Annotated in this window: 54 protein-coding genes, 1 other RNA gene and 1 pseudogene (2 of these 56 only partly in view); 10 read left to right on the top strand and 46 right to left on the bottom strand. The window is 71.2% G+C overall.

Going from position 1 to position 55,021, the window contains the following annotated elements:
* Positions 1-2,479 carry the 5' portion of a preprotein translocase subunit SecA gene (secA, locus tag E2170_RS10365; protein ID WP_133000576.1) on the bottom strand. The gene continues 254 nt to the left of window position 1, outside the view, so 2,479 of the gene's 2,733 nt are visible here — the first part of the coding sequence; its start codon is at positions 2,477-2,479; the stop codon falls past the left edge of the window.
* Positions 2,480-2,617: 138 nt separating this feature from the next.
* A complete protein-coding gene (locus E2170_RS10360; protein ID WP_243708143.1) occupies positions 2,618-3,529 on the bottom strand; it encodes a peptidoglycan DD-metalloendopeptidase family protein in 912 nt (303 codons plus the stop codon).
* 6 nt (positions 3,530-3,535) lie between these two features.
* Between E2170_RS10360 and E2170_RS10355 the strand changes: the two genes are divergently transcribed.
* Entirely contained in the window at positions 3,536-3,982 is a 447-nt protein-coding gene (locus E2170_RS10355) for a DciA family protein (RefSeq protein ID WP_243708142.1), read from the top strand.
* Between the two features lie 185 nt (positions 3,983-4,167).
* Here E2170_RS10355 and lpxC read toward each other — a convergent pair whose 3' ends face one another.
* The 17 genes from lpxC to rsmI all read right to left on the bottom strand — a co-directional run bounded on the left by lpxC (position 4,168) and on the right by rsmI (position 21,359).
* Entirely contained in the window at positions 4,168-5,079 is a 912-nt protein-coding gene (gene lpxC / locus E2170_RS10350) for a UDP-3-O-acyl-N-acetylglucosamine deacetylase (protein WP_133000573.1), read from the bottom strand.
* A gap of 145 nt (positions 5,080-5,224) precedes the next feature.
* Complete coding sequence (gene ftsZ, locus E2170_RS10345; RefSeq protein ID WP_133000572.1) at positions 5,225-6,487, bottom strand: cell division protein FtsZ; 1,263 nt, start codon at positions 6,485-6,487, stop codon at positions 5,225-5,227.
* Positions 6,465-6,602 (bottom strand): hypothetical protein, encoded by a 138-nt coding sequence (locus E2170_RS13830; RefSeq protein WP_165942219.1) that lies wholly within the window; start codon positions 6,600-6,602, stop codon positions 6,465-6,467. The genes ftsZ and E2170_RS13830 overlap by 23 nt, the downstream gene beginning before the upstream one ends.
* Before the next feature lie 49 nt (positions 6,603-6,651).
* Positions 6,652-7,887 (bottom strand): cell division protein FtsA, encoded by a 1,236-nt coding sequence (gene ftsA / locus E2170_RS10340; protein ID WP_133000571.1) that lies wholly within the window; start codon positions 7,885-7,887, stop codon positions 6,652-6,654.
* Positions 7,884-8,591 (bottom strand): cell division protein FtsQ/DivIB, encoded by a 708-nt coding sequence (locus E2170_RS10335; protein ID WP_133000570.1) that lies wholly within the window; start codon positions 8,589-8,591, stop codon positions 7,884-7,886. The genes ftsA and E2170_RS10335 overlap by 4 nt, the downstream gene beginning before the upstream one ends.
* Positions 8,588-9,526, bottom strand: coding sequence for a D-alanine--D-alanine ligase (locus E2170_RS10330; RefSeq protein ID WP_133000569.1), 939 nt, complete (start codon positions 9,524-9,526; stop codon positions 8,588-8,590). The genes E2170_RS10335 and E2170_RS10330 overlap by 4 nt, the downstream gene beginning before the upstream one ends.
* Positions 9,523-10,980, bottom strand: coding sequence for a UDP-N-acetylmuramate--L-alanine ligase (gene murC, locus E2170_RS10325; protein WP_133000568.1), 1,458 nt, complete (start codon positions 10,978-10,980; stop codon positions 9,523-9,525). Before murC ends, E2170_RS10330 begins: the two co-directional genes overlap by 4 nt.
* Positions 10,977-12,287, bottom strand: a complete 1,311-nt coding sequence (gene ftsW / locus E2170_RS10320) for a putative lipid II flippase FtsW (RefSeq protein ID WP_133000567.1) — start codon at positions 12,285-12,287, stop codon at positions 10,977-10,979. Before ftsW ends, murC begins: the two co-directional genes overlap by 4 nt.
* Entirely contained in the window at positions 12,287-13,372 is a 1,086-nt protein-coding gene (gene mraY, locus E2170_RS10315) for a phospho-N-acetylmuramoyl-pentapeptide-transferase (RefSeq protein ID WP_133000566.1), read from the bottom strand. Before mraY ends, ftsW begins: the two co-directional genes overlap by 1 nt.
* Positions 13,362-14,744: a UDP-N-acetylmuramoyl-tripeptide--D-alanyl-D-alanine ligase gene (locus E2170_RS10310; RefSeq protein ID WP_133000565.1), complete on the bottom strand. Its 1,383-nt coding sequence runs from the start codon at positions 14,742-14,744 to the stop codon at positions 13,362-13,364. Before E2170_RS10310 ends, mraY begins: the two co-directional genes overlap by 11 nt.
* Complete coding sequence (locus E2170_RS10305) at positions 14,741-16,246, bottom strand: UDP-N-acetylmuramoyl-L-alanyl-D-glutamate--2,6-diaminopimelate ligase (RefSeq protein ID WP_133000564.1); 1,506 nt, start codon at positions 16,244-16,246, stop codon at positions 14,741-14,743. The genes E2170_RS10310 and E2170_RS10305 overlap by 4 nt, the downstream gene beginning before the upstream one ends.
* Entirely contained in the window at positions 16,243-18,051 is a 1,809-nt protein-coding gene (locus E2170_RS10300; RefSeq protein WP_133000563.1) for a peptidoglycan D,D-transpeptidase FtsI family protein, read from the bottom strand. The genes E2170_RS10305 and E2170_RS10300 overlap by 4 nt, the downstream gene beginning before the upstream one ends.
* Positions 18,048-18,311, bottom strand: coding sequence for a cell division protein FtsL (gene ftsL / locus E2170_RS10295; RefSeq protein WP_133000562.1), 264 nt, complete (start codon positions 18,309-18,311; stop codon positions 18,048-18,050). The genes E2170_RS10300 and ftsL overlap by 4 nt, the downstream gene beginning before the upstream one ends.
* Entirely contained in the window at positions 18,308-19,204 is an 897-nt protein-coding gene (rsmH, locus tag E2170_RS10290) for a 16S rRNA (cytosine(1402)-N(4))-methyltransferase RsmH (protein WP_133001172.1), read from the bottom strand. The genes ftsL and rsmH overlap by 4 nt, the downstream gene beginning before the upstream one ends.
* A 56-nt stretch (positions 19,205-19,260) precedes the next feature.
* Positions 19,261-19,707, bottom strand: a complete 447-nt coding sequence (gene mraZ, locus E2170_RS10285) for a division/cell wall cluster transcriptional repressor MraZ (RefSeq protein WP_133000561.1) — start codon at positions 19,705-19,707, stop codon at positions 19,261-19,263.
* Between the two features lie 347 nt (positions 19,708-20,054).
* Positions 20,055-20,470, bottom strand: an RNA gene (rnpB, locus tag E2170_RS10280) — RNase P RNA component class A.
* A gap of 64 nt (positions 20,471-20,534) precedes the next feature.
* A complete protein-coding gene (gene rsmI / locus E2170_RS10275) occupies positions 20,535-21,359 on the bottom strand; it encodes a 16S rRNA (cytidine(1402)-2'-O)-methyltransferase (RefSeq protein ID WP_133000560.1) in 825 nt (274 codons plus the stop codon).
* Positions 21,360-21,416: 57 nt separating this feature from the next.
* On the opposite strand from rsmI, the gene E2170_RS10270 reads away from it, so the two are divergent.
* Positions 21,417-22,598: a penicillin-binding protein activator gene (locus E2170_RS10270; RefSeq protein ID WP_165942218.1), complete on the top strand. Its 1,182-nt coding sequence runs from the start codon at positions 21,417-21,419 to the stop codon at positions 22,596-22,598.
* Positions 22,595-22,966, top strand: coding sequence for a YraN family protein (locus E2170_RS10265; RefSeq protein ID WP_133000558.1), 372 nt, complete (start codon positions 22,595-22,597; stop codon positions 22,964-22,966). The genes E2170_RS10270 and E2170_RS10265 overlap by 4 nt, the downstream gene beginning before the upstream one ends.
* A 65-nt stretch (positions 22,967-23,031) precedes the next feature.
* Here the strand turns inward: E2170_RS10265 and thiL are convergent, their stop codons facing one another.
* The 10 genes from thiL to E2170_RS10215 form a co-directional block, all read right to left on the bottom strand.
* Positions 23,032-23,988, bottom strand: a complete 957-nt coding sequence (gene thiL, locus E2170_RS10260; protein ID WP_133000557.1) for a thiamine-phosphate kinase — start codon at positions 23,986-23,988, stop codon at positions 23,032-23,034.
* Positions 23,989-24,004: 16 nt separating this feature from the next.
* Positions 24,005-24,478: a transcription antitermination factor NusB gene (nusB, locus tag E2170_RS10255; RefSeq protein ID WP_133000556.1), complete on the bottom strand. Its 474-nt coding sequence runs from the start codon at positions 24,476-24,478 to the stop codon at positions 24,005-24,007.
* Entirely contained in the window at positions 24,475-24,942 is a 468-nt protein-coding gene (ribH, locus tag E2170_RS10250; RefSeq protein ID WP_133000555.1) for a 6,7-dimethyl-8-ribityllumazine synthase, read from the bottom strand. The genes nusB and ribH overlap by 4 nt, the downstream gene beginning before the upstream one ends.
* Positions 24,943-25,014: 72 nt before the next feature.
* Positions 25,015-26,154, bottom strand: a complete 1,140-nt coding sequence (gene ribB / locus E2170_RS10245) for a 3,4-dihydroxy-2-butanone-4-phosphate synthase (protein ID WP_133000554.1) — start codon at positions 26,152-26,154, stop codon at positions 25,015-25,017.
* A 59-nt stretch (positions 26,155-26,213) separates the two neighbouring features.
* The gene (locus E2170_RS10240; RefSeq protein ID WP_133000553.1) at positions 26,214-26,828 is read right to left on the bottom strand and encodes a riboflavin synthase; all 615 of its coding nucleotides are present in this window, start codon (positions 26,826-26,828) and stop codon (positions 26,214-26,216) included.
* A gap of 9 nt (positions 26,829-26,837) precedes the next feature.
* Positions 26,838-27,956 carry a bifunctional diaminohydroxyphosphoribosylaminopyrimidine deaminase/5-amino-6-(5-phosphoribosylamino)uracil reductase RibD gene (ribD, locus tag E2170_RS10235; protein ID WP_133000552.1) on the bottom strand — a complete coding sequence of 373 codons (1,119 nt, stop codon included), beginning with the start codon at positions 27,954-27,956 and terminating at the stop codon, positions 26,838-26,840.
* A complete protein-coding gene (locus E2170_RS10230) occupies positions 27,956-28,624 on the bottom strand; it encodes a DUF4272 domain-containing protein (protein WP_165942217.1) in 669 nt (222 codons plus the stop codon). The genes ribD and E2170_RS10230 overlap by 1 nt, the downstream gene beginning before the upstream one ends.
* Before the next feature lie 55 nt (positions 28,625-28,679).
* Entirely contained in the window at positions 28,680-29,213 is a 534-nt protein-coding gene (nrdR, locus tag E2170_RS10225) for a transcriptional regulator NrdR (protein ID WP_133000550.1), read from the bottom strand.
* 33 nt (positions 29,214-29,246) lie between these two features.
* Positions 29,247-30,515, bottom strand: coding sequence for a serine hydroxymethyltransferase (gene glyA / locus E2170_RS10220; protein ID WP_133000549.1), 1,269 nt, complete (start codon positions 30,513-30,515; stop codon positions 29,247-29,249).
* A 125-nt stretch (positions 30,516-30,640) separates the two neighbouring features.
* On the bottom strand, positions 30,641-31,135 hold the full coding sequence (locus E2170_RS10215) for an RcnB family protein (RefSeq protein WP_133000548.1): 495 nt from the start codon (positions 31,133-31,135) through the stop codon (positions 30,641-30,643).
* Positions 31,136-31,347: 212 nt separating this feature from the next.
* Here E2170_RS10215 and ettA point away from each other — a divergent pair, with 212 nt between their 5' ends.
* From ettA to E2170_RS10190, 5 genes are all read left to right on the top strand, one after another.
* Entirely contained in the window at positions 31,348-33,009 is a 1,662-nt protein-coding gene (gene ettA, locus E2170_RS10210) for an energy-dependent translational throttle protein EttA (RefSeq protein ID WP_133000547.1), read from the top strand.
* 168 nt (positions 33,010-33,177) lie between these two features.
* A complete protein-coding gene (locus E2170_RS10205) occupies positions 33,178-33,417 on the top strand; it encodes a type II toxin-antitoxin system Phd/YefM family antitoxin (RefSeq protein ID WP_133000546.1) in 240 nt (79 codons plus the stop codon).
* 1 nt (position 33,418) lies between these two features.
* Entirely contained in the window at positions 33,419-33,796 is a 378-nt protein-coding gene (locus E2170_RS10200) for a type II toxin-antitoxin system VapC family toxin (protein WP_133000545.1), read from the top strand.
* Positions 33,797-33,831: 35 nt separating this feature from the next.
* On the top strand, positions 33,832-34,647 hold the full coding sequence (gene pyrF, locus E2170_RS10195) for an orotidine-5'-phosphate decarboxylase (RefSeq protein WP_133000544.1): 816 nt from the start codon (positions 33,832-33,834) through the stop codon (positions 34,645-34,647).
* Between the two features lie 131 nt (positions 34,648-34,778).
* Positions 34,779-35,438, top strand: coding sequence for a hypothetical protein (locus E2170_RS10190; protein WP_133000543.1), 660 nt, complete (start codon positions 34,779-34,781; stop codon positions 35,436-35,438).
* Positions 35,439-35,452: 14 nt separating this feature from the next.
* Here the strand turns inward: E2170_RS10190 and E2170_RS10185 are convergent, their stop codons facing one another.
* From E2170_RS10185 to gspE, 14 genes and pseudogenes are all read right to left on the bottom strand, one after another.
* Positions 35,453-36,322, bottom strand: a complete 870-nt coding sequence (locus E2170_RS10185) for a glycosyltransferase family 2 protein (RefSeq protein ID WP_133000542.1) — start codon at positions 36,320-36,322, stop codon at positions 35,453-35,455.
* A complete protein-coding gene (locus E2170_RS10180) occupies positions 36,319-37,182 on the bottom strand; it encodes a glycosyltransferase family 2 protein (protein WP_425477854.1) in 864 nt (287 codons plus the stop codon). Before E2170_RS10180 ends, E2170_RS10185 begins: the two co-directional genes overlap by 4 nt.
* A gap of 2 nt (positions 37,183-37,184) precedes the next feature.
* Complete coding sequence (gene gspD, locus E2170_RS10175; protein ID WP_243708141.1) at positions 37,185-39,413, bottom strand: type II secretion system secretin GspD; 2,229 nt, start codon at positions 39,411-39,413, stop codon at positions 37,185-37,187.
* A gap of 19 nt (positions 39,414-39,432) precedes the next feature.
* Positions 39,433-40,224, bottom strand: a complete 792-nt coding sequence (locus E2170_RS10170; protein ID WP_133000541.1) for a general secretion pathway protein GspN — start codon at positions 40,222-40,224, stop codon at positions 39,433-39,435.
* The gene (gene gspM, locus E2170_RS10165) at positions 40,214-40,837 is read right to left on the bottom strand and encodes a type II secretion system protein GspM (protein WP_133000540.1); all 624 of its coding nucleotides are present in this window, start codon (positions 40,835-40,837) and stop codon (positions 40,214-40,216) included. The genes E2170_RS10170 and gspM overlap by 11 nt, the downstream gene beginning before the upstream one ends.
* The gene (locus tag E2170_RS10160) at positions 40,818-42,002 is read right to left on the bottom strand and encodes a PilN domain-containing protein (protein WP_243708140.1); all 1,185 of its coding nucleotides are present in this window, start codon (positions 42,000-42,002) and stop codon (positions 40,818-40,820) included. Before E2170_RS10160 ends, gspM begins: the two co-directional genes overlap by 20 nt.
* Positions 42,002-42,850 carry a type II secretion system minor pseudopilin gene (locus E2170_RS10155; RefSeq protein WP_133000538.1) on the bottom strand — a complete coding sequence of 283 codons (849 nt, stop codon included), beginning with the start codon at positions 42,848-42,850 and terminating at the stop codon, positions 42,002-42,004. Before E2170_RS10155 ends, E2170_RS10160 begins: the two co-directional genes overlap by 1 nt.
* 140 nt (positions 42,851-42,990) lie before the next feature.
* Positions 42,991-43,602 (bottom strand): annotated as a pseudogene (locus tag E2170_RS10150) (prepilin-type N-terminal cleavage/methylation domain-containing protein); the annotation flags it as partial.
* Complete coding sequence (xpsI, locus tag E2170_RS10145) at positions 43,599-44,042, bottom strand: type II secretion system protein XpsI (protein ID WP_243708139.1); 444 nt, start codon at positions 44,040-44,042, stop codon at positions 43,599-43,601. The gene xpsI and the pseudogene E2170_RS10150, both read right to left, overlap by 4 nt.
* Complete coding sequence (gene xpsH / locus E2170_RS10140) at positions 44,039-44,512, bottom strand: type II secretion system protein XpsH (RefSeq protein WP_133000536.1); 474 nt, start codon at positions 44,510-44,512, stop codon at positions 44,039-44,041. The genes xpsI and xpsH overlap by 4 nt, the downstream gene beginning before the upstream one ends.
* Before the next feature lie 12 nt (positions 44,513-44,524).
* Entirely contained in the window at positions 44,525-44,956 is a 432-nt protein-coding gene (gene gspG / locus E2170_RS10135; RefSeq protein ID WP_133000535.1) for a type II secretion system major pseudopilin GspG, read from the bottom strand.
* A 59-nt stretch (positions 44,957-45,015) separates the two neighbouring features.
* On the bottom strand, positions 45,016-46,233 hold the full coding sequence (gene xpsF, locus E2170_RS10130; protein ID WP_133001168.1) for a type II secretion system protein XpsF: 1,218 nt from the start codon (positions 46,231-46,233) through the stop codon (positions 45,016-45,018).
* Positions 46,234-46,308: 75 nt separating this feature from the next.
* Positions 46,309-46,845, bottom strand: coding sequence for a hypothetical protein (locus E2170_RS10125; protein ID WP_133000534.1), 537 nt, complete (start codon positions 46,843-46,845; stop codon positions 46,309-46,311).
* Between the two features lie 85 nt (positions 46,846-46,930).
* Positions 46,931-48,649 carry a type II secretion system ATPase GspE gene (gspE, locus tag E2170_RS10120; RefSeq protein ID WP_133000533.1) on the bottom strand — a complete coding sequence of 573 codons (1,719 nt, stop codon included), beginning with the start codon at positions 48,647-48,649 and terminating at the stop codon, positions 46,931-46,933.
* A 164-nt stretch (positions 48,650-48,813) separates the two neighbouring features.
* Between gspE and E2170_RS10115 the strand changes: the two genes are divergently transcribed.
* On the top strand, positions 48,814-49,320 hold the full coding sequence (locus tag E2170_RS10115; protein ID WP_133000532.1) for a hypothetical protein: 507 nt from the start codon (positions 48,814-48,816) through the stop codon (positions 49,318-49,320).
* A gap of 54 nt (positions 49,321-49,374) precedes the next feature.
* On the top strand, positions 49,375-49,896 hold the full coding sequence (locus E2170_RS10110) for a hypothetical protein (RefSeq protein ID WP_133000531.1): 522 nt from the start codon (positions 49,375-49,377) through the stop codon (positions 49,894-49,896).
* Positions 49,897-49,925: 29 nt separating this feature from the next.
* Here the strand turns inward: E2170_RS10110 and purL are convergent, their stop codons facing one another.
* The 3 genes from purL to xerD all read right to left on the bottom strand — a co-directional run.
* Positions 49,926-53,888 carry a phosphoribosylformylglycinamidine synthase gene (gene purL, locus E2170_RS10105; protein WP_207914963.1) on the bottom strand — a complete coding sequence of 1,321 codons (3,963 nt, stop codon included), beginning with the start codon at positions 53,886-53,888 and terminating at the stop codon, positions 49,926-49,928.
* A gap of 73 nt (positions 53,889-53,961) precedes the next feature.
* The gene (locus tag E2170_RS10100; RefSeq protein ID WP_133000529.1) at positions 53,962-54,813 is read right to left on the bottom strand and encodes a thioredoxin fold domain-containing protein; all 852 of its coding nucleotides are present in this window, start codon (positions 54,811-54,813) and stop codon (positions 53,962-53,964) included.
* Between the two features lie 108 nt (positions 54,814-54,921).
* Positions 54,922-55,021, bottom strand: partial view of a site-specific tyrosine recombinase XerD gene (gene xerD, locus E2170_RS10095; RefSeq protein WP_133000528.1) — the final stretch only. 848 nt of this gene lie beyond the right edge of the window; 100 of the gene's 948 nt are visible here — the last part of the coding sequence; the start codon falls outside the window, past its right edge — the gene reads right to left on this strand; the stop codon is at positions 54,922-54,924.

Raw genomic sequence — 55,021 nt, 5'->3', positions numbered from 1 at the left:
GGGAAAGCATCATCACCACTTCGCGCTTGACCTTCTCAAGCATCTCGGAGAACAGTTCGAAGGCTTCTTTCTTGTACTCCTGCTTGGGCTGCTTCTGCGCGTAGCCGCGCAGGTGGATGCCCTGGCGCAGATAGTCCATGCGCGCGAGGTGCTGCTTCCAGTTGTCGTCGAGCACGGTGAGCATGATGTGCTTCTCGAGCATGCGCATGGTCTCGCCGCCGAGGCTGGCCTCCTTGGCGGACACGATCCCGTCGACCTCCGCCTGCACGTGTTCGAGGATCCGCTCGGCGTCGACCTCGGGCTGCTGCGCGACCCATCCGGCGATGTCCAGCTGCAGGCCGTAGTCGGCCTCGAGCGTGGACTGCAGGCCGGCGATGTCCCACTGCTCGTCGATCGACTCCGGCGGCACGAAGCGGTCGACCAGGTCGCCGACCACGTCGCCGCGGATGCCGGCGATGTTGCCGGAGATGTCCTCGGACTCGAGCAGTTCGTTGCGCTGGCCGTAGATCACCTTGCGCTGGTCGTTGTTGACGTCGTCGAAGTCGAGCAGGTTCTTGCGGATGTCGAAGTTGTGGGCCTCGACCTTGCGCTGGGCGTTGGCGATCTGCTTGGACACCAGCGGGCTCTCGATGATGTCGTCTTCCTTCAGGCCCATGCGCGCCATCACCTTCTGCACCCAGTCGGCGGCGAAGATGCGCATCAGGTTGTCTTCCAGCGACAGGTAGAAGCGGCTGGAACCGGGGTCGCCCTGGCGACCGGAGCGGCCGCGGAGCTGGTTGTCGATGCGGCGCGATTCGTGGCGTTCGGTGCCGACGATGTGCAGGCCGCCGGCTTCCTTGACCGCGTCGTGGCGCTGCTGCCATTCGGCCTTCAGGCGCGCGCGGGTGGCCTCGTCGACCTCGCCCTGCTCGGCCTCGAGCTGGGCGATCTCGGCCTCCAGCGAGCCGCCGAGCACGATGTCGGTGCCGCGGCCGGCCATGTTGGTGGCGATGGTGACCGCGCCCGGGCGACCGGCCTGGGCGATGATGGTGGCCTCGCGTTCGTGCTGCTTGGCGTTGAGCACTTCGTGATGGATGCCGGCCTCGGTCAGGTGCTGGCTCAGCATCTCCGAGACTTCGATCGAGGTCGTGCCCACCAGCACCGGCTGGTTGCGCGCGTGCGCTTCCTTCAGTTCGTTGACCACGGCGCGGTACTTGCCGGCGCGGTTGAGGAACACGGCGTCGGGATGGTCGACGCGGATCATCGGGCGGTGGGTCGGAATCACCACCACCTCGAGGTTGTAGATGCTGTTGAACTCGAAGGCTTCCGTGTCCGCGGTGCCGGTCATGCCCGACAGCTTGTTGTACATGCGGAACAGGTTCTGGAAGGTGATGCTGGCCAGCGTCTGGTTCTCGCGCTGGACCGGCACGCCTTCCTTGGCCTCGACCGCCTGGTGCAGGCCGTCGGACCAGCGGCGGCCCTGCAGGGTGCGGCCGGTGAACTCGTCGACGATGATCACTTCGCCGTCGCGCACGATGTAGTCGACATCGCGCTGGTAGATGGCGTGCGCGCGCATCGCGGCGTTGAGGTGGTGCACGACGTGGATGTTGTGCGGGTCGTATAGGCCGTCGTCCTCGCCGAGGATGCCGGCGCGGCGCAGCAGGTTCTCGGCCAGCTCCTGGCCGGCCTCGGACAGGTGCACCTGCTTGCCCTTCTCGTCCACCCAGAAGTCGCCTTCGGACTGCTCGTCGGCCTGGCGGGTGAATTCGGGGACGATGCGGTTGACCTTGATGTAGAGGTCGGGCGTCTCGTCGGCGGGGCCGGAGATGATCAGCGGCGTGCGCGCCTCGTCGATCAGGATCGAGTCGACCTCGTCGATGATCGCGTAGTTCAGGCCGCGCTGGTAGCGCTGCTCCTTCGACTGCGCCATGTTGTCGCGCAGGTAGTCGAAGCCGAACTCGTTGTTGGTGCCGTAGGTGATGTCGGCGTTGTAGGCGGCGTTCTTGTCGCCGTGCGGCATGCCCGGATAGACCACGCCGACAGACAGGCCGAGCCAGTTGTAGAGCTTGCCCATCTGCGCGGCGTCGCGGCGGGCCAGGTAGTCGTTGACCGTGACCACGTGCACGCCCTTGCCTTCCAGGGCGTTGAGGTAGACCGGCAGGGTCGCGACCAGGGTCTTGCCCTCGCCGGTGCGCATCTCGGCGATCTTGCCGGTGTGCAGGACCATGCCGCCGACCAGCTGCACGTCGTAGTGGCGCATGCCGAGCACGCGGACCGAGGCCTCGCGGCAGACGGCGAAGGCCTCGGGCAGGATCTTGTCGAGCTTCTCGCCGTCGGCGATGCGCTGCTTGAACTCCGCGGTCTTGCCCTGGAGTTCGACGTCGGAGAGCGCCTGCATCTGCGGCTCGAGCGCGTTGACCTTCGCGACGACCTTGTTGAACTGTCCGACGATGCGTTCGTTGCGGCTGCCGAACACGCTGGTGAGCAGGCGATTGAGCATTGGGTGACCGGTTGTGTAAGTGGATGGCCCAGAAACGGGAAAAGGGCGCGTGGCGCCCTTTCCCATTGGCCGCGGCATTGTACCGTGGGGGTCGCGACCCCGCCTATCAAGGCCCCGGGCGCTGCGGGCGCCGCTGGCTCAGTGCTTGTCGCCCAGGAACTTGCGCGGGTTCACGACCGAACCGTTCTCCCACACCTCGAAATGGACGTGGGCGCCGGTGCTGCGGCCGGTGCTGCCGGCCTTGGCGATCTCCCGGCCCACGCGGACCAGGTCGCCGACCTGGACGACGTTGCGGGAGTTGTGGGCATAGCGGGTCACGAAGCCGTTGCCATGGTCGATCTCGACCACGTTGCCGTAGCCCGAGCGCACGCCGGAATAGCTGACCACGCCGTCGGCCACGGCCATGACGGTGTCGCCGGTGCGGGCGTCGAAATCGATGCCCTTGTGCCAGGCGGCGCCGCCGCCGAAGGGGTCGGCGCGGCGGCCGAAGCCGGAGGTGATGTAGCTGGAGGCCACCGGGGAGCGCGAGGGCATCGAATTGCGGTCGAGCTCGCGATTGAACAGCAGCATCTCCAGCACCGAGAGCTGGCCGCCGGCGGTGGCGAAATCGGCGTCGATGCCGCTGATCCCGTCGCGCAGTTCGCTGGCGGCCATGTCGCGCACCGGGCCATGGCCGCCGATACCCACCGGGCTGTTGAAATCGAATTCGCCGTCGCCCAGCTGGGCGACCTGGGTCAGGCGGTCGCCGAGCGCGTTGAGGCGGTTGGCCTGGGCCTGCAGCTCGCCCAGGCGGGCGGCCAGGGCGTTGACCTCGCGCTGGGCTTCGCGGCGCGTGTCCTCGAGCTGCGCGTCCTGGCTGGCGATCTCCGCGCGCAGCGCGTTGACCTCGCCGGACTGGACGCTGGCGCCGAGCGCGGCGCCGAGCACCAGGGTGGCGCCGATCACGGCCAGCGGCTGCTTCCCGCCCAGCTGGGCGATGCGCCTGCCGCCGCGGCGGATGTAGTGCACGAGCCAGGCGTGCGAGTGGTGGAGCGTACGGTGTAGAGTCATTTCACTATGTCTGCTGGCAACGCCAAATTGGCATCCCCCAAAGGTCCGCGCGCCGTACTCGACGCGCTGGCGGCCGATGTGTCCGGCCGGTCCCCGGTCCAGCGCGCCATGTGGCTCGACGCCCTCGACCGCACCCTGCGCCCCCATCTGTCTCCTTCACTGGCCGCGCACGCGCGGCTTGCGAATGTGGATGGCGCAAAGCTGGTTTACCTGGTGGATTCGCCGCTGTGGAACGCCAGCCTCAGGCTCGCCGCTCCGGCGCTCCTGGAAGCCGCCCGTTCGCACGGGCTTGAGGTCCAGGAGCTCAGGGTCAGGACGACCACCCAGCCGATGTTCCCGCCTGCGCGGGTCGAACCGGCTGCACTTCCGCTGTCGGCGTCCGCACCGGAAGGGCTGCGGGCCGCCTTGGCGTCCCTGCGTCCGCCTGTGGGCGACGACAGCGACGGGTCCTGAATTCGGCCGGCCTTCCAGCGCCGACGGGGCATCCTAACGGCCACTGCCGCCCGAAACGTTAACCAGAAGCTATCGTTTCGATATATTTTCGTTAATTTTTCATTAAACCGTGACCCCGACGGCAAGAGTCCGTGAAGAACAGACAGGCGGGGTTGGGGTTCGCGACGGCCGCGGGCGGGCCCCGTTCAGGCAGCCGGCTGCAGCTCGCCGTAGGCCACCGGGCCGGTGCTGGCCTCGGGGAAGGTCGCTTCCTCCCAGGCGTCCTGCTCAGCCAGAAGCGCGCGCACCAGCTTGTTGTTGAGCGCGTGGCCGGACTTGTAGCCCTCGAAGGCGCCGATGATCGGGCGGCCAGCCAGGTACAGGTCGCCGACGGCGTCGAGGATCTTGTGACGCACGAACTCGTCGGCGTAGCGCAGGCCGTCCTCGTTGAGCACGCGAAAATCATCGAGGACGATGGCGTTGTCCATCGACCCGCCCAGGCCCAGGTTGCGGTCGCGCATGTATTCCAGGTCGCGCATGAAACCGAAGGTGCGGGCGCGGCTGACTTCCTTGATGTAGTTCTCGGTGGAGAACTCCACCTCGGCCCGCGACTGGGTGGTCGGGATGGCCGGGTGCCTGAAGTCGATGGTGAAGCCCAGGCGGAAGCCGTCGAAAGGCTCGAAGCGGGCGATCTTGTCGCCTTCGCGCACCTCGACCGGGCGCTTGATGCGGATGAAGCGCTTGGGCACGCCCTGTTCGACGATGCCGGCGGACTGCAGCAGGAACACGAACGGGCCCGAGGAGCCGTCCATGATCGGCACTTCGGCCGCGGACAGCTCGACCATGATGTTGTCGATCCCCAGGCCGGCCAGGGCCGACATCAGGTGCTCGACGGTCTGCACGTTGGCGCCGTTGGTGGACAGGCCGGTGCACAGGGTGGTCTCGGTCACCAGGGTCGCCTCGGCCGGGATCTCGACCGGCGGCTCGACGTCGACGCGGCGGAACACGATCCCGGAGTCCGGCGGCATCGGGCGCAGGGTCATGAAGACCTTCTCGCCACTGTGCAGCCCCACGCCGGTGGCGCGGGTGACGTTCTGGATCGTGCGCTGCTGGACCATTCGCGGGGGACTCTGGGGGTGGAGCCGGCCGCCGGGGGACGACCGTCAGATGAAAGCGGTTCGCAATTTAGCACGCAGGCAGCTGAACCTGAACGCACCACTCCCCGCCCCTTCCCCCGTGGCCGGGGGAAGGGGGCACCCGGGATCAGTCGGCCTGGCGGCGGAGGAAGGCCGGGATATCCAGGTAGCCGGAATCGCCGCCGCTGCCGAAGTCGGCCACGGCCGGGCTGTTCGGCGTGGAGGACTCGGCCGCCGGGCTGCTGCGACGCAGGCCCAGGCCGCCACCGGCGACCGCCGCCGGCTGCTGCTCGTCCTCGTCGATGAACATGCCGGTGGTGCCATCGCGGCGGCCGGTGTTGTTGATCAGCTGGATGTTCGGGCGGCGCTGGCCCTGGAGGCCGGCGTCACGGCCGAAGTCCGTCGACGGCGCGACGCCGCGGGCCTGGCCGCGGTTGAGGCCGGTGGCCACGACGGTCACGCGCACGTCGTCCTGCATGTCCGGGTCGAGCACGGTGCCGATGACGATGGTCGCGTCCTCGCTGGCGAAGTTCTCCACGGTGCGGCCGACTTCGTCGAACTCGCTCATGGTGAAGTCCGGGCCGGCGGTGATGTTGACCAGGATGCCGTTGGCACCGGCCAGGTGGACGTCGTCGAGCAGCGGGTTCTGGATCGCGGACTCGGCGGCGGCCTGGGCGCGGTCGTCGCCGCGGGCGGTGCCGGTGCCCATCATCGCCAGGCCCATCTCGCTCATCACGGTGCGCACGTCGGCAAAGTCGACGTTGATCAGGCCCGGGCGCACGATCAGGTCGGCGATGCCCTGCACGGCGCCGAGCAGCACGTCGTTGGCGGCGCGGAAGGCCTGGACCATGGTGGCGTTGCGGCCGAGCACGGTGATCAGCTTCTCGTTGGGGATGGTGATCAGCGAGTCGCAGTGCGCGGCCAGCTCCTCGATGCCCTTGAGCGCGACCTGCATGCGGCGGCGGCCCTCGAACGGGAAGGGCTTGGTGACCACGGCCACGGTCAGGATGCCCATTTCCTTGGCCAGCTGCGCCACCACCGGCGCCGCGCCGGTGCCGGTGCCACCGCCCATGCCGGCAGTGATGAACACCATGTCCGCGCCCTGCAGCGCTTCCATGATCTGGTCGCGATCCTCGAGCGCGGCCTGGCGGCCGACCTCGGGGTTGGCGCCCGCGCCCAGGCCCTTGGTCACGCCGGTGCCGAGCTGCAGCTGCAGCTTGGAGCCGCAGTTCTTGATCGCCTGGGAGTCGGTGTTGGCGGTGATGAACTCCACGCCGTCCACGCTGCTGTTGACCATGTGGTTGACGGCGTTGCCGCCGCCGCCACCCACGCCGATGACCTTGATGACGGCGTTGGGAGCCATCTTTTCAACCAGTTCGAAGTGCGCCATGTCCGTAGTCCTCTTTGATGTCGTTATGTGTTGCTGGTTTTTGTTGTTGTTCTGGTGTCGTGAATCGCTGCCGGCTTACCGTTTTCGCTTCCGTCCCGCCCGTCTTCGCGGCCATGGCCGCTCCCGCATCCGCCTTCCCCGCAGTGGTCGCTGGCCGTCCATGGTCAGAACTCCCCGTTGAACCAGGTCTTGAGCTTCTTCAGCACGCTGCCGGCGCGGCCGGTCGGCAACACCGGGCGGCGCGGGTGCTCGATCTGGCTGCCCATCAGCAGCAGGCCCACGCCGGTGGCGTGGACCGGGTTGTTCACCACTTCGCCCAGGCCGGTGACGTGCTGGGGAATGCCCACGCGCACCGGCATCTGCAGCATTTCCTCGGCCAGCTCGACCACGCCTTCCATCTTCGCGGCGCCGCCGGTGAGCACCATGCCGGCGCGCACGTGCTGCTCGAAGCCCGAGCGGCGCAGTTCGGCCTGCACCATCTCGAAGATCTCCTCGTAGCGGGCCTGCACGGCCTGGGCCAGCGACTGGCGCGGCAGGCGGCGCGGCGGGCGGTCGCCGACGCTGGGCACCTGGATCGATTCCTCGCTGGTCGCCAGCTGGGCCAGGGCGCAGGCGTAGCGGACCTTGATCTGCTCGGCTTCCGGCGTGGGCGTGCGCAGCATGTGCGCGATGTCCTCGGTGACCTTGTCGCCGGCGATCGGCAGGCTGGACGTGTGGCAGATCGCGCCATGCACGTAGACGGCCAGGTCGGTGGTACCGGCGCCGATGTCGACCATCACCACGCCCAGCTCGCGTTCGTCGCTGGTCAGCACCGCGGTGCTGGACGCCAGCGACGACAGCACCAGGTCGTCGATCTGCAGGTCGCAGCGCTGCACGCACTTGGAGATGTTGGCCGCGGCCGACTGCGCGCAGACCACCAGGTGCGCGTGCACCTCCAGGCGCACGCCGGTCATGCCGACGGGGTTGCGGATGCCTTCCTGGGAATCGTCGAGCACATACTCGCGCGGGATGGCGTGCAGGATCTTCTGGTCGGCCGGAATCGCCACCGCCTTGGCGGCGTCGAGCACGCGGTCGAGGTCGCTCCAGGTGACCTCGCCATCGCGGATCGGGACGATGCCCGGCGAGTTCTTGCACTGCACGTGGCTGCCAGAGATCGAGGCGTAGACCGAGCGGATGTCGCAGCCGGCCATCAGCTCGGCCTCTTCGATCGCGCGCTGGATCGACTGCACGGTCGATTCGATATCCACGACCACGCCGCGCTTGAGGCCGCGCGATTCGTGGCTGCCGATGCCGATCACCTCGATGGGGTTGCCCGGCGAGTACTCGCCCACCAGGGCCACCACCTTGGAGGTGCCGATGTCGAGACCGACGATCAGGGCCTTGTCGCCTTTGCGGTTCATGCGTTGCTTTCCTCGGCCCAGGTCAGGGCGAAGCCGTTCGTGTATCGGAGGTCCGCGCGCGCCAGCGGCAGCTGCTTCTGCTGCAGCAGCTGCGGCAGCAGGCGGGCGAAGCGGGCCATGCGGATGCGTGCCTGGTGGCTGCCCACGACCACCTCGGTGCCGTTGGACAGGACCATGGCCCAACTGCCGCGGCTGTCGAGCAGGAGGGCGCGGACGGTGTAGCCGGTGGGCGCGAACAGCTCGCGCGCCTCGCCGTAGAGTTCGACGACATCCTCGACCCGGCCGTCGGGACCGTGCAGCAGCGGCAGGCCCTGCGGCACGTCGATGCCTTCGGCCGGGAACACGCGGCCCTGCAGCGACAGCAGGCGCTCGTCGCCCCAGCGCGCGAAGGGGCGGTGCTCGCTGACGCGCACTTCCAGCACGTCGGGCCAGCGCTTGGACACGTCGGCCTGCTCCACCCAGGGCAGCACGGCGACGGCCTCGCGGGCGTCGTCCAGGCGCACGGCGAAGAAGCCCTGCTGCGCGTGGGGCAGCACCGCCTCGCGCACGGCCGCGGGATCGACCTGCTGCAGGTCGTCGTTGATGCGCAGGGTGCGCAGCGGCCAGCGCTCGGCGCCGATCCAGCCCTTCATGACCGCGACCACCGGCAGCGCGACCAGGGCCACGGCCAGCGTCCAGGCAAGGATGCGGGCAAGCGCGCTCACAGCGTCTGCTCCAGCACGCGCCAGCACAGTTCGGCGTAGTCGCAGCCCAGCTGCGAGGCCGCCTTGGGCACCAGCGAGTGGCTGGTCATGCCCGGCGCGGTGTTCACTTCGATCAGCTGCAGGCCGCGCTCGCGATCGCGCATCACGTCGACGCGGCCCCAGCCGCTGCAGGCGGCGGCGCGGAAGGCGCGCAGGGCGAGGTCGCGGATCGCGGACTCGTCGTCGCCCTCGAGGCCCGGACACAGGTACTGCGTGTCTTCGGCAACGTACTTGGCGTGGTAGTCGTACCACTCGCCCGCCGGCACGATGCGGATCGACGGCAGGGCGACGTCGCCCAGCACGCCGACGGTGAGTTCGTCGCCGCGAACCATCTGCTCCATCAGCAGTTCGCCGTCGTAGCCGGCGGCGAACTCGATGGCCGGTGCCAGGTCGGCTTCGGCCAGCACGCGGAACACGCCGACGCTGGAGCCTTCGCTGGAAGGTTTCACGAACACCGGGTAGCCCAGGCGCTGCGCGGCGGCGCGCAGGTCGGAGCCCTTGGCCAGGCGCTCGTAGCGCGGCGTCGGCAGGCCTTCGGACAGCCAGACCTGCTTGGTGCGGATCTTGTCCAGGGTCAGCGCGCTGCCAAGCACGCCGGAGCCGGTGTAGGGCACGCGCAGCGCGTCGAGCAGGCCCTGCAGCACGCCGTTCTCGCCGGGGCCACCGTGCAGGATGTTGAACACGCGGTCGAAGCGGCCGTCGCGCAGCGCGTCCAGCAGCGCCGGCACGCCGTCCACCGCGGTGACATCGACGCCGCGAGAGCGCAGGGCCTCGAGCACGCCGGCGCCCGAGTCCAGGGATACCTCGCGCTCGCTGGTGTCGCCACCGAGCAGCACGGCCACGCGGCCGAAGGCGGCGGGATCGGTCACGCGCAGCGGGGGCAGGCGGCTGCTCAAGCGGCGCCCTCCCCTGCCTGCGGGAAGCCTTCGGCCATCAGCTGCTGCGGCACCTGGCCGATGTCGCCGGCGCCCATCACCAGCAGCAGGTCACCGTCCTCGAGGATGTCGGGCAGCACCCCGCGCAGCTCGCCCGGTGCGTTGACCACCACCGGATCGATGCGGCCACGGGCGCGGATCGCACGCGCCAGCGCGCGCGCGTCGGCGTTGGCCAGCGGCTGCTCGCCGGCGGCGTAGACCTCGGTCAGCACCAGCGCATCGACGTCGGACAGTACGCCGGCGAAGTCGTCGAGCAGGTCGCGGGTGCGGCTGTAGCGATGCGGCTGGAACGCCACCACCAGGCGGCGATCGGGCCAGCCGCCGCGGGCGGCCTCGAACACCGCGGCCAGCTCGCGCGGGTGATGGCCGTAGTCGTCGACCAGCTGCACGGTGGCGCCGCGCGCGGTGGAGAGTTCGGCCAGGCGGTTGAAGCGGCGACCGATGCCTTCGAACTTCGCCAGCGCGCTGCGGATGGCTTCGGGCTGCACGCCCAGCTGCCACGCGACCGCGGCGGCGGCCAGCGCGTTCTGCACGTTGTGGCGACCCGGCAGCGCCAGCTCCATCGGCGTCGCCGAGGCATCGGGCAGGACCAGGTCGAAGTGCATGGTCGGCCCGGCCTGGCGCACGTTCTCGGCGCGCACGTCGGCGTCGGCGTGGAAGCCGTAAGTCATCACGTGGCGCGAAACCGCGCCCGCCAGCGCTTCGACCTCGGGGTCATCGATGCACAGCACCGCCAGGCCGTAGAAGGGCAGCCGGTGCAGGAACTCGGAGAAGGCCTGCTGCACGCGCGCGAAGTCGCCGCCGTAGTTCTCCAGGTGGTCGACGTCGATGTTGGTGACGATGGCCACCAGCGGGTTCAGGCGCAGGAAGCTGCCGTCGCTCTCGTCGGCCTCGGCCACCAGCCAGTCGCCGCCGCCCAGGCGCGCGTTGGCGCCGGCGGCCAGCAGCTTGCCGCCGATGACGAAGGTCGGATCAAGGCCACCTTCGGCCAGCACGCTGGCCAGCAGCGAGGTGGTGGTGGTCTTGCCATGGGTGCCGGCCACGGCCACGCCGCGGCGGAAGCGCATCAGCTCGGCCAGCATCTCCGCGCGCGGCACCACCGGGATGCGCTGGGCGCGGGCCTCCATCAGTTCCGGGTTGTCGGCCTTGATGGCGCTGGAGATCACCACGCAGTCGGTGCCGAGCACGTTGGCCGCGGCGTGGCCGCGGTGCACGGTGGCGCCGAGGCTGGCCAGGCGACGGGTGACCGCGCTGTCGGCGGTGTCGGAGCCGGAGACCTGGTAGCCCAGCGTGCACAGCACTTCGGCGATGCCGCTCATGCCGGTGCCGCCGATGCCGATGAAGTGCACGCGCGAGTGCCGCCGCGCGAAGTCGGCCATCGGCACGCCGTGGGTGTCGTGGAGGCGGCGGATCATGCCTGCACCCCCGGGTTGAGCCTGGGCTCGATGCGCTGGCGCAGGCGGCTGGTGCCGCGCGCGGCCAGCGAGGGCACCGGCTGCGCGGTGGCCGGCATCGGCGCCGGCGGCGCCGCGGGCGAAGCCGCTTCCCCGCGCAGGCGCGCGACCTGGCGCTGGGTGCGGTCGAGTTCGTAGGACACCCGCAGCAGCAGGCCGACCGCGACGCAGGTCATCATCACGCTGGAGCCACCCGAGGACACCAGCGGCAGGGTCAGGCCCTTGGTCGGCAGCAGGCCGAGGTTCACGCCGATCGACACCAGCGCCTGCAGGCTCAGCCACAGCGCGATGCCGAAGGCGATGTAGCCGGCGAAGTGGCGGCGCGTCTCCACGCAGCGCAGGCCGACCAGGAAGGCGCGGCCGACCAGCAGCGCGTACAGGCCGACCACCAGGCAGAAGCCGACGAAGCCCAGTTCCTCGGCGATCACCGCGAGGATGAAGTCGGTGTGCGCTTCGGGCAGGTAGTTGAGCTTCTGGATCGAAGCCCCCAGGCCCACGCCCCAGAACTCGCCGCGACCCACCGCCATCAGCGCATTGGCCAGCTGGTAGCCGCTGTTGAAGGGATCGGCGAAGGGATCCATGAACGAGGTCAGGCGGCGCATGCGGTAGGGCTCGGCGATCGCCACGATCGCCAGCACCGGCAGCAGCACCAGCACCGGCGCGGCCATGCGCGGCAGGTGCACGCCGCCGAGCACCAGCATGCCGGCGGTGATCGCCAGGAGCAGCGCCAGCGAGCCGAAGTCGGGCTGCAGCGCGAGCATCGCCATCAGCACGACGGCTACGCCGATGGGCTTGAGCATTGCGCCCCAGGTGGCGTTGACCTCGTCGCGGAAGCGCACCAGGTAGCTGGCCAGCCAGACGATGTACATCACCTTCACCGCCTCGACCGCCTGGAACTTCGACACACCGAGATTGATCCAGCGCTGCGCGCCGTTGACGCTGCTGCCGACGCCGGGAATGAACACCACCGCCAGCGCGACGAAGCAGCCGACCAGCAGCAGGCGGTCGAAGCGCTCGATGGTCTTGAGCTCGGTACGCATCGCCCAGAACGCAAGCGCGGCGCCCAGGCCCATGAACACGACGTGGCGGCTGAGGAAGTAGTAGGGGCCGACGCCCAGCTCCTCGCCGATCGCGATCGAGCTGGAGCCGACCATCACGATGCCGAGTGCGGCCAGCGCCAGCGCGGCGCCGAGCATCCACGGGTCGTAGTGGCCGCCGATGGACTCGAGGCGGACGGCCTGGCTGCTGCGGTCGTGGGTCCTGTCCATCAGCGCACCTTCAACGTGGCCAGGCCGACCAGGACCAGGATCACCGAGATGATCCAGAAGCGCACGATCACCCGCGGCTCCGGCCAGCCCTTGAGCTCGAAGTGGTGGTGGATCGGCGCCATGCGGAACACGCGCTTGCCGGTGAGCTTGAAGCTCGCCACCTGGATCATCACCGACAGCGTTTCGATGACGAAGATGCCGCCCATCACCACCAGCACCAGTTCCTGGCGCACGATCACGGCGATGGTGCCGAGCACCGCGCCCAGCGCCAGCGCGCCGATGTCGCCCATGAACACCATCGCCGGATAGGTGTTGAACCAGAGGAAGCCCAGCCCCGCGCCCGCGATCGCGGCGCAGATGATCACCAGCTCGCCGGCGCCGGGCACGCGCGGGATCTGCAGGTACTCGGCGAACTGCGCATGCCCCGACGCATAGGCGAACACGCCCAGCGCGCAGGCCACCAGCACCGTGGGCATGATCGCCAGGCCGTCGAGGCCGTCGGTCAGGTTCACCGCGTTGGAGAAGCCGACGATCCAGAAGTAGGCGATGGCGACGAAGGACACGCCCGCCAGCGGCAGGGCCACGGCCTTGAAGAACGGAATGTAGAAGGTGGTCGCCACCGGCGTGTCGGCGCTGAACCACAGGAACAGACCGACCGCGAGCCCGAACAGCGACTGCAGCGCGTACTTGGTGCGCGAGCGCATGCCGTTGGGGTCGCGCTTGACGATCTTGATCCAGTCGTCCCACCAGCCGATGGCGCCGAAGGCCACCATCACCGCCAGCACCACCCACACATACTTGTTGCGCAGGTCGCCCCAGAGCAGGACCGCGGCCAGCACCGTGATCAGGATCAGGCCGCCGCCCATGGTCGGGGTGCCGGCCTTGGAGAAATGCGTCTGCGGGCCGTCCTGGCGGATCGGCTGGCCGCCCTTGTACTGGGCGAGCTTGCGGATCACCGCCGGGCCCCACCACAGCGACAGGAACAGCGAGGTCAGCGCGGCGAGGATGCCGCGGAAGGTCAGGTAGCCGAACAGGCCGAACAGGCCTTCGAGCTGCTGCAGCCAGCGCGTGAGTTCAAGCAGCATCGGTATCGACTCCTTCAAGCAGCGCGCGGACCACGCGATCCATCGCGCTGCCGCGCGAACCCTTCACCAGAATCGTCGGCGCCGCGCCCGCGGAGCCGGCCAGCGCGGCGACCACGGCCGCTGCCAGCGCCTCGTGCGACGCGAACACCTCCCCACCCTCGCCGAACGCCCCGGCCGCCTGCGCCGCGAGACCACCCAGCGCGAACAGCCGCGCCACGCCCGCCTCGCGCGCGCGCCGGCCCGCGGCTTCGTGCAGCGCCACGGCGTCGTCGCCCAGCTCGCGCATGTCGCCCAGCACCAGCCAGCCACCGCCACTGGCGGTGGCCAGGGTGTCGATGGCCGCGGCCAGCGAGCCGGGGTTGGCGTTGTAGCTGTCGTCCACCAGCCAGGCCCCGCCAGACAGCCGGCGGCGGACCAGGCGGCCATCGACCGGGCGCGCACCGGCCAGGCCTTCCGCGACCGCGGCCAGCGGCGCACCGCAGGCCAGCGCCAGCGCGGCGGCGGCCATGGCGTTGGCGACGTTGTGGCGGCCCGGCAGCTGCAGCGACACCGCGGCCTCGCCCTCGGGCGTGGCCAGCACGAAGTCGCTGCCGTCCTCGCGCGGCACGATGTCCCGGGCGCGCACGTCGGCGCGGGCACCGAAGCCGAAACGCAGGATGCGCCGGCCGTGCGCACGCTCGGCGAAGAAGGATTCGAAGGCGTCGTCGGCGTTGATCACCGCGGTGCCGTCGGCCGGCAGCGCGTCGTAGATCGCGGCCTTGGTGTCGGCAACGTTCGCCAGGCTACCCATCCGCTCCAGGTGGGCGGGCGCGATGTTGTTGACCAGGGCCACGCGCGGGCGCGCGATGGCGGCCAGGTAGGCGATGTCGCCGGGCTTGCCGGCGCCCATCTCGTACACGGCGAAGCGGGCCTCGTCGTCGGCGTCGATGATCGCCATGGGCAGGCCGATCTCGTTGTTGTGGTTGCCGGGGCTGGCGATGGTGGGGCCGACGCGGCCGAGGATGGCCAGGGCCAGTTCCTTGACGCTGGTCTTGCCGTTGCTGCCGGTGATGGCGACCACGTCCTGCCCCGTGCGCGCGGACTGCAGCGCCTGCGCCAGCGAGGCCAGGGCCTCGACCGTGTCGCCGACCACGACCTGCGGCAGCGGCGCATCCACGGCGCGCGACACCAAGGCCGCGGCGGCGCCGGCGGCCGCGGCCGCGGCGACGTGCGCGTGGCCGTCGAAATTCTCGCCCGCGATCGCCACGAACAGCGGCGAACCGCCCGGCGACAGCGTGCGGCTGTCGCTGACGATCGCATCGACCGGAAGGTCTTCGCCCTGCAGGCGGCCGTTGCAGGCTCGGGCGACGGCGGACAGCAGCATCGGCTTCATGCGCGTGCTCCCGGAACCCGGCGGCCGGTACCGCGCGCCTCAAGGGCGCGTTGCGCCACGTCGCAGTCGTCGAAGGGATGGCGCACGCCGTCGATCTCCTGATAGGGCTCGTGGCCCTTGCCGGCAACCAGCACGATGTCGCCCGGGCCGGCGATGCCCACGGCGCGCTCGATGGCAGCGGCGCGATCGCGCTCGACCGTGACCGCTGCGGCGTCGCGGAAGCCGGCCAGGATGTCGGCGACGATGGCGTCGCCGTCCTCGCCGCGCGGGTTGTCGTCGGTGACCACCACGACGTCGGCGCCCTGCTCCGCCGCGGCCGCCATCTGCGGGCGCTTGCCGCGGTCGCGCTCGCCGCCGCAGCCGAAGACGCAGGTGATGCGGCCCTCGGCGTGGGCGCGGACGCTGCCCAGGGCCTGCTCCAGGGCATCGGGCGTGTGTGCATAGTCGACCACCACCAGCGGCAGGCCGTCGTGGCCGCCGAGGCGGTTCATGCGCCCGGCGATGGGCTCGAGCTGGCCGAGGACACGGGCGATTTCCGCCGCCGGCACGTCCTGCGCATGCAGCACGCCAGCCACCGCCAGCAGGTTCTCGACGTTGAAGCGCCCCAGCAACGGCGAGCGCACGGCGTGGACTTCTTCGCCGACGCGCAGCTCGAAGCCGATGCCGGCGGCGTCAAGCACGATGCCCGAAGCCGCTACGGTGGCGGTGCCGTCGTCGCGCGCACTGGTGCCGATGCGGCGCAAGCCATCGGGCAGGCGCGCGAACAGCTCGCGGCCGAAGCCGTCATCGAGGTTGACCACCGCCGATTCCAGTCCGGGCGTCGCGAACAGGCGCGCCTTGGCGGCACCGTAGGTGGTCATGTCGCCGTGGTAGTCGAGGTGGTCGCGGGTGAGGTTGGTGAACACGCCGACCTGGAAGTGGACCGCGTCCACGCGGCCCTGATCGAGCGCGTGCGAGCTGGTCTCCATCGCCACCGCGTCCGCGCCGGCATCGCGCAGGCCGGCCAGCAGCTCGTGCACCTGCAGCACCAGCGGGGTGGTGAAGCCGGTCGGACGCACTTCGCCATGAAGGCCGGCGCCGAGCGTGCCGATGGTCGCCGCGCGCCGGCCCAGGCGTTCCCAGGCCTGGGCCAGCAGCTGCACGGTCGATGTCTTGCCGTTGGTGCCGGTGACCGCGACCGTGGCCATCGCCGCCGAGGGGCGGCCGTGGAATTCGTCGGCCATCGCGCCCATGCGCGCGCGCAGGCCAGGCACCGCGATCGCGCCCTCGGGCGGCGCCGGCACATCGGCCGGCACCGGCGGCTCGTACATCACCGCCGCCGCGCCGTCGGCCAGGGCCTGCGCGGCGAAGTGCAGGCCATGGGTGCCGAAGCCACCGATGGCGACGAAGCCGTCGCCGGGGCGCACGGCGCGGCTGTCCAGGACCAGGCCGGAGATTTCCAGCGCGTCCGGCACGCCGGCCACGCCGGGCAGGAGTTCGCGCAGGGCCATGCGGCGGCTCATTGCCGATCCCCCGCAGTGGAAGCGGCGGGCGCCGCGGCGGTGGCGCGCGGCGCATTGCGCGCGCGCTCCTTCGCCTGCTCCTTCGCCTGCGCGGCCAGCCAGGTCTCGATGTCGTCCGGCGGCACGTCCATCAGGCGCAGCGCGCCGTCCATGACCTGCTGGAACACCGGCGCCGAGACCAGACCGCCGTAGTAGCCCTTGGCCGGGTCCGGATCGTCGATCACCACCGCCATCGCGAAGCGCGGGTTCTCCACCGGCACCACGCCGGCGAAGAAGGAGACATAGCGGCGCGAATAGCCGCCGCCCGAGGCCTTGCGCGCGGTGCCGGTCTTGCCGGCCACGTGGTAGCCGGGGATCGCGGCCTGGGTCGCCGTGCCACCGGGCTCGGTGACCGTCTGCATCATCCGCAGCACCGCGTCGGCCACTTGCGGCGACACCACCTGCTCGGACTTGCCCTGCTGGCCCTTGACCAGGGTCGGCTGCACCGCGCGGCCGTGGTTGGCCAGGGTGGCGTAGGCATGCGCGATCTGCAGCGGCGTGGCCGACAGGCCGTAGCCGTAGCTCATGGTCTGCTTGCTGGTGCCGCTCCAGCGCGACGGCGGCGGCAGCAGGCCCGAGGCTTCGCCCGGGAAGCCGCTGCCGGTGCTGCGGCCATATCCCATCTTCGACAGGAAGTTGTGGAAATAGGCGTTGTCCAGCTTGTGCACGATCTTCGCGCTGCCGACGTTCGAGCTCTTGGTGATCACGCCGGTGACGGTCAGCGCGCCGTAGTTGCGGAAGTCCGAAGTGCGGTAGCGACCGTTGGGCATCCAGCCGGGGCTGGTGTCGATGACGGTCTGCGGGGTGATCACGCCGGCTTCCATCGCCGCGGCCACGGTCACCGGCTTCATCGTCGAGCCCGGCTCGATCAGGTCGGTGACCGCGCGGTTGCGGCGCGCGTCGCGGTGCTCGCCGGTGACCGCGTTCGGGTTGAACGTGGGCAGGTTGGCCATGGCGAGGATCTCGCCGGTGGCGACGTCGATCACCACCGCCGAACCTGCGACCGCACCGGTGCGATCCAGGGTCGCCCGCAGCTCGCGGTGGGTCAGGTACTGGATGCGGCGGTCAATGCTGAGCGTGAGGTCCTTGCCCGGCTGCGCGGCGCGCACCAGATCGACGTTCTCGACGATGCGGCCGCGGCGGTCGCGGATCACCTTCTGCGCGCCGGGCGTGCCGCGCAGCCATTCGTCGAAGGCGAGCTCCACGCCCTCCTGGCCGGCGTCGTCGATGTTGGTGAAGCCCAGCACGTGCGCCAGCGCCTCGCCCTGCGGATAGAAGCGGCGGAACTCGCGCTGCGAGAACACGCCCGGGATCTTGCGGGCGAGGATGGCCTCCGCCTCGTTGGGGTTGATGCGGCGCTTGAGGAATACGAATTCCTTGTCGGCGCGCTGCGCCACCCGGCGCTCGAGGTGGTCGAGCGGCACGCCCAGCGCCTCGGCCAGCTCCGGCAGGCGGTCGGGATGCTTGAGCATCTCCTGCGGATTGCCCCAGACGCTGTCCACCGGCGAGGACACCGCCAGCGGCTCGCCGTTGCGGTCGGTGATCATGCCGCGCGAGGTCGGGATCGGGATCTCGCGCAGGAAGCGGGCGTCGGCCTTCTGCTGGTAGTAGGCGTTGTCGACCAGCTGCAGGTCGACCGCGCGCGCCACCAGCGCCAGGCCGCACAGGCCCAGGCCGCCGACGACCAGCTTCAGCCGCCCGCGCAGGTCGAACTGCGCGCGGCCACGGGGGCGGACGGTGCCGTTGCGGTCGCGACGGAACTTCATGGCTGCACCACCACGATTTCCCCGGCTTCGGGGAACTTCATGCCCAGGCGGGTGCGCGCGACCTGGTCGACGCGGTGGGCCTCGGCCCAGGTGGCCTGCTCCAGCTGCAGGCGGCCGAAGTCGATGTTGAGCTCGTCGCGCTCGTTCACCAGCCGGGTCAGCTCGACGAACAGCTGGCGGTGCTGGTGGCGCGCGTGCACCACGCCGATCGCGGCGACCACGTTCGCCGCCAGCAGCACGATGACGAGGAAGCGGGTCATGCCGCCGCCTCCAGCTTCTCGGCCACGCGCAGCACCGCGCTGCGCGCGCGCGGGTTGCCGGCCAGCTCGTCGGCTTCGGCCTTCTGCGCTCCACCGACGGCACGCAGGGTCGGCACGAAGCCGGTGGCCTCGGGCAGGCGGCGGTTGCCGGCGGGCGCCTTCGAATGGGTGGCGATGAAGCGCTTGGCGATGCGGTCTTCCAGCGAATGGAAGCTGATCACGGCCAGGCGACCGCCCGGGCGCAGCGCCGCGTGCGCGGCCTCGAGGCCCGCCTCCAGGTCCGCGAGTTCGCGGTTGACGTGGATGCGGATGGCCTGGAACGAGCGCGTGGCGGGGTGGATCTCGTGACGGCCGGCCTTCGGCCTGGGCATCACCGAGGCGATCAGCGCGGCGAGTTCGGCGGTGCGGGTGATCGGCGCCTCCGCACGGCGCTCGACGATGGCGCGCGCGATGCGGCGGCTCATGCGCTCCTCGCCGTAGGTCCAGAGCACGTCGGCGATCTCGTCGGCGGACGCGCGCGCGAGCCACTGCGCGGCGCTCTCGCCGGCGTCGGGATCCATGCGCATGTCCAACGGGCCGTCCTTGCCGAAGCTGAAGCCGCGCTCGGCGACGTCAAGCTGGGGCGAGGACACGCCCAGGTCGAACAGCACGCCGTCGAGGCCGGCGGCGGTGGCGTCCCAGCGGGCAAGGTCGGCGAAGCTGCCGCGGCGGATCGAGACGCGCGGATCCGCGCCGAACGACTGTTCGGCCACCGTGATCGCGTCGGGGTCCTTGTCCATCAGCAGCAGCCGGCCTCCACTTCCCAGCGCCTGCAGCACGCCGCGGGCATGGCCGCCGCGGCCGAAGGTGCCATCCAGGTACGTTCCGTCCTCACGCACGCGCAGCCCTTCCATGACCTGCTTGAACAAGACCGGAAGGTGCGCGGAGCGGGCATCCGCGGCACCGCCGGTCACAGCTGCAGCCCGACCAGGTCGTCGCCGAAATCGTCGTCGCCCAACGGCGTCTCGATCTGCGTGCGGTGCGCCTGCTCGCTCCAGAGTTCGAATTTGTCGCCCATGCCCAGCAGCACGGCCTTCTTCTCGATGCCGATGGCGTTGCGGTGGCTGGCCGGGATCGAGATCCGGCCATTGCCGTCGGGCTCGACGATCGCCGCCGCGCCCACCAGCTTCAGCTGCAGGCGGCGGTTGGCTTCCTTGAGCCGGGGCAGCGCGTTGACGCCGTCGCGCACCTTTTCCCAGGCGGCATACGGATAGATGTAGAGCGAGCCCTTCTCGAAGGGGTTGTAGGTGATGACCAGGCGGTTGCCGCACTCGGACGCAACGATCTCCCGGTAGCCGGTCGGAATCGCCAGCCGTCCCTTGTCGTCGATCGTGATGGCGGTCTCGCCCTGGAACACTTTGCCCTGCCCACTCCATACCCGTCTGCGGCGGGTTTCGTGCCTCGGAAAACCACAATATTCCATGGCTTCCCACGCAACGCCACCTTAGGAGTGGCCCGGACCCTTGTCAACAGGTTCCGGAAGGAATTTTCATCAGGCGGGTCAATGACTTGCGCGATACTTGAGAGACTTGTTCAAGGTTTATCCACAAGCCACTGTTTAGTCTCAAATTCTGAGAAACGTGACTTTCTTCACATGGTTTTTACAAGCCCGGAAGCGCCGCCCGGAGGCAGCGGCCTTGTCCGCATTCAGGGAAGGAGCCGGCCACTCGACGGGGGCGAGGGCCGGGACCGGAAAGAAGAAAGTGGCGGAGCCGGCCGATAAGCCGGGTTCTGTCTGGGACAGTCATTCCTCTAGGCGCATCGTCGCCGATACGCTCAAGCAGCCTACCCGGAGGCACCGCGGGCCGCGGCATTGCCTCCCTATTTGGCCTTGCTCCCGGTGGGGTTTGCCGTGCCGGTCCGTTGCCGGACTCGCGGTGCGCTCTTACCGCACCGTTTCACCCTTGCCACGCATCCTGCCTCCGCCTTCGGCGGTGCGGTGGCACTTGGCCGGACTTGCGTCCGGCAGTGCCCCCGCAGCGGCAGGACCGTTCGGCGGTCTGCTCTCTGTTGCACTTTCCGTCGGCTCGCGCCGCCCAGGCGTTACCTGGCACCGTGCCCTGTGGAGCCCGGACTTTCCTCGGCACTCCGGAGAGTGACGCGACTGCCTGACCGACTCCGCCACGAACATTGTCGCACGCCGCAAGCCCCTTCCCCGACCTGCGGGGAAGCGTCCGCTTGGGATCAGCCGCCGTACAGGGCCTTGCGGGGGGCGCCGGTGATTTCAGCGGCGAGCTTTGCGGCGACCGATGGCTTCAGCTCCGCGGCCAATAGCGCGTAGACGCGGCGGCCTTCGGCGATCCTTGCATCGGCGTCCTCGCCGGCACCCTGCACCAGCAGGACGAACTCGCCCTTGCGCTGGTTCGGATCAGCTTCGACCCGCGCCTGCAGCGCGGCGAGGTCGCCGTCGAGCACCGTTTCGAACAGCTTGGTCAGCTCGCGCGCCAGCACTGCGGGGCGATCACCGCCGAAGGCCTCGACGCAGTCGGCCAGGGTGTCGCCGATGCGGTGCGAAGACTCGTAGAACACCAGCGTCCGCGCCTCGCCGGCCAGCGCGACCAGGCGCTCGCGGCGCGCGCCCGCCTTGGCCGGCAGGAAGCCCTCGAAGGCGAAGCGGTCGCTGGGCAGGCCGGCCACGCTCAGGGCGGCGATGATCGCGCTCGGGCCCGGCACGGGGCTGACCCGGATGCCGGCCTCGCGCGCGGCGCGCACGAGCCGGTAGCCGGGGTCGCTGACCAGCGGCGTGCCGGCGTCCGACACCAGGGCCAGCGAATCGCCTGCGGCCAGGCGCGCCACCAGCTTCTCCGCGACATCCGCCTCGTTGTGCTCGTGCAGCGCCAGCAGCGGCTTCTCGATGCCGAAGTGCGCCAGCAGCTGGCGGGTATGGCGGGTGTCCTCGGCGCAGACGGCGGCCACCGCGCGCAGCGTCTCCAGCGCGCGCGGCGACAGGTCGGCGAGGTTGCCGATCGGCGTGGCGACGACGTGGAGGGTTCCGGCGGCGGTCTGCATCGTGTCCTTGCGGGGGTGACGGTAGAATCCGGGCATTCTCGCAGCCGGAACGCCTCGATGCGCCATCCCTGGAAGCAGGCCCTCGCCGCCACCCTCCTCGCCCTGGCCATCGCTGGCTGTTCGACGGTGCAGGTCACCCGTCCTGCCGAAGCCCCGGCCGACGCGCCGGACACGGTGTCCACCGCCCATTGGCAGTTCGATGCCGGCAACCGCCCGCCCGCCGAGCGCGACGGCTACCGTCCCCCGCGCAAGCTGGCGGTGCTGCTGCCGCTGACCGGCAGCCTGGCCACGGCCGCGGGCCCGGTCCGCGACGGCCTGCTGGCCGGCTACTACGGCGAACAGCGCCGCCGCCCGGACCTCGAGTTCTACGACACCCAGGGCACCGCCTACGGCGCCGTAGCCGCCTACCAGCGCGCCGTCGCCGAGGGCGCCGACCAGGTGGTCGGGCCGCTGGGCCGCGACGAGGTCGATGCGGTGTTCGCGCAGACCTCGGCCACGGTGCCGGTGCTGGCGCTCAACCGCGCCGGCGCACCGCCGGCCAACAGCGCCAGCTACGCGCTGGCCCCCGAGGACGAGGGCAAGGCCGCGGCCGATTTCCTGGCCTCGCGCAACGCGCTGCGCGTGCTGGTGCTCAGCTCCGGCGACGACAACGCGCGCCGCAGCATCGACGCGCTCCGCACCCGCCTTGAGGAACGCGGCGGCGGCGTGGCCCAGCTGCTGGCGGTGGTCGGCGACACCCCGCCCGACCTGATCGGCCCGATGCAGGCCGCGATCCAGGCCGAAGGCGGCGTGGATGCGGTGTTCATCGCGCTGCGCGGCCCGCAGGCACGGCTGGCCGCCGCCCAGATCTCCGCCGCCGGCCTCGCGGGCCGACCGCGCGTGGCGACTTCGCAGCTGCTTTCGGGCACCGGCAAGCCCCAGGAAGACGCCGCGCTCGACGGCATCGCCTTCCCCAGCGACGCCTGGAGCGTGTCCGGCGTACGCGGCCTGCCGTCGGCGCAGAGCCTGGCCTCGTCGCTGCCCACCGCGCGTGGTCCGGCCGCACGCCTGTTCGCCTTCGGCTACGACGCCTGGCTGCTGTCGGCCTACCTGCCGCACCTCGCCACCAGCACCGAGGCCTCGGTGTCGAGCGCCAGCGGCGTGCTCAGCATGGGCGGCGACGGCCATGTCCTGCGCGTGCCCGCGTGGTCGACCTTCAGCAGCGGCCACGTGGTGCCGCTGGCCGGCGCCGGCCGTTGAGCGAAGCCCGCCGGCGAGGCGCCGGCGTCGAGGCCGCGGCGCGCACGCACCTGCTGCGCGCCGGGCTGTCGGAGATCGCGGCGAACGCCGGCTACCGGCTGGGCGAACTCGACCTGGTGATGCGCGACGGCGACACGCTGGTCTTCATCGAAGTGCGCTACCGCGCCAGCGCCGACTACGGCGGCGGTGCGGAATCGGTCGACCGCGGCAAGCGCCGACGCATCGCGCGCGCGGCGCAGCTGTTCCTGCTGCAGCATCCGGCGCTGGCCGAGGACTACTGCCGCTTCGACGTGATCGAGGCCAGCGGCGATCCGGACGCGCCGGACTTCACCTGGCACCGCGACGCGTTCCGGCTCGACGACGCCTGAGCGGCGACCCGCGGCGGCGCTGGAACCGTGCGCGAGCAGACGGGCGTCCGCGACGATGCGCCGGGTCAGGCGAAGTGTTCGTGGCCGGCGCGCGGCGGTGACCAGCACCGTCCGTCGCGGTCGAAGGCCTCGACGCCTTGCCCCGCCACCACGGTGCCGATGCGGGTGACCTCGACGCCGGTCGCGGCGGCGGTCGCCGCGGCCGCGGCCATGGCGTCCGCGCCCTCGGGCAGGGTGAAGCACAGCTCGTAGTCGTCGCCACCGGTGGCCTGCAGCGCACGCAGCGCGTCGTTGCCGAAGTGCGGCCGCAGCAGCCGGCCGCCGGGCAGCGCATCCACCTCCACGCGCGCCGCCACGCCGCTGGCGGCGCAGACGTGACCAAGGTCGGCGAGCAGGCCGTCGGAGATGTCGATGCAGGCGGTGGCGACGCCGGCCAGGGCGCGGCCGAGGGCGATCCGCGGCCGCGGCCGGTCGAGGCGCTCGCGCAGCGCCGGGTCGATCGCACCGCCGGCACGCCACTGCTCCAGCGCCCCCGCGGCACCGCCGAGCGTGCCGCTGACCCACACACCATCGCCCTCGCGCGCGCCGTCGCGGCGCAGCGCGCGACCCGGATCGACGAAGCCGTGCGCGGCCACCGACACGGCCAGCGGACCACAGGTGGTATCGCCACCCACCAGGGCCACGTCGTATTCGGCGGCCAGCGCCAGGAAGCCGTCGAGGAAGCCGTCCACCCAGGCCCGATCGCTTCGGGGCAGCGACAGCGACAGCGTGCACCACGCCGGCTCCGCGCCCATCGCCGCGAGGTCGGACAGGTTCACCGCCAGCGCCTTCCAGCCCACCCGCGCGGCGTCGGTGCCACCCGGGAAGTGCACGCCATCGTTGAGCGTGTCCATGGTCACCACCAGCTGCATGCCCGGCGGCGGCTGCAGCAGGGCGGCATCGTCGCCGATGCCGAGCACCACGTCGCCGCGCGCATGCCCGGCACGTTCGCGGATGCGGTCGATCAGCTTGAACTCGGCCATCGCGGTGGCCGCGGGCTCAGCCGCGGGAGGCCCGCACTTCGGCCGCGCGCCATTCGGCGGCGGCGTGGTCGAGCACGCCGTTGACATAGGTGTGGCCGTGCTCGGAGCCAAAGCGCTTGACCGTCTTCAGGGCCTCGTCGATCACCACCCGGTACGGCACGTCGATGCGGTGGCGCAGCTCGTAGGCGGCGATGCGCAGCATGGCGCGCTCGATCGGATCGACTTCGGAGATCTCGCGGTCGAGGAAGGGCTTGAGCGCCTCGTCGAGGTCGCGGCGGTGGGTTTCCACCCCGCGCACCAGGTCCTCGAAGTACTCGAGGTCGGCGACTTCGTGCGCCTGCTCGTGGGCGAACTGGGCGATGGCGTTGCGCGCGTCCACGCCCGAGAGTTGCATCGCGTACACCGCCTGCAGCGCCCGGCGGCGCGAGCGCGAGCGCGCCACGGTGTCGATGCCGCCGCTGCGGCCACCATTGCCACGCTGCGGCCTCACGACAGCTTCCCCAGCAGGTTGGCCATCTCGATCGCGACCAGGGCGCACTCCTCGCCCTTGTTGCCGTGGCTGCCGCCGGCGCGGTTCTCGGCGTCGACCATGTCGTCGACGGCGAGCACGCCGTTGGCCACCGGCACGCCGTGCTCGACCTGGACGCGGGCCAGGCCCTCGGCGCAGCTGTCGGCGACGTGCTCGAAGTGGCGGGTGTCACCGCGGACCACGCAGCCCAGGGCGACCACCGCCGCATGGCGGCCACCGCCGGCGATGCGCGCGGCGACCATCGGGATCTCCCAGGCACCGGGCACGCGGATGACGTCGACGGCCTCGGCGTCGACGCCATTGCCTTCGAAGGTGGCGCGCGCGGCGGCCACCAGGGCATCGACGATGCGCGGGTTCCAGCGGCTGGCGATGATCGCGAAGCGCGCGCCGGCGGGCGCGTGCAGGTCGCCTTCGTGGTGGGTCATGGCGGATTCCTTGGAGAGGCGGACATTCTAGCCCGTCCCGCCATCCCTCTTCCCCGCCTGCGGGGGACGGGGCTAGGTCTGGGCGTCGACGTATTCGACGACTTCCAGGCCGAAACCGGCCAGGCCCACCTGCTTGCGGGCAGTGCCGAGCACGCGCAGCTTGCCCAGGCCGAGGTCGGCCAGGATCTGGCTGCCGGCGCCGTTGCGGCGCCATTCGACCAGGGCGCCGCCGCGCGCGGGCGCGGCGCTGCCGGCAGCCGCGGACGCACCATCCGCAGGCGCCGCGTCGGCCGCTCGCAGGCGCTCCAGCAGGGCGTCGGGCGTCTGCCCGCCGTCGAGCAGCACCAGCGCGCCGCGGCCCTCGGCGGCGATCCGCTGCAGCACCTCGCCCACCGCCGGGCCGAAGTCCGGGCGGCACCAGCGCAGCACGTCGGCCAGCGCGTTGCGCACCTGCACGCGCACCAGCGTCGGCGTGTCCGCGTCCGGCTCGCCGCGGACCAGGGCGAAGTGCAGCGCGTGGCCAAGGCGGTCGTGGTAGGTGTGCAGGCGGAAGGGGCCGTGCTCGGTGTCGATGTCGCGGCTGTCCACGCGTTCGACCGTGTGCTCGGTCTCCAGGCGATAGCGGATCAGGGCCTCGATCGAGCCCATCTTCAGGCCGTGCTCGCGCGCGAAGACTTCAAGCTCCGCGCGCCGCGCCATGGTGCCGTCGGGATTGAGGATCTCGACCAGCACGCCGGCCGGCTCCAGCCCGGCGAGCATCGCCAGGTCGGTGGCGGCCTCGGTGTGGCCGGCGCGCGCGAGCACACCACCGGGCTGCGAGGCCAGCGGGAAGATGTGGCCGGGCTGGGCCAGGTCGGACGGCGCCGCGTTCGGCCGCACCGCGGTGCGGATGGTGTGCGCGCGGTCGTAGGCGGAGATGCCGGTGGTGACGCCCTCGGCCGCCTCGATCGAGACGGTGAAGTTGGTGTGGTGCGAGGACGTGTTCGACTGCACCATCGGCGGCAGTCCCAACTGCGCACAGCGCTCGCGCGTCAGTGACAGGCAGACCAGGCCGCGGGCGTGGGTGACCATGAAATTGATGTCGGCCGGGCGCACGAGCTCGGCGGCCATGATCAGGTCGCCCTCGTTCTCGCGGTCCTCGTCGTCGACGATGACGACCATGCGACCGGCGCGGAGCTCTTCGAGCAGTTCGGGGATGGGGGCGAAAGGCATGGACGTACGACCTGGACTGGGGCTGTGGGGGAATGCGGCGGCGCTGGACCCGCGCCCGCCTACTGCGCGGTGCGCAGACGCTCGAGGTAGCGGGCGACGAGGTCGACTTCGAGGTTGACCGGATCGCCGGCACGGGTGCTGGAGAACGCGGTGTGGGCGACCGTATGCGGCACCAGGGCCACCTCGAAGGTGGAATCGCCGCCGTCGCCATCCGCTTCATCGACGGCGTTGACCGTCAGGCTCACGCCATCGACGCAGATCGAACCCTTCTGCGCCACGTACTTCGCCAGCGCCGGCGGCATCGCGAAGCGCCAGCGCTGCGCGCGTGCGTCCTCGCGCACCTCGAGCACGCGGCCGACGCCGTCGACGTGGCCGCTGACCAGATGGCCGCCGAGGCGGTCGGTGGGCAGCATCGCGCGCTCGAGGTTGAGCGGCGCGCCCTCGCGCAGGCCGCCCAGCGTGGTCAACGCCAGGGTCTCGTTGGAGGCATCGGCCTCGAAGTGGCCGTCGTCGAAGGCGACCACGGTCAGGCAGACGCCGTTGACCGCGATGCTCTCGCCCAGCTTCGCGTCCGCGAAGGGCAGCGCGCCGACGCCGATGCGCAGGCGGGCGTCGCCGCCCCGCGCCTCCAGGCCGGCCAGGCGGCCGACGGCTTCGATGATTCCGGTGAACATGTCCCGCTCCTACCCTGCCGCGTCGTCGCCGGCGGCGACGCGCTGCGGCAGCAGGCGCAGGCGCAGGTCGTCGCCGACGCTGACGATGTCTTCGATCTTCAGCGCCATGCGCTGGCTCATGTCGTGGATGTCCAGGCCCGCGAACAGCGGCCGCGCCTGCGCGCCCAGCAGCACTGGCGCCATGTACAGCAGCACCTCGTCCACCAGCCCCGCGCGCATGAAGGCGCCGGCCAGGGTGGCACCGGCCTCGACCTGGACCTCGTTGATGCCGCGCTCGGCCAGCACCCGCAGCACGGCGTGCAGGTCGAGGGCATTGCCCTGCGCCGGGACCGCGACGCGGTCGCTGGCGAGTTCGCGCGGCGGCTTGGCGTTGCCGGCGTGCACGTACAGCGTGGGGGCATCGCCCTCGCGCACGCGGCCGCGGGCCACGGTGGCCAGGCCGGGATCGAGCACCACGCGCAGCGGCGGCACGAAGTCCGCAGGCTCGTCCAGGCGCACGGTCAGCTGGGGGTCGTCGGCCATCACCGTGCCCGAGCCGGTCAGCAGCGCGCCGCTGCGGGCGCGCCAACGCATCACGTCGCGGCGCGAGGCCTCGCCGCTGATCCACTTCGATTCGCCGCTTTCCAGCGCGGTGTGGCCGTCCAGGCTCATCGCCAGCTTCACCCGCAGCCAGGGACGCCCGCGCACCACGCGCGAGACGAAGCCGCGGTTGAGCGCCTGCGCCCGGGCTTCCATCAGCCCGTGCGAAACCTCGATGCCGGCCGCGCGCAGGCGGTCGAAGCCGTGGCCGTCGACCTGCGGGAAGGGGTCGCGCATCGCCGCGACCACGCGCGTGACGCCGGCGGCAACCAGCGCGTCCGCGCAGGGGCCGGTGCTGCCGGTGTGGGCACAGGGCTCCAGGCTGACGTAGGCGGTGGCGCCGCGCGCACGCTCTCCGGCGGCCTCGAGCGCCACGACTTCGGCGTGCGGCCCGCCCTTGCGGCGGTGCCAGCCCTCGCCCACCACCTCGCCGTCGCGCACCAGCACGCAGCCGACCATGGGGTTGGGCTTCGTGGTCCAGGCACCGCGCTCGGCCAGGCGCAGCGCACGCGCCATCATCACGTGGTCGGTCTCGCTGTAACCCTGCATCAGGTGACGTTTTCCACTCTGGAATAGACGGGATCGGCGCCAACCAGCCAGTTGGCGGCACGGTGGCGTTCGCTGGCGATGCTGGTGCAACGCTCGATCGCGGCGGCATCCGCGAGGTCGATGGGACTGCCGCCGATGGCCAGGTCGCCGCCGAGCAGCGCCGCCGCGTCGATGTCCAGGCGCGCCCAGCCGCCGTCGGCGACCACCGCGCCGAAATCCATCGGGCCCGGCCGCAACGAATACTCGCGCAGGCGCCAGTGCACCGCGAGCTGGCGCGCGAGGAAGGTGTCGATCTCGTAATCGTCGCGCAGCGTGGCCCCGTCGGCGGCGGCCAGCGCCGCGTCGTCCAGGAAGCCCAGCGGCCAGGCGGCATCGTTGGGATCGACCATGCGGTCGTGCGCCAGCAGCGGATGCAGGCCCAGGGCCCAGGCGAGCACGTAGATGCCTTCGGCGCGCCAGCTGGCGTCCACCGCGTCGGCCTCCGCCAGCGCGCCCAGCGGCGTGGCGACCAGGGCCGCCTCGGCGGGTTCGAGCACCGCCTGCAGCCCGGTCGCGCCGAGCCAGTCGATCATCCGCCGATGGCTGTCCAGGGCTGCGGCCCTGTCCGGGGCAGCCTCCTGCCCGGCACGCGCCGCCACGCAGGACAGCGCCAGCGCGCGACGCAGCACCTCGGCCGCCTTCGGTCGCGGGTAACGCCCTGGCTCGCCGTGAGCAGACACCGCGCTAGCGCTTCCGGCCCTTGCCGGAGCGCGGGTCGAAGGCGACGACATCGCCACCCAGCAGGGGCAGCTGGCCCTCGCCGGGCAGGTCCCGCTCCAGCCGGTCGAGTTCCTCGCGGAAGTCGGCCACGTCCTGGAACGAGCGGTAGACCGAGGCGAAGCGCACGTAGGCGACGTGGTCGAGCTTGCGCAACTCGGCCATCACGAATTCGCCCACGCGACGGGAATCGATCTCGCGCTCGGTGGTCATCCGCAGCTGGTGGATCACCGCGCGCACCGCCGCCTCGATCTGCTCCTCCGACACCGGGCGCTTGTGCACGGCGCGGTCGAAGCTCTGGCGCAGCTTGCGGGCGTCGAAGTGCTCGCGCCGGCCATCGGACTTGATGATCGCCGGCAGCTTGAGCTCGATCGTCTCCATCGTGGAGAAGCGCTCGCCGCAGGCCTCGCACTCGCGCCGGCGGCGGATGGTCGCGCCATCGTCGCTCACGCGCGAATCGATGACCCGGGTATCCACGTGCTGGCAGAAGGGGCAATGCATGCGGCGACGCGTCTCCTGGCGTGGGGCGGAAGCTCAACCGTAGACCGGCAGCTTCCTGCACTGGGCGGTCACCTGCTCGCGGACGCGGGCGATGACGGCCTCGTCTTCGGGACTGTCGAGCACGTCGCAGATCCAGCCGGCCAGCTCGATGCAGTCCTGCTCGGTGTAGCCGCGGGTGGTCACCGCCGGCGTACCCAGGCGCAGGCCCGAGGTCACGAAGGGCTTCTGCGGATCATTGGGCACCGCGTTCTTGTTGACCGTGATGTGGGCGCGGCCCAGCGCTTCCTCTGCGGCCTTGCCGGTGACGCCCTTGCCGATCATGTCGACCAGCATCAGGTGGTTCTTCGTGCCGCCGGAAACGATCTTGTAGCCGCGGTCGATGATGACCTTCGCCATCGCCTGCGCGTTCTTCACGACCTGCTGCTGGTAGGCCTTGAACTCCGGCTCGAGCGCTTCCTTGAAGGCCACGGCCTTGGCGGCGATCACGTGCATCAGCGGGCCGCCCTGGATGCCGGGGAAGACGACCGACTGCAGCTTCTTGGTGATGTCGTCGGCGTGCTCGCCCATGGCCGCGCGGCTGCCGACGATGATGCCGCCGCGCGGACCGCGCAGGGTCTTGTGGGTGGTGGAGGTCACGATGTGCGCGTGCGGCACCGGGTTCGGGTAGACGCCCGCGGCCACCAGGCCGGCGACGTGGGCCATGTCGACGAAGAGATACGCGCCGACCTTGTCGGCGATGGCGCGGAAGCGCGCCCAGTCGATTTCCTGCGAGTAGGCGCTGAAGCCGGCCACGACCATCTTCGGCCTGTGCTCGACCGCCAGGCGCTCGACCTCGTCGTAGTCGATCAGGCCGTTGTCGTCGACGCCGTACTGCACGGCGTTGAACAGCTTGCCGCTGGCGTTGACCTTGGCGCCGTGGGTCAGGTGGCCGCCGTGGGCCAGGCTCATGCCGAGGATGGTGTCGCCGGGCTGCAGCAGGGCGAAGTAGACGGCCTGGTTGGCCTGGGAGCCGGAATGCGGCTGGACGTTGGCGTAGTCGCCGCCGAAAAGCTGCTTCACGCGGTCGATGGCCAGCTGCTCGGCCACGTCGACGTGCTCGCAGCCTCCGTAGTAGCGCTTGCCGGGATAGCCCTCGGCGTACTTGTTGGTCAGCTGGCTGCCCTGGGCCTCCATGACCCGGGGGCTGGCGTAGTTCTCGCTGGCGATCAGCTCGACGTGGTCTTCCTGGCGGCGGGTCTCGGCGGCGATCGCCGCGGCCAGTTCGGGGTCATAACCTTCGATGCGTGCGTCGCGCGGGAACATCTTCGCTCCAGGAGGCCGGTGGGGACGGGCCATTGTAGCCCGCGCCCACCGCCGGAGCGGTCCGGGGGGGCAACGCTCAGTTGCCCCTCCGGAGGGATCCCGGGTAAAGCGCCCCGGGATCCGCCTTAACGCCCCAGGATCACGTCCGCGATGATCCCCGTGGCGATCGCCACCATCAGGAAATCACCGGCATCGCTGCGGCGCCAGTGGTAGCCGCGCGGCGGATGGCGCAGGCCGTAGTGGCCGTAGTTGTTCACGACATAGGTCGGGGCGTAGCCGGTGTGGCGGTAGTGGCGGCCGCGGGCCCACGGCGGCGGGCCGCGGTAGGCGCTGGGATGGTGGACGACGACCGGTCGCGGCACGTAGACCACGCGGGTATCGCGGCGATCATGGCGGCGATCGTGCCGATAGTCGTTCCGGTAGTCGCGGCGACGGTCGTCACGACGGCGATCATCGCGGCGATGGTCGGCGCGGCGGTCGTGGCCACGGCGCCAGTCCTGGCTGGAATGGCCACGGTCGTAGCCACGGTGCCGGTTGTCGCGCGCTTCGGCCGGGGCCGCGAAGGCGACACCAAGCGCCAGCGCAAGGGTGGCCAGTCCAAGTGTGCGGATCGGGTTCATCACGACTCTCCGGTTAAATGGGCGTGAATCGAACTATCCAACCCCCGTCCTGAACCCTGACGTTACCGGCGCACCGGGGGCGATTCCGTTCATCCTGCGGCCTGCCCCGGCCTCGCTCCGGGTCCGCAGGCCCTATAATTGCGGGCATTCCCACCGCCGTTTTCCGCCCATGGCCTGCGCCCGGGCGGCGGCCACGCTGCACCGGAGCCCCCATGTCGCAATACATCTACACCATGAACGGCGTCTCCAAGACCGTTCCGCCCAAGCGCCAGATCATCAAGGACATCTCGCTGTCGTTCTTCCCCGGCGCCAAGATCGGCCTGCTGGGCCTGAACGGCGCCGGCAAGTCGACGGTGCTGAAGATCATGGCCGGCGTCGACACCGACTTCAGCGGCGAGGCGCGCCCGCAGCCGGGCATCAAGGTCGGCTACCTGGCGCAGGAGCCGGAGCTGAACCCGGAGCACACCGTCCGCCAGGCGGTCGAGGAAGGCGTGGGCGAAGTGCTGCAGGCGCAGAAGCGCCTGGACGAGGTCTACAACGCCTACGCCGAGGAGGGCGCGGACTTCGACGCCCTGGCCAAGGAGCAGGAGCGCTTGGAGGCGATCCTCGCCGCCGGCGACGCGCACACGCTGGAGAACCAGCTGGAAGTCGCCGCCGACGCGCTGCGCCTGCCGCCGTGGGACGCGGTGGTGGGCAAGCTGTCGGGCGGCGAGAAGCGTCGCGTGGCCCTGTGCCGCCTGCTGCTGCAGAAGCCGGACATGCTGCTGCTCGACGAGCCCACCAACCACCTCGACGCCGAGTCGGTGGAATGGCTGGAGCAGTTCCTGGCCCGCTACACCGGCACCGTGGTGGCCGTCACCCATGACCGCTACTTCCTCGACAACGCCGCCGAGTGGATCCTGGAACTGGACCGCGGCCGCGGCATCCCGTGGAAGGGCAACTACACCGAGTGGCTGGTGCAGAAGGAAGACCGCCTCAAGCGCGAGGAAGCCGGCGAGAAGGCGCGCCAGAAGGCGATCGCCAAGGAGCTGGAGTGGGCGCGCTCGAACGCCAAGGGCGGCCGCTCCAAGGGCAAGGCGCGCCTGGCGCGCATCGAGGAGCTGCAGGCGGTCGACTACCAGAAGCGCCAGGAGACCAACGAGATCTTCATCCCGCCGGGCGAGCGCCTGGGCAGCAAGGTGATCGAGTTCAAGAATGTCAGCAAGAAGTTCGGCGACCGCCTGCTGATCGACGACCTGAGCTTCATGGTGCCGCCGGGCGCCATCGTCGGCATCATCGGCCCCAACGGCGCCGGCAAGTCGACCCTGTTCAAGATGATCACCGGGCAGGAAAAGCCGGATTCGGGTTCGATCGACATCGGCCCGACGGTGAAGCTGGCCTATGTCGACCAGAGCCGCGACAAGCTGGAAGGCAACCACAACGTCTTCCAGGAGGTCTCCGGCGGCCTGGACATCCTCAACATCAACGGCATCGAGATCCAGTCGCGCGCCTACATCGGCCGCTTCAACTTCAAGGGCCAGGACCAGCAGAAGCTGGTGGGCACCCTGTCGGGTGGCGAACGCGGCCGCCTGCACATGGCCAAGACCCTGCTGCAGGGCGGCAACGTGCTGCTGCTCGACGAACCGTCCAACGACCTCGACATCGAGACCCTGCGCGCGCTGGAAGACGCGCTGCTGGAGTTCCCGGGCAACACTTTCGTCATCAGCCATGACCGCTGGTTCCTGGACCGCATCGCGACCCACATCCTGGCGTTCGAGGGCGACAGCCACGTGGAGTTCTTCCAGGGCAACTACCGCGAGTACGAGGAAGACAAGAAGCGCCGCCTGGGCGACGACGCGGGTCCGCACCGGCTGCGGTTCAAGGCCCTGAAGTAGTCATGGAGAACGCCGCGAAAGCGGCGTTTTTCATGGCACGGGACCGGCGGTCGCGTTCGTCGGCTTCGGGACGGCTTCTGGATCGCGGCGACAGTCGGGCCCGTGCCTTGATGCCGAAACCTGACCGGACTAGACTTAGTCTGGTCAAGGCTACCGCAAGTGGCGCCCATGTCCGCCCCCATCAACATCCATGAAGCCAAGACCCACCTGTCCCGGCTGGTGGAGCAGGCCTGCGCCGGCGAGGAAATCATCATTGCCAAGGCCGGCAAGCCGATGGCCCGGCTGGTGCCGCTGGCTCCCGTGGCCAAGCCCAAGAAGCTGGGCCTGCTGCGGGGAAAGGTCGGGATCGCCGCCGACTTCGATGCCCCGCTGCCGGCGGATTTCCTGGTCTCGGGCAACAAGGGCTGACATGCGCCTGCTGCTGGATACGCACGTGCTGCTGTGGGCGCTGGACGATCCGGCCCGGCTGGGCAGGAAGACCCGCAGCCTGATCGAGCGTTCCGAGGTGCTGGTCAGCGTGGCCTCGCTCTGGGAAATCAGCATCAAAGCCGGCCTGGGCAAGCTGCAGATCGAGCCAGGGGACGTGTTCGACGCCATCGAGCCTTCCGGATTCGATGTGCTGCCGGTGCAGGCGGAGCACGCCATCGAGGTGTTTTCCCTGGGCTTGATGCATGGCGACCCCTTCGACCGACTGCTCGTCGCGCAGGCGGTGTCCGAGCGCATCACCCTGCTCACTTTCGACCATGCCCTGAGCAGCTACGGACCCTCGGTTCGTCTGGTGGAATGAATCAACGGCCCGGCGTTTTGGGGGAAAATCCACGCATGACCTTCATCGACAAACTCCAAAGGCGCTGGCACGAGGCGGACAGCCTGCTCTGCGTCGGCCTCGACCCCGATCCGGCGAAGTTCCCGGCGGCCTTCGCCGATGGCGGGGACGCGCTGTTCTCGTTCTGCCGCGACATCGCCGACGCCACTGCGCAGTACGCCTGCGCGTTCAAGCCGCAGATCGCCTACTTCGCCGCGCACCACGGCGGCGAAGACGCGCTGCGGCGGCTGATCGCGCACATCCAGGCCACGCACCCCGACGTGCCGGTGATCCTCGATGCGAAGCGCGGCGACATCGGCAGCACCGCGGAGCAGTACGCCGCGGAGGCCTTCGACCGCTTCGGCGCCGACGCGGTGACGCTCAATCCGTACATGGGCCGCGACTCCGCCGATCCGTTCCTGCAGCGGGCCGATCGCGGCTGCATCTTCCTCTGCCACACGTCGAACCCGGGCGCGCGCGACTTCCAGGAGCTGCCGGTCGGCGGCGAACCGCTCTACCAGCGCATCGCCCGCACCATCGCCACGGAGTGGAACAGCCATGGCAACTGCGCGCTGGTGGTGGGCGCGACCTTCCCGGAAGAGCTGAAGGTGATCCGCGGCATCGTCGGCGACATGCCGCTGCTGGTGCCCGGCGTCGGCGCCCAGGGCGGCGATGCGGGGGCCGTTGTGCGCAACGCGCGCACCGGCGACGGCGCGGGACTGATGGTGAATTCGTCGCGCGGGATCCTCTACGCCTCGTCGGGCGACGACTACGCCGAAGCTGCGGCCCGCGCCGCGCGCGAGCTGCGCGACACCCTCAACCAGCACCGCTGAGCCCGCCCCATTCCCCGCCTGCGGGGGATGGGGGCAACCTCGCGGGAAAGTGACCGCGTTTGCCACCGGCATCACGCAGCATCGATATCCTGCCGGCACCGGGCCCCCGCCCCGCCAATGGATGGATGCCGATGAAACACGCCCCCCTCGCCACCGCCCTGGTCCTTGCGCTGGCCGCATGCGGCAACTCCGCAGCGCCAGCGGCTTCGACGCAGGCGCCCTCCGACGAAGCACCCGCGGCAGGCACGGACACCGCGCCGCCGCCGGCCGGCACCGACTACATCGCCGGCACCGGTGATGCGACTGCTGCCGCCGAACCGGCCACCGACGAAGTCACCACGGCCGCGGGCACCGACGCCGAGGACAACCAGTACTTCGACTTCAGCGGCGCCGCCCTGGAACGGGTGCGAAGCGACGGCCGCCCGGCCACGCCCGAACTGCGCGATGCCGCGCGCCGCATCGTCGATGCCACCGGCGCCGAACGCGGCTGCGAGGCCTACCCCGAGACCGAGCGCCTGTTCATGCTCGACCTCGATGGCCAGCCCGGGGACGAGGCGCTGCTGGTCTACAACATGCAGAGCTGCACCGACGGCGGCGGCAACTACTACGACCGCAACGGCTACGTGCTGCGCCAGGTCGACGGCGACTGGCACCAGGTGGCGGAGTTCTCGGTCGGCACGAAGCTGGTCGGCGATGCCACGATCAGCGCGCTGGAGCCGGGCGTGGTGGTGGTCAGCCCGGCCGCGGGCAGCATGGTCGAGCCGCAGCGCGTCGAGATCCCGGCGCGCTGACGGCCGGCGGCGGCTCAGCCCGCGCCATCGCGCAGCGACTGCAGCACGATGCCCGGCTGGCGCGCCAGCCAACGCGCCCACACCGCCAGCCACACGCCCGCGCGTAGCAGCGGCCCGCGCGCGGGCGCTTCGAAGCGGCTGAAGTAGCGCCACAGGCCACGGTGCTTGTGCCACTCCACGAAGAAGGGCCGCGAGCGCGAGGACACGCCGCGCAGGTGCAGCACGCGCACATCGTTGGCCACCGCGACCGCGGCGCCGGCCATGCGCACGCGGCGGCAGAGGTCGAGGTCTTCGGCGTGCAGGCGATAGCCGGCATCGAAGCCACCGATGCGCTCGAACAGCGCGCGCGGCATCAGCATCAGCGCGCCCGACACCGCCTCCACCGGCTGCAGCGCGACGGTTTCGTCGGCCGCCACGTCCAGCGGCCGCCCGCGCCCCGCGCGCCAGGGCCCGCGCAGCATGGCCGCGAAATCGGGGTCGTTGCGCCGCGCGGCGCCGTCGCGCACGCCGGCCTCATCGACCAGGTCGGCGCCGAGCAGCGCAGTCCCGCCGAGGGCCTCGGCATGGCGCAGCAGCCGCTCGAAGCTGTCGGCTTCGACCATGCAGTCGGGATTGACGAAGGCCAGCCACGGCGCCGCGCTGTCGGCCGCGCCCTGGTTGCAGGCGACGGCAAAACCGGGGTTGTCCGGGTTGGCGATGAAGCGCAGCCGGGCATCGGCCACGGCGTGGCGCTGGACGATGGCCAGGGTGCCGTCGGTGGAGGCGTTGTCGACCACCCGGATCTCGGCCACCCCGACAGCCGTTCGCAGGCGCGACAGGCAGGCGTCGATGCTGGACGCGCTCTCGTGGCTGACGACGACGGCGGCAACCGTTGCGGCGCTCACGACGCGAACAGCTCGTGCTGCGACGGCGGATCGACCGTCTCCAGGCGCCGCGCCAGTTCCAGCCGGCGGTCGCGCACCGGATCGTGCATCAGGAACTGCGCCAGCCTCGGCTGCCAGGTGGGCCAGCGCGCGGCCAGCGCGTCGAGGTCGCCCTCGGCGGGCCCGCCTTCACCGCCGCGGGCCACGAAGGCGGTCTCGCACAGGGCGTTGCGCCAGCCCAGCCCGGCCATGCGCAGCGAGAGGTCGATCAGGGCCGCATACCAGGAGACATAGCTGGCGGCGTCCAGGCCGCCGGCCTTGGCGCGCGCGGCGCCGCGGATGAAGACGGCATGGTCGATCGCGGCAGGGAGCTCGGGGTGCGCCGGTGGCATGCCTTCGGCCGCGCGCGCCAGACGCCGGAGTCCGGCGTCGCCCGGCCGCGGCGCGACTTCGCCGCAGTCCGGCCAGGCGGCGGTCTCGCCGGCGTTGCACCAGGGCGTGGCAGTGGCGATGGCACCGTCGCGCGCGGCACAGGCGGCCAACTGCACCGCCCAGCCCGGGCCCGGCACGGCGTCGGGGGCGAGCACGATCACGTCGGCGTCGCCACAGGCGGCCAGGGCTTCATCCAGGTGGGCGACCTCTCCCAGTCGCCGCTGGCGGCGGCTGTACTCCGCGCGCAGCGGCGTGCAGGCCAGCCAGCGTTCGATGATCGCCAGCGCGCGCGGGCCGGCCTGGGCGTCGTCGGCCAGCCATACCCGCGTGCCCGCGGGCGTGCCCGCATCGAGCGCCGCCAGGCAGGCATCCAGCGTGCCGTCGTCGACCGCAACCGGCAGCAGCACCACCGGCAGTTCGGGCATGCCGGCGCCCTGCACGCCGGCCATGCTCAGTCGGCGGTCCGGTGCAGCGGCTCCAGCGCGCGGAAGCGACGGCCGTATTCGTCGGTGAGGTTGCGCGCGTCGTTGCCGTCGCGGACCAGGGTCGGGGTGAGCAGGACCACGATCTCGCTGCGCTCGGTTCGCGAGGCCTGCGAACCGAACAACCCGCCGATGACCGGGATCCGGCTCAGCCCCGGGATGCCGGAGGCACCGCGGGTCACGCCGTCGGTGATCAGGCCGGCCAGGAACACCGTGTCGCCGCTCTGCACCACCGCGTTCGTCTTCAGGCGGTTGGTGTTGATCGTGCGGTTGCCGTTGGCGTCGGTGTCGGTCGGCGCGCTGACTTCCTGCACGATGTCGAGGAACACGGTGCCGTCGCGGGTCACGCGCGGGCGCACCTTGAGGATGGTGCCGGTGTCGAGGTACTGCACCTGGCCGATGGTGTCGCCGCCGCCGATGCCGGGGCTGTAGGACACCGAGGTGATCGGAATCCTGTCGCCCACGTTGAGCGTCGCTTCGTAGTTGTTGCGGACCAGAACGGAAGGAGTCTGCAGCATCTGCACGTCCGACACCTGGTCCAGCGCGCGAATGACCGCTGCGGCATCGTTCTTGATCAGGGTCCAGACCGCGCCGGGGTTGGCCGCGGTCCCGAGGGTGGCGCCCAGGGTGCTCCAGGCACTCGGTCCGCCCGAGCCCGGCGCAGGGAACGGGCCGATGCCGTTGTCGGTCATGCCCTTCTCGAGGAACCAGCTCACGCCGTACTCCAGGTCACCGCTCAGCGACACGCGCACCACCTGGGCCTCGATATGCACCTGCAGCGGCATCACGTCCAGGCGGTCGATGACCTCGCGGATCGAGCGCCAGGCCTGGCCGGTGGCTCGCACCAGCAGGGTGTTGCTCTCGTCCACGGCGGAGACGCCCACTTCGCTGCCGTCGACTTCGAGGGTGACCGCGGTGTTGCCGCCCTGGCGCTCGCCCAGGGACAGCGTGCCGCCGCCCAGGCCACCGCCAGACCCGCTGGATCCATCACGCCCGATGCTGGCGCTGGACATCCCGCCGTCCATGCCGCCGTCGCTGATCTCGGTGGATTCCAGTCCGGGCATCAGCGAAGCGCCGCCGCGGCGGCCGCCGCCCGTGCCGGAGCCACCGCCACCGCCACCGCTGCCGTAGACCTCGGCCAGGCGTTCGGCCAGGTCCTTCGCGGTGACGTACTTCAACTCGTACGAGAAAAGCTGCACGCCACCACCGGCGCCGTCGATGCGCGCGATCCACTGCTCGATCTGGTCCAGGTAGGCCGGCTGCGAGGTGATCACCAGCACCGAGTTGGCGCCTTCCAGCGGCATGAAGCGGAACATGCCGGCCACCGGCGAATTGCTCTCCGCGCCGAACACCTTCTCCAGGTCCTGGACCACCTGCGGCGCGCGGCCGGCGACCAGCGGGAACACGCCCACCGACATGCCCGCCAGCCAGTCGACGTCGAAGATCTCGATCGTGCGCAGGTAGTTCTGCAGCTCCTGGCGGGTGCCGGCGACGGTGATGACGTTGCGGCCGGCGTCGACGTTGACGATGGCGTTGGGCCGCGCATAGGGCTGCAGCACCTTCTCCATCTCGACCGCGGACACGTACTTCAGCGGCACCACGCGGGTCTCGAAGCCGCGCGCACCGGTGGCGTTGCCGGTGCGCGCCGGCACCGCGCCGCTGGCCACCGCGCCCTCGGAAGGAACAATGTTGTAGCGGCCGTCGGCGTAGATCATCCGCGCGTTGTTCCAGCCCAGCACCATCTCCAGCAGGCCGAGCGCCTGTGCGGGGCTGACCGTCTTCGGCGTGGCCAGGGTGACGGTGCCCTGCACGCCCGGCGCGATCACGTAGTTCTGGCCAAGCATGTCGCCCAGGATCACCTTGACCACGGCGTGCAGCGACTCGCCCTCGAAGTTGAAGGTGGCCTCGCCGGTGGTGCCGCCCAGGTTGGGCGGCGCGGAGGCCGCCAGCGATTCGTTGATCACCCGGCCGTCGCCGCGGTGCTTGATCGCGCGCGGGTCGCCGTCGATCGCCTCTTCGGTGATGCCGTCGGCGCCGGGCGCGGCGCGGGGGACGCCATCGACCTGGATCACGGGCGCGGGCATGCGCGCCTCGCGGCGCACGTCCGGAACCGGTGTCGAGGCACAAGCGGCCAGCAGCGTGGCGAGGAGTGCGGCGAGCGCCGGCTTGAGGGTCTTGGTCGGGATCATCATGGGCATTCTAGGGATTCCGGGCCGGCTACTGGCCCTGCTGTGCCTGTTCGCGCAAGCGGGCGCGGCGGGCCTCGATGCGCGCCCGGATCGCCTCGACCTGGTCTTCGGAGGTGCGGGCGGTGGGCGGTTCGGGTTCGGCTTCGGGCGCTGCGGCTGCGTCCTGCTGCGGCGGCACCTCGACTTCGGTCGGCGCGGGCTGGCTGGAGGTGGTCACCACGACCGGCCGGTTGCCGTTCGCCGGCTCCTCGGCGCGCGGGCGTCCCTGCGGGGCCGCGGCTGCCGGCGGCGGAGTCGACATCGCCGTGGGGGCCTCGCCGCCCACGCCGTCGAACACGCGCAGTTCCAGCGTGCGCTGCCCGCCGGGGCCGTCGAACACCGCGCCGCGCGGCGAGATCGAGCTCAGCTGCCAGCCCGGCGCACCCTCGGCGGACTCGCCCACCTTCAGGCGCACAGACTCGCCACCGGCCGCGGGCTGCACGATCGCGACCTCGAGGCCCGGCACCAGCAGCACGCTGGTAAGCACGTACTCGAACTCGGCGGGCGCTTCCTCGTCCACCGGGTTGATGAAGAACGGCTGCGGGCGACGGTCGGACGTGAACAGCGGGCGGTCGGCGGACTCGGCGTACTGCGCCAGCGGACCCAGGCGGTCTTCGCCCGGCTGCGCGGCCGTGGGCAGGGCCTGCACCAGGGCCGGATCGGGCGGCAGGCGGTCGATGCGCCCGCCCAGGCCGAACAGGCCCAGCAGCCAGGCGACCAGCGCCCACAGCGCCACGCCGCCGAGCAGCCACGTCTTCGCGCCGGCGGACTCAGCGCGCATCGGCGCCTCCCGCGGCGGCGGGCTGCGGCTGCAGATAGCCGTACAGGTCGAAAGTGATGTCCAGGCCGGCGCCCTGGGGACCGGCCCCGGCGCGGCCGAACACCTGGCGCGGCGCGAGCACGTTGAGGTTGTCCACGAACAGGCGCGGAGAGCCGCCTTCCAGCGAATGCAGCACCGCGGCGAGCTCGGGGTTGCCGCAATGCAGGCGCACCTGCACCAGGGCGCGGCGGAAGCGGTCCTGGCGCGGATCGGTCATCGGCGAACGATTCCGGATGGCGCAGCTGCGGTTGCCCGGGCTGGCCTCCAGCACCGCGGTCTCCAGGCGAGCGATCAGGGCCGCGGTGGCGAGTTCGGTGCTGCGCTCCTCCATGAAGCCGGGCACGCGCGCGGCCACCTCCTGCACCTGCTGCAGCCGCTCCTGCACGTGCGGCGCCTGGGCCAGTTCCATGCGTACGCGCAGATCGCGCTCCTGCAGGCTCTCGACCCGCTGGCCGAGCTCCAGCATGGGTGAGGTCCACCAGGGGTGCACCGCCACCAGGTAGCCAAGCAGGAGCGCGCCAGCGAGGATCGCCAGCGCCAGCCAGCGGTCGCGGTCAGGGATTGCTTCGCGCATTCGCGGCCTCCCGGTTCTGCGTGGCGGCGGCCGGCGTCGGCGCAACCACCAGCTCGGCGGTCAGGGTGAAGCGATCGCGGCCGCTGCGCGGGTCCGGCTGCAGCGCGCCAGCCAGCGCCGGCGAGCGCCACAGCGGCGAACCTTCCAGGCGTTGCACCAGCGAAGGTGCCTCGTTGCTCAGGCCGATCAGCAGGATCCGCGTGTCCTCGATCGACAGCTTCTCCAGGTAGGTTGAGTCCGGCAGGCGCCGGGCCAGTTCGTCCATGACCTCGACCGTGGTCGGGCGCGCGGCGCGCGTGGTCTGCAGGAAGGCCATGCCCTCGACCAGGTCGACCAGGGCCTGGCGCTGCGCCGAGGCGGCGCGGGCGCGGTTGGCGGCCTCGCCGACCTGGGCCTCGAAGGCGTCCGCGGCGGCGCGGCGGTTGTCCAGCACCTGCCACATGGCGGCGGCGGTCACGACCACGGCCACCAGGCCGAGGGCGAGGTTCCAGCCCATCCAGGGATCCGAACGGCGGTGGCGGCGCGCGCCGGGCAGCAGGTTGACCCCGAGGCCGCCCCCCTGGCCGTCGGCGACGTCGACGCCGGTCAGGGTGCCGGCCAGGGTCCCCAGCGCGGACAGCTGCGATTCCAGTGCCTGGCGCGGGACCACGACCAGTTCGGCGTCGAGCTGGCCATCGCCACGGCGACCCAGCAGGCGAGCGTCGTATTCGACCTCGGTGGCGGGGAACGGCGTCTGCCGTTCGATCTCGAAGCCGAGCACCTCGCGCAGCCGGTCGGCGGCGGCCGCGGGCAGCGGCAGGCGGCGACGCAGGGCGGCCGCCGGCGGCAACAGCAGCCAGCGCGGCAGCCTGCCCACGCGCTGGGCCAGGAGCGGGGCCAATGGATCCTCGCTGCCGGCCGCCGGCAGCGGCAGTTCGCCCAGTCCGCGCACGCCGTCTGCGCCCTCGATCGAGACCCGGACGCCATCGCCGGCCACTTCCACCAGCAGGCGTTCACGGGCGAGGCCGAACAGCTCGCGCAGGCGCGGCGGCAGCCAGGTCGCCAGCGCCTGGGTCCACCAGCGCCAGAAACCGGCCACGCGCGGGCGCAGCGAACCGCCCAGGCCGGACAGACCGGCGCCCGGACGGCGGGGTGCATCTGCAGCGGTGTCGTCTACGACTGCCATCAGCGCGGCGGGGCTCCTTCTTCCCATGCCAGCGGAACATATGCCGAACCCGGCAATCCGCCTCCACCCGCGCGTACCACCGCCCGCAGCACGGCCTGGCGGCCATCGGCGAGCCGCGCGCGGCTGTCGATACTATACGTGCCGCTGCCGGCGCCAACGAGGCCCTGCGACATGCCGGCGTCGGTCTCGCGCTGCTGCAGCGCCATCGCCGGGTCCACGCCCATCGCCTGCAGCACCTCGCCGCTGGCGAAGCGCTGGTCCGGCTGCGGCAGGCCGCTGAACACGGTCAGATGGCGGGCGGCCACCTCGTACAACGCGCGCTCCACCCCGAGCACCTGCTCGACCTCGCCCACGGTTTCGAAGGGCGCGTTCTTGGCGCCGTAGGGCAATCCCGCGGCGGCGTACTGCGGCGCCTCGGCGCCGCCCATGGGCTGGGTCAGGTCGTCGGCGTCGCGCCAGTCCACGATCGCGGCCGCGATGGCATCGGCCTCGCTCGCTTCCAGTCCCAGAACCCGGAACAGCGCTGCCAGCAGCGGCGCGTCGGCGGCGTTTAGATCGATCTTCCCGGACTCGTCGACGATGCTCACCTCGACCGTGGCCGCGCCGAAGGCCCAGCGGTAGGACCGGCCGTCGGGGATCCAGCCGAACTCGGGCTCGCGCGACTGCAGGCGCACCAGGGCGTATTCCAGGCCCGCCCGCGCGGCGGCGTCCGCGACCACCGTGCCCTGCAGCCCGCGGCCCTGCATGTATTCGATGCGGGCGCTGGCGGCATAGGCGCCGACCAGCGCGGTCAGCAGCGCCACCATCCACATCACCAGGATCAGGGCCGCGCCCCGCTGCGCGCGCATCAGCGCCGCCCCGGGAAGTCGCGCAGGCGGTTGCGCCCGCGGCCGCCGTCGCGACCCGGCGGCGGCGCGATGCCCCGCCCCGGACCGCGTGCGCCGGGGCCCAGGCGGGAGCGGCCCAGGCCCATCTGCGGGGTGGCCTCCGCCTGCGGCAGCGCGACCACCAGCGGCGGCCAGGCGCCGCCGCGGTCGCTCTCGATCTCGATCGACACCTGCAGCGGCAGCTGTTCGTAGATGTCCCAGCTGTCCAGCCAGTCGGTCAGGCCCTCTTCGTCCAGGCCCCGGTAGCGGATGCGCAGGCCGGTGAGGCCCTCGACCAGCGGCTCGGGCGGCCGCGGCTGGTCCTCCTCCACGGTTTCGCCCGCCATCACCATGTCGAAGGAGACCGCCAAGGTGGCATCGTCGCCCTGGCCGTAGACCGCGATGTCGTGCAGGTGCGGGCCGCCGCGGCCGAGGTAGCTGGGCAGGTCGGCGACGAAGCGGATGCGGTCGGGCTCGCCGATGAAGCGCAGCGCGCCGCCGGTTTCCTCGTTCTGCGCGAAGGAGATGGCCTGGGCCGCGGCCAGCCGCTTGCGCAGGAAGCCCTCGACCGAGCGCATGCGCTCGGTGCGCTGCGCCATCGCCTCGCCGCGTTCGGCGGTGGCGGTGGCCGCGCGCAGGGTGGCGAAGCCCAGCGCCAGGCCGCTGGCCAGCAGCACCGTGGCCAGCAGCACTTCGATCAGGGTGAAACCGGCGGCCGGGGCGCGGCGGTTCATGGCGTGTCGCCCGGCTCGGGCTGCACCAGGCGCAGCGATTCCACCACCAGGCGCTGGCCGGCTCCGCCTTCGCCCCAGGCGAGCTCGAGCCGCAGCTGCAGCAGCTGCGCGGCGAACGGATCCTCCGGCGCGTTGGCGGGCAGCAGCGGATCCGTCCACGGTGCGACCTCCAGCTGCCAGCGGTAGCGGCCCTCCTCCAGCTCGCCTTCCTCGCGCCCGGGCTGCAGCACTTCGCCCACGCCGATCTCCGACAGCAGCGAGCGCGCGTGCAGCGCGGCACGGCCGGCATCGGCCGACCAGCGCACCTGCCGCGTCGAGCCCGACAGGGTGCCGAGCAGGAAGGTCAGGGCCAGGGCCAGCACCGAGAACGCCACCAGCACCTCGATCAGGGTGTAGCCACCCTGCCCGGCCGGTGCCATGCCCGCGGGACGGCGCCTCATGGCCGCACCTCGGCCCGGTGCATCGTCACTTCGCCGGTCAGCCAGGCCACGTCGATGTCGAAGCCCGCGGCGCCGCGGCTGAGCTGCACGCGGCCACCGGTGGCGGCGCCGTCACCGAAGAACACGATCGCGCCGACGCCGTCGGCCGGCTGCACCTCGCGCGCGCCGATGAAACGCACGCCCAGCGACTCCGGCACCTCGCCACTGCGCCCGTCGGCGGCCTGCCACTGGCGCCCGGCGGGATCGATGCTGAAAGTCTGCGGCGCACCGGTGGCGAGCGCGCGGGCGCGGGTGTAGCGCAGCTGGGTGGCGATCTCGCGGGCCTCGCCGCGCAGCTCCATGCGCGCGAAGCCGCCGCCGAGCACGCCGGCGGCCAGCACGCCGGTCGCGGCGATCAGCACCATCACCACCAGCAGCTCCAGCAGGGAAAAGCCGCGTGGGCGGCGCGCCCCGCCGCACCCGGCGTTCATTCAGGCGATCCCTTATTCGTAGCGGATGTCCGCGTTCACGCTCTCGCCGCCCGGGCGGCGGTCTGCGCCGTAGCTGACGATGTCGTAGGGGCCGTTGTCGCCCGGGACGCGGTATTCGAAGGGGGTGTTCCAGGGGTCGTTGAGGTCGGCGGCCTTGGCGTAGGGGCCCAGCCAGCCGCCGACGCCCCCCGGCGAGTTCACCAGGTCCGACAGCGCATTGGGCAGGGTGCCGGTGTCCATCTCGAACTGGCTGACCTTCTCGGCCAGGGTCTGCACCTGGGCGCGCGCGAGGTTGACCTTGGCGCGGTCGCCGCCGCCGAGGATGCGCGAGGCCGCGAAGGCCACGATGCCGCCCATGAGCACCACCACGACGATGATCTCGATGAGGCTGAAGCCGCCCTGGGCGGACGGGCGGGGGGAACGGGTGAGCGAACGCTTGTGCATGGATTCCTGCCTGGTGTGGTTGTGTGGCCCATGGGGCGCGGAATGGGCCGGGGAAACGCCTAGCCTATGACATTGGTGAGGTCGTAGATCGGCACCAGCACCGCCAGGATCACGACCATGACCACCACCGCCAGCAGCAGGGTGATCGCCGGGACCAGCGCGGCGAGCATGCGGTCCAGCGCCTGGCCGGTCTCGGCCTCGAAGGTGTCGGCGGTCTTGAGCAGCATCGCGTCCAGCGCGCCGGACTCTTCGCCGACCTGCACCATCTGCAGCGCCAGCCGCGGGAAGCGCTTGCCGCGGGCCAGCGCGGTGGACAGCGCGACGCCGTTCTTGACCTCCTCGCCCGCAGCTTCGACATCGGCTGCGAGCGCGCGGTTCCCCAGCACGTTGCGCCCGATGCCCATGGCCGCGATCAGCGGCACCCCGTTCTTCAGCAGGGTGCCCAGGGTGCGGGCCAGGCGCGCGGTCTCGATCCGCGCCACCAGGCCGCCGGCCAGCCTGCGCTCCAGCAGCCATTCATCGAAACGGGCGCGGAAGGCCGGATTGCGCAGGCGGCGGTCGAGCCACAGCACCGCCAGCGAGGGCACGGCCAGCAGCACGATCCACCAGTCGCGCACCAGTTCGCCCAGGCCGAGCACGATCTTCGTGAAGAAGGGCAGCTCGGCGTCCAGGCTTTCGTACATCACCCCGAACTGCGGCACCACGTAGCCGAGCAGGAACAGCAGCGCCAGGCCCACCATCACGATCAGGATGGCCGGATAGATCAGCGCGTTCAGCACCCGGCCGCGCAGCGCGCGCGAGCGTTCCAGATAGTCGGCCAGGCGCTGCAGGGTGTCCTGCAGGCTGCCGCCGGCCTCGCCGGCGCGGACCATGTTGATGTACAGGCGCGAGAACGTGCCGTGCTGGCGTTCGAGCGCGGTCGACAGCGAGGTGCCGCCGCGCACCTGGTCGCGGACGTCGGTGATGGTGCGCTTGGCCGCCTCGTCCTCGGGCAGGTCGAGCAGGATGGTGAGCGCACGGTCCAGTGGCTGGCCCGCGCCGAGCAGGGTCGCCAGCTGCTGGGTGAACTGCACCAGGCGCTGGCCGGAAAAGGCCTTGGGCTTGAACAGGGCCTTCAACGCGCCGTCGCCGCCGCCCTCGCTGGCCAGCTTCGCTTCCACCGGCAGGTGGCCCTGCTCCTGCAGGCGCAGCACCACCTCGGCGTCGCTGGCGGCCTCCATCTGGCCGTCCAGGGTTTCACCGCGGTTGTTGAGGGCCTTGTAGCGGTACAGCGGCATGACGTCGACGGCCGGTGGCGGGGCCGACACGTTACCGCAGGACGGCGCCGTCTGTCCGCGACACTGCCCGCGTCGTCAGGCGCCGATTTCCTCGTTGTAGGTGAGGATGAAGTTGTTCAGCCCCGTCGCCGGCGGCAAGGCGCAGGTGACCGCCAGATACGGTCCGACGAAGAAGTTGGGTTCGCCGGTGGGCCTGGCGAGCGGGCCGCCATAGTAGGTGCCCCACCACAGCGTGCCCGCCCGGGCGCCGCTGGCCGGCAGGTTGATGGTGCGGGGTACCCGATGACTGACCTCGCTCTCGAGTCCCGACACCGCGGTGCAGGTCAGCTGGGCCGGGACACCGCCCCGGGCCGAGGCGAAGAGCTCGAGCGAGACGATGCGGCCCTGCGTGGGAATGGCGCAGGTGACGAACGACGTTCCCGCGCCCTCGTTCACCACGGCCAGCGGCCGCTTCCGGATCATGCCGTCGTACATCGGCAGCGCCGCCTGGCAGTGCGCGGACGCATTGAAGTACAGGATGCGTTCGACCAAGGCGGCCTCGGCGTCCGGCGCGAACGCCGACGCGGCCAGGGCCAGAGTGCAGGACAGGGCGAGATTGCGGCTGCGGGACATGAGGATGGCTCCTTGTGGTGTCTCCGGATATCGCAATCCGGCGCCACCGGCCGCCACCGTCCCCGACGCCCCCGCCCCGGCAGGTTCAGGCGTCCTCGGTCACCCGCAGTACCTCCTCGATCGTGGTCTGCCCGGCCAGCGCCTTGCGGATGCCGTCCTCGTACATGGTCTGCATGCCGGCCTCGCGCGCGATCTGCTCGAGCTCGCCCATGCCGGCGTGGCGCATGACCGCACGGCGCAGGGCGTCGTCCATCACCAGGAACTCGACGATGGTGGTGCGGCCGAGGTAGCCGGTGGGCGCGATCGCCGAACCGCGCGGGCGGTACAGGAAGATCTCGCCTTCGGACTGGAAGCGGCGCAGGTCGAACTTCGCGACCTCCTCGGGCGAGGCCGGGTAGCGCTCGGCGTGCGTGGGCTCCAGCCGGCGCACCAGGCGCTGGGCGAGGATGCCGTTGATGGTCGAGGTCAGCAGATAGTCCTCGACGCCCATGTCGAGCATGCGCGTGATGCCGCCGGCGGCGTTGTTGGTGTGCAGCGTCGACAGCACCAGGTGGCCGGTGAGCGCGGACTGCATCGCGATGCGCGCGGTCTCGAGATCGCGCATCTCGCCGATCATGATGATGTCCGGGTCCTGGCGCACGATCGAGCGCAGGGCGTTGGCGAAATCGAGCCCGATCTGCGGCTTGGCCTGGATCTGGTTGATGCCCTCGATCTGGTATTCGACCGGATCCTCGACGGTGATGATCTTGACCGTCGGCTGGTTGAGCTTCGACAGCGCGGTGTACAGCGTGGTGGTCTTGCCCGAGCCGGTCGGGCCGGTGACCAGCAGGATGCCGTGCGGCTGCTGCAGCACCTGGTTGAAGCGCGGGAGGAACTCGTCGGTGAAGCCCAGGCGGTGGAAATCGAACACCACGGTTTCGCGGTCGAGCAGGCGCATGACCACGCTCTCGCCGTGGGCGGTGGGCACGGTGCTGACGCGCAGGTCGAGCTCCTTGCCCTGCACGCGCAGCATGATGCGGCCGTCCTGTGGCAGGCGGCGCTCGGCGATGTTGAGCTTGGCCATGATCTTGATGCGGCTGATCACGGCGGCGGTGAGGTTGGTCGGCGGGCTCTCGCCCTCCTCCAGCACGCCGTCGACGCGGTAGCGCACCTTCAGGCGGTTCTCGAAGGGCTCGACGTGGATGTCGGAGGCGCGGAGTTCCACCGCGCGCTGGATGACGAGGTTCACCAGGCGGATCACCGGCGCCTCGCTGGCCAGGTCGCGCAGGTGCTCGACGTCGTCCATGTCGCCGCCCTCGCCTTCGGCGGTCTCGACGATCGCGCCCATCGCGCTGCGGCCTTGGCCGTACCAGCGCTCGACCAGGTCGGAGATCTCGGAACGCAGGGCGACGCTGGCGCGCACGTCCTTGCCAGTGGCCAGGCGCACGGCGTCGAGCGCGTAGGGATCCTGCGGGTCGGCGGCGAGCACGTCGACCACGTCGTCGCCCTCGGCCACCGGGACGACGTGGAACTGGCTCATGAAGCGCACGCCCAGCGGCGTGCCCTCGGGCGGCATCTCCGGCAGGTCCTTGGCGCTGGCCAGCGGCAGGCCGAGCACCGCGGCACAGGTCTCCGCATGGTCGCGCTCGGACACCAGGCCCAGCCGCCCGAGCAGGCCCAGCAGGCTGCCGCCGGTCTCCTCCTGCAAGCGCCGCGCGCGGCCGAGGTCGGCCTCCTTCAGGCGGCCCTTCTCGAGCAGCGCGGCGACGATGCGCTCGTCGGCGGCCGTGATGTCCGGGGTGGCGTGAGCGCTCACGGTATTCATGCTGCGTCTGCGGAGCCGGTATGGAGGGCGGACTTTAGCAGGTGGAAGACCGCGGGCGGCCGGCAGCGCCCCCGAAGCCCGGCACCGGCTGTGCCGCCAGCCGGTGGCGGTTCATGGCTGCCTCCTGCGATCTATCCCCCTCACACCACGGAGGCAACCAACCCATGAAATTCGCAGCAATCGCGTCCCTGGCCGTCATGGCCACCCTTGCGTTCCCATCGAAGTCACAGGCGGCGGAAACCTACCGCTACGACGTGCGTTCCGCCGCCGACATCTGTCGGCCCGCCCGGTCCATCTACGACGGCAAGATCCGCACCAAGCCGCTGGGCGTCGTCAACGAGTCTTCCAGCGTGGCCTGGGTCACCTGTGCCTTGACGGGAGACATGGTCGGGAACACCACGGTTATCGAACTCGTGTTCACGACCCCCGGCAACGAACCGCGGACCTGCACGCTCGTGTCGTGGCGGGCCACCAATACGGGAATCGGGGCCATCGGGTACCAACCGGGATCCACGGTCGTCGTGTCAGGCTGGGACACCCGGATCCGATGGACCAGCGCCAACCATAACGGCGGAGCAAGGTACGCATCGACCGCGATCAGCTGCCCGCTGGAGCCGGGAGACGGGATCGTCCATGTCAAGCACATGTACTACGAAGACATCGGGCAGTAGGCCTGCATCCGCGATCTCCATGCACTCCCACCGGAGCGAACCCCAGGAATCCACATGAACACCAGACTCATGGCCGTACTCGTACTCGTGGCGACCGCATCATCAAGCCTGGACGCGCACGCCGCCCAGACCAGCCGCCGCGACATCCGGCTTGGCGCGGATGTCTGCCGGCCCGCGCTGCCCGTCTATGACGGGAAAGTCCGGGTCAAGCCGCTTGCCATCGTCAACGAATCCTCCACCAGGGCATTCGTGACCTGTGCCATCACCGGCCACGAATTCCGCAGGACCGAGGCCATCAACATCGTGTTCTACAGCGCCACTCCGTTTGCGGGACGGGGCATCAAATGCACGCTGGTGTCCTGGGACATCTCGGGCGTTGCCGGCCTCAGCGAGCCCGTCTACCAGCCCGGCGTGTCGAACACCGGACTCGACCTGCCCAATGCCCGCCTGCTGTGGAACTCCAACGGCAACGGCGGCAATCCCTACGGCGTAGCCGCCGTCAGCTGCGAGCTCAAGCCCGGGACGGGCATCAGGTTCATCTCGCACTCCTACAGGGAGGAGATCGGGACGCTGTAACGCAGCAGGACGCGCGTACCGGCGGCGGCTCAGCCCACCGCCGCCCGCGCGTTGCGGAACATCCTGAGCCACGGCGAGGCCTGCGGCCACGCCGCCGGCGCCCAGCTGAAGTTGGCCGTGGCCAGGGTGCGTTCGGGGTGCGGCATCATCAGGGTCACGCGGCCGTCGTCGCTGGTCAGGCCGGCGACGGCGGCATCCGAACCGTTCGGGTTGGCCGGATAGCCGGCCGCCGCGCGGCCGTCGCCTTCGACGTAGCGCAGGGCCACGCGCGCGGCGTCGCGTGCGGCCGCGCCGGCGAACTCCGCGCGCCCCTCGCCGTGCGAGACCACCACCGGGATCCGCGAACCGGCCATGCCGCGCAGGAACAGCGACGGCGACTCCACCACCTCCAGCATCGACAGGCGCGCCTCGAACTGCTCGCTGCGGTTGCGCAGGAACTTCGGCCAGTGCGCGGCGCCGGGGACGATGTCGCGGAGCTGCGACAGCATCTGGCAGCCGTTGCACACGCCCAGGGCGAAGCTGTCGCCGCGGGCGAAGAAGCGTTCGAACATGTCGCGCAGGGCATCGCGCTCCAGGATCGAGGTGGCCCAGCCGCGGCCGGCGCCGAGCACGTCGCCGTAGCTGAAGCCACCGCAGGCGGCGAAGCCGGCGAAGTCGTCCAGGCGCGCGCGGCCCTCGATCAGGTCGCTCATGTGCACGTCGACGGCCTCGAAGCCGGCCAGCGTGAACGCGGCGGCCATCTCGACCTGGCCGTTGACGCCCTGCTCGCGCAGCACCGCCACGCGCGGCGCGGCGCCGGTGTTGACGAAGGGCGCGGCGACGTCCTCGCCGGCGTCGAAAGCGAGTTCAGGCTGCAGGCCCGGCGCGTCGAACCGCCGCGAGGCCTCGCGCTCGGCATCGGCGCAGTCGGGGTTGTCGCGCTGACGCTGCATGGCGTGGCTCACCGACCACCAGGCGTCGAACAGTTCTTCCCAGGCCCACTCGGCCATGACTTCACCGTCGGCGAGCACGCGCACCGCGGAGGCGGTGGTCGGCCGCGCGATGCGCTGCGCGCACTCGACCAGGCCGTGGCGCGCGACCAGGTCGGCGAACTCGACGCGGTCGTCGGCGGCGATCTGCACCACCGCGCCCAGCTCCTCGTTGAAGAGCGTGCGGAAGATGTTCTCGGTGCGGTCGTCGCCCCAGGCGTCGAGGTCGATGTCCAGGCCCACGCGCGAGCAGAAGGCCATCTCGCACAGGCTGGCGAAGACGCCGCCATCGGAGCGGTCGTGGTAGGCGAGCAGCAGGCCGGCTTCGCGCGCGTCGCGGATCAGTTCGAAGAAACCGCGCAGGCGCTGCGGGTCGTCGAGGTCGGGACAGGCGCCGCCGAAGGCATCGTGCACCTGCGACAGGATCGAGCCGCCCAGGCGCTGCTTGCCCGCGCCCAGGCCGATCAGCCAGAGCTCGGTGCCGGGTTGGCGCGACAGCAGCGGCGTGAGCTGGGCACGCACGTCGGCCACCGGCGCGAAGGCGCTGACCACCAGCGACACCGGCGAGACCGATTTCTGGGTGGCGCCGTCGTCCCGCCACTGCGCCTGCATCGACAGCGAATCCTTGCCGACCGGGATCGACAGCTCGATCTCCGGGCACAGCTCGATGCCCACGGCGTGCACGGCGTCGTACAGGCGCGCGTCCTCGCCCGGATGGCCGGCGGCGGCCATCCAGTTGGCCGAAAGCTTGGTGCGGGCGAGCGATTCCACCGGCGCGGCGCAGAGGTTGGTGATCGCCTCGCCCACGGCCATGCGCGCGCTGGCGGCGGCGTCGATCAGCGCCAGCGGGGTGCGCTCGCCGATCGCCATCGCTTCGCCGGCATGGCCGTGGAAGCCGGCCAGCGTGATCGCGCAGTCGGCCACCGGCAGCTGCCAGGGGCCGACCATCTGGTCGCGCGCGGTGAGGCCGCCCACGCTGCGGTCGCCGATGGTGACCAGGAACTGCTTCGAGGCCACCGTCGGATGCGCGAGCACGCGCAGGCCGGCCTCGTGCAGCGCCTCGCCGGCACTGCCGCCGGCGGCGAGCGCCACGACATTGAGCTGCGGCCAGCGGTTGGGCGTCACGCGCGCGGTGTCGCGATGCATCTTCGGCGGCTTGCCGAAGATCACGTCCATGGGCAGGTCGATGGGCAGCGCGGAGGCAGCGGCGGCGTGCGGTTGCTGCGCAAGCCCCAGCGCGTCGTCGGACGGCGCCAGCACGCCGTAGCCCACCGCCAGCCGCTCCTCGGCCGTCGCCACGCCCACCACCGCGAACGGGCAGCGCTCGCGCCGGCACAGGGCGGCGAACTCCTCCAGGCGGTCGGGGGCGACGCCGAGCACGTAGCGCTCCTGCGATTCGTTGCACCACAGCTGCATCGGCGACAGCGAGGGGTCGTCGCTGGGCACGCGGCCGAGGTCGATCACGCCGCCCACGCCGGAGTCGTGCAGCAGCTCGGGGATCGCGTTGGACAGGCCGCCGGCGCCGACGTCGTGGCACCACTTGATCGGGTTGCCGTCCTCGCCCAGCGCCACGCAGCGGTCGATGACCTCCTGGCAGCGGCGCTCCATCTCCGGGTTGTCGCGCTGGACACTGGCGAAATCGAGGTCCTCGGCGCTCTCGCCCGAGGCCACCGAGCTGGCGGCGCCGCCGCCCAGGCCGATCAGCATCGAGGGGCCGCCGAGCACGATCACCGCATCGCCCGGCGACAGCTTCCGCTTCGCCACCTGGTCGCGGTCGATCGCGCCGAGGCCGCCGGCGAGCATGATCGGCTTGTCGTAGGCGCGGACCAGCCCCTCGCCTTCCGCCAGTTCGAAGCTGCGGAAGTAGCCGGTGAGATTGGGGCGGCCGAATTCGTTGTTGAACGCCGCTGCGCCCAGCGGGCCGTCGGTCATGATTTCCAGCGCCGGCGCCATGCGCGGGTTCAGCGCGCGCGGCGGCTCCCAGGGCTGCGGCAGCGAGGGAATGCGCAGGTGCGAGACGCTGAAACCGACCAGGCCGGCCTTGGGCTTGCCGCCGCGGCCGGTGGCGCCCTCGTCGCGGATCTCGCCGCCGGCGCCGGTGGAGGCGCCCGCGAAGGGCGAGATCGCGGTCGGGTGGTTGTGGGTCTCGACCTTGATGCAGAAGGCGCTGTCGCGCGTGTCCTCGGCGCGGTACACCGCCGTGGCCGGGTCCGGGCGGAAGCGCCGGGCCGGATAGCCTTCGACCACCGCGGCGTTGTCGCTGTAGGCGGACAGCGTGTGCTCCGGCGTCTGCGCATGCGTATGCCGGATCATCTTGAACAGCGACTGCGGGCCACCGCTCGGGGCACGCATCTCCTCGCCGTCGATGGTCCAGGAGGCATTGAAGATCTTGTGCCGGCAGTGCTCGGAGTTGGCCTGCGCGAACATCATCAGCTCGACGTCGTGCGGATCGCGGCCCAGCGCGCCGTAGCGATCGCGCAGGTAGGCGATCTCGTCGTCGGCGAGCGCCAGGCCCAGGCGGCGGTTGGCCTCTTCCAGGCCGGCCAGCGGAACCACTTCGACCTCGCCGCGGGCGGGCGCGGTGAACAGCGCTCCGGCCGCATCGTGCGAAGCCAGCAGCGACTGGGTCATCGGGTCGTGCAGGACGCCGGCCACGGCCGCCGCGGCCGCGGCATCGGCCGGCCAGCCGACGAGGTCGATGCGGGTGCCCCGCTCCACGCGCTTCACCGGCAGGCGTGCGCCGCGCAGCAGTTCACCGGCCTTGCTGGCCCACGGCGACAGCGTGCCCAGGCGCGGGGCGACGTAGCGGGTGACGGCCCCGTCCGCTGCGGCTTCGGCCTCGCCAGCGGCCTGCAGGATGCGATGCAGGACCGCGCGATCGGGAATGTCGGCCGCTTCGGCATCGAGCCAGTAGACGTACCAGGCACCGGTGACGCGGATACCGGGGTCGATGGCTTGCAGGCGGGCCTGGAGGCGTTCGCGCCGGAACGGCGACAGGGCGGGCAGGCCCTCGAGGACGATCATGTCCGGGTTCGACCGTGGAAACGGGCCGGCCATTGTAGCGAAGCCGGCCCCTTGCTGGCGCGCCGCCGGGGCCTCAGCGGCTGCCGGCGGCGCCGTCGGCCGGCGTGGCCGCGGCGGCGGGCGCCGGCGAAGCCTCGGCGGCCAGCCGGTCCAGCGCGGCGCGCAGGTCGGCCGGCGGCATGTAGCCCGGCATCTGCGTGCCGTCTTCGGTGACGATCATCGGCGTGCCGGTCAGGCCGACGCGGCGGCCGATGTCGTGGTGCCGCGCCACCGGGTTGGTGCATTCGCGCGGCGTGACCTTGCGGCCCTGCTTGGCCGCCGAAAGCGCCGCGCGCCGGTCGGTGGCGCACCAGACCGAAACCATGTCGCGGAAGTCCTGGCTCGCCGGGCCCATGCGCGGGAAGGCCAGGTATTCCACGGCGATGCCCAGCCGGTTGTATTCGGCGATGTCCTCGTGGAGCTTGCGGCAGTAACCGCACTCGATGTCGGTGAACACGCTGACGGTGTATTCCGGCTTCTCCGGCGCGAACACGATGCGCTCCGAGACCGGGACGGTGGCCAGCAGGCGGCGCCGCACCTCGGCCATGCCGGCCTGGCTCAGGTCCTTCTTCTCCACCACGTCGAACAGCGCGCCCTGCAGCAGGTAGCGGCCGTCGTCGCTGATGTAGATGACCTGGCCGCCGACCACCGCCTCGCGGAAGCCGGGCAGCGGCGCCGGGCCGATGTGGTCGACCTCGATCCGCGGGTTGATCGAATGCAGGGCCTGGATCGCGCGCTCGTCGACCGAGCCCTCGGCGGCCGTGGCCAGGCCCTGGGCAGGCGGACGGTCGGCAGACGCGGCGGCGACCTCGCCATCGGCGTCGGGCGCCTGGGCGCAGGCGGTCAGGCTGAAGGCACAGAGCAGCATGGGAAGCAGGGATTTCATTCGCGACTCTCGATCCGGGCGGCGCCCGGGGGCCGGCGCCAAAGCGGGCATTCTCGCATGCGCGCCCGGGCATCGCCGTCGGCCATCCGACCGCCGTTGCGCGGGGCGTCAGGCCCGGGGGTGGTGGCGGGCGTGCAGCCGCTTGAGCTGTTCGCGGGCCACCAGCGTGTAGATCTGCGTGGTGGACAGCGAACTGTGGCCGAGCAGC

This window comes from Luteimonas arsenica, from assembly GCF_004352825.1.
Classification (GTDB): Bacteria; Pseudomonadota; Gammaproteobacteria; order Xanthomonadales; family Xanthomonadaceae; genus Luteimonas; species Luteimonas arsenica.
The sequence above is the reverse complement of the archived record's forward strand: the minus strand, read 5'-3'. Positions and strand labels throughout refer to the sequence as shown.

Bases quoted from the DNA above. Each gene is read 5' to 3' on its own strand.
- E2170_RS10180 (WP_425477854.1), bottom strand. From the start codon at position 37,182: ATGGCCGGCGTGCAGGGCGCCGGCATGCCCGAACTGCCGGTGGTGCTG.
- E2170_RS10205 (WP_133000546.1), top strand. From the start codon at position 33,178: ATGTCCGCCCCCATCAACATCCATGAAGCCAAGACCCACCTGTCCCGG.
- E2170_RS10160 (WP_243708140.1), bottom strand. From the start codon at position 42,002: ATGGCAGTCGTAGACGACACCGCTGCAGATGCACCCCGCCGTCCGGGC.
- gspD (WP_243708141.1), bottom strand. From the start codon at position 39,413: ATGCCCATGATGATCCCGACCAAGACCCTCAAGCCGGCGCTCGCCGCA.
- E2170_RS10155 (WP_133000538.1), bottom strand. From the start codon at position 42,850: ATGCGCGCGCAGCGGGGCGCGGCCCTGATCCTGGTGATGTGGATGGTG.
- rsmH (WP_133001172.1), bottom strand. From the start codon at position 19,204: ATGGAAGGGCTGCGCGTGCGTGAGGACGGAACGTACCTGGATGGCACC.
- E2170_RS10270 (WP_165942218.1), top strand. From the start codon at position 21,417: ATGCGCCATCCCTGGAAGCAGGCCCTCGCCGCCACCCTCCTCGCCCTG.
- E2170_RS10190 (WP_133000543.1), top strand. From the start codon at position 34,779: ATGAAACACGCCCCCCTCGCCACCGCCCTGGTCCTTGCGCTGGCCGCA.
- E2170_RS10305 (WP_133000564.1), bottom strand. From the start codon at position 16,246: ATGAGCCGCCGCATGGCCCTGCGCGAACTCCTGCCCGGCGTGGCCGGC.
- E2170_RS13830 (WP_165942219.1), bottom strand. From the start codon at position 6,602: ATGGCCGCGAAGACGGGCGGGACGGAAGCGAAAACGGTAAGCCGGCAG.
- ribD (WP_133000552.1), bottom strand. From the start codon at position 27,956: ATGCAGGGTTACAGCGAGACCGACCACGTGATGATGGCGCGTGCGCTG.
- E2170_RS10360 (WP_243708143.1), bottom strand. From the start codon at position 3,529: ATGACTCTACACCGTACGCTCCACCACTCGCACGCCTGGCTCGTGCAC.
- ftsW (WP_133000567.1), bottom strand. From the start codon at position 12,287: ATGGACAGGACCCACGACCGCAGCAGCCAGGCCGTCCGCCTCGAGTCC.
- pyrF (WP_133000544.1), top strand. From the start codon at position 33,832: ATGACCTTCATCGACAAACTCCAAAGGCGCTGGCACGAGGCGGACAGC.
- E2170_RS10115 (WP_133000532.1), top strand. From the start codon at position 48,814: ATGAAATTCGCAGCAATCGCGTCCCTGGCCGTCATGGCCACCCTTGCG.
- gspM (WP_133000540.1), bottom strand. From the start codon at position 40,837: ATGCGCGAAGCAATCCCTGACCGCGACCGCTGGCTGGCGCTGGCGATC.
- glyA (WP_133000549.1), bottom strand. From the start codon at position 30,515: ATGTTCCCGCGCGACGCACGCATCGAAGGTTATGACCCCGAACTGGCC.
- ribB (WP_133000554.1), bottom strand. From the start codon at position 26,154: ATGCCTTTCGCCCCCATCCCCGAACTGCTCGAAGAGCTCCGCGCCGGT.
- E2170_RS10355 (WP_243708142.1), top strand. From the start codon at position 3,536: ATGTCTGCTGGCAACGCCAAATTGGCATCCCCCAAAGGTCCGCGCGCC.
- E2170_RS10110 (WP_133000531.1), top strand. From the start codon at position 49,375: ATGAACACCAGACTCATGGCCGTACTCGTACTCGTGGCGACCGCATCA.
- thiL (WP_133000557.1), bottom strand. From the start codon at position 23,988: ATGGCCGAGTTCAAGCTGATCGACCGCATCCGCGAACGTGCCGGGCAT.
- xpsF (WP_133001168.1), bottom strand. From the start codon at position 46,233: ATGCCGCTGTACCGCTACAAGGCCCTCAACAACCGCGGTGAAACCCTG.
- gspG (WP_133000535.1), bottom strand. From the start codon at position 44,956: ATGCACAAGCGTTCGCTCACCCGTTCCCCCCGCCCGTCCGCCCAGGGC.
- rsmI (WP_133000560.1), bottom strand. From the start codon at position 21,359: ATGCAGACCGCCGCCGGAACCCTCCACGTCGTCGCCACGCCGATCGGC.
- E2170_RS10200 (WP_133000545.1), top strand. From the start codon at position 33,419: ATGCGCCTGCTGCTGGATACGCACGTGCTGCTGTGGGCGCTGGACGAT.
- gspE (WP_133000533.1), bottom strand. From the start codon at position 48,649: ATGAATACCGTGAGCGCTCACGCCACCCCGGACATCACGGCCGCCGAC.
- purL (WP_207914963.1), bottom strand. From the start codon at position 53,888: ATGATCGTCCTCGAGGGCCTGCCCGCCCTGTCGCCGTTCCGGCGCGAA.
- murC (WP_133000568.1), bottom strand. From the start codon at position 10,980: ATGATCCGCCGCCTCCACGACACCCACGGCGTGCCGATGGCCGACTTC.
- nrdR (WP_133000550.1), bottom strand. From the start codon at position 29,213: ATGCATTGCCCCTTCTGCCAGCACGTGGATACCCGGGTCATCGATTCG.
- ftsZ (WP_133000572.1), bottom strand. From the start codon at position 6,487: ATGGCGCACTTCGAACTGGTTGAAAAGATGGCTCCCAACGCCGTCATC.
- mraY (WP_133000566.1), bottom strand. From the start codon at position 13,372: ATGCTGCTTGAACTCACGCGCTGGCTGCAGCAGCTCGAAGGCCTGTTC.
- E2170_RS10125 (WP_133000534.1), bottom strand. From the start codon at position 46,845: ATGTCCCGCAGCCGCAATCTCGCCCTGTCCTGCACTCTGGCCCTGGCC.
- E2170_RS10240 (WP_133000553.1), bottom strand. From the start codon at position 26,828: ATGTTCACCGGAATCATCGAAGCCGTCGGCCGCCTGGCCGGCCTGGAG.
- E2170_RS10170 (WP_133000541.1), bottom strand. From the start codon at position 40,224: ATGCGCGCTGAGTCCGCCGGCGCGAAGACGTGGCTGCTCGGCGGCGTG.
- ettA (WP_133000547.1), top strand. From the start codon at position 31,348: ATGTCGCAATACATCTACACCATGAACGGCGTCTCCAAGACCGTTCCG.
- ftsL (WP_133000562.1), bottom strand. From the start codon at position 18,311: ATGACCCGCTTCCTCGTCATCGTGCTGCTGGCGGCGAACGTGGTCGCC.
- lpxC (WP_133000573.1), bottom strand. From the start codon at position 5,079: ATGGTCCAGCAGCGCACGATCCAGAACGTCACCCGCGCCACCGGCGTG.
- E2170_RS10300 (WP_133000563.1), bottom strand. From the start codon at position 18,051: ATGAAGTTCCGTCGCGACCGCAACGGCACCGTCCGCCCCCGTGGCCGC.
- ftsA (WP_133000571.1), bottom strand. From the start codon at position 7,887: ATGAACCGCAAAGGCGACAAGGCCCTGATCGTCGGTCTCGACATCGGC.
- ribH (WP_133000555.1), bottom strand. From the start codon at position 24,942: ATGACCCACCACGAAGGCGACCTGCACGCGCCCGCCGGCGCGCGCTTC.
- E2170_RS10215 (WP_133000548.1), bottom strand. From the start codon at position 31,135: ATGAACCCGATCCGCACACTTGGACTGGCCACCCTTGCGCTGGCGCTT.
- E2170_RS10100 (WP_133000529.1), bottom strand. From the start codon at position 54,813: ATGAAATCCCTGCTTCCCATGCTGCTCTGTGCCTTCAGCCTGACCGCC.
- xpsI (WP_243708139.1), bottom strand. From the start codon at position 44,042: ATGAGGCGCCGTCCCGCGGGCATGGCACCGGCCGGGCAGGGTGGCTAC.
- xpsH (WP_133000536.1), bottom strand. From the start codon at position 44,512: ATGAACGCCGGGTGCGGCGGGGCGCGCCGCCCACGCGGCTTTTCCCTG.
- E2170_RS10310 (WP_133000565.1), bottom strand. From the start codon at position 14,744: ATGAAGCCGATGCTGCTGTCCGCCGTCGCCCGAGCCTGCAACGGCCGC.